At 37.4% G+C, this 57,671-nt stretch carries 54 protein-coding genes and 2 tRNA genes (1 of these 56 only partly in view); 46 read left to right on the top strand and 10 right to left on the bottom strand.

All coding sequences use genetic code 11. The features are described 5' to 3' along the window. The first annotated feature begins 13 nt into the window (after positions 1-13). The 8 genes from QUE18_RS10705 (at position 14) to QUE18_RS10670 (ending at position 8,435) form a co-directional block, all read left to right on the top strand. The gene (locus QUE18_RS10705; protein ID WP_009203624.1) at positions 14-2,110 is read left to right on the top strand and encodes a BglG family transcription antiterminator; all 2,097 of its coding nucleotides are present in this window, start codon (positions 14-16) and stop codon (positions 2,108-2,110) included. 215 nt (positions 2,111-2,325) lie between these two features. After that, positions 2,326-2,787 (top strand): PTS sugar transporter subunit IIA, encoded by a 462-nt coding sequence (locus tag QUE18_RS10700; RefSeq protein WP_008393240.1) that lies wholly within the window; start codon positions 2,326-2,328, stop codon positions 2,785-2,787. 2 nt (positions 2,788-2,789) lie between these two features. Beyond that, complete coding sequence (gene gatB, locus QUE18_RS10695) at positions 2,790-3,068, top strand: PTS galactitol transporter subunit IIB (protein ID WP_008393241.1); 279 nt, start codon at positions 2,790-2,792, stop codon at positions 3,066-3,068. Between the two features lie 151 nt (positions 3,069-3,219). Further along, entirely contained in the window at positions 3,220-4,584 is a 1,365-nt protein-coding gene (locus tag QUE18_RS10690) for a PTS galactitol transporter subunit IIC (protein ID WP_008393247.1), read from the top strand. Positions 4,585-4,672: 88 nt separating this feature from the next. Continuing rightward, positions 4,673-5,527, top strand: coding sequence for a tagatose-bisphosphate aldolase subunit GatY (gene gatY / locus QUE18_RS10685; RefSeq protein ID WP_008393248.1), 855 nt, complete (start codon positions 4,673-4,675; stop codon positions 5,525-5,527). Between the two features lie 22 nt (positions 5,528-5,549). Further along, positions 5,550-6,599: a galactitol-1-phosphate 5-dehydrogenase gene (locus tag QUE18_RS10680; protein WP_009203625.1), complete on the top strand. Its 1,050-nt coding sequence runs from the start codon at positions 5,550-5,552 to the stop codon at positions 6,597-6,599. A 2-nt stretch (positions 6,600-6,601) separates the two neighbouring features. Further along, positions 6,602-7,534, top strand: coding sequence for a 1-phosphofructokinase (gene pfkB, locus QUE18_RS10675; RefSeq protein ID WP_009203626.1), 933 nt, complete (start codon positions 6,602-6,604; stop codon positions 7,532-7,534). A 19-nt stretch (positions 7,535-7,553) separates the two neighbouring features. Next, positions 7,554-8,435 (top strand): aldose 1-epimerase family protein, encoded by an 882-nt coding sequence (locus QUE18_RS10670; protein ID WP_009203627.1) that lies wholly within the window; start codon positions 7,554-7,556, stop codon positions 8,433-8,435. 128 nt (positions 8,436-8,563) lie between these two features. On the opposite strand, the gene QUE18_RS10665 is transcribed toward QUE18_RS10670, so the two are convergent. Continuing rightward, positions 8,564-9,448, bottom strand: coding sequence for an aldose 1-epimerase family protein (locus tag QUE18_RS10665; protein ID WP_040344274.1), 885 nt, complete (start codon positions 9,446-9,448; stop codon positions 8,564-8,566). A 202-nt stretch (positions 9,449-9,650) separates the two neighbouring features. Between QUE18_RS10665 and QUE18_RS10660 the strand changes: the two genes are divergently transcribed. The 9 genes from QUE18_RS10660 to rplT all read left to right on the top strand — a co-directional run bounded on the left by QUE18_RS10660 (position 9,651) and on the right by rplT (position 17,196). After that, the gene (locus QUE18_RS10660; protein WP_009203629.1) at positions 9,651-11,246 is read left to right on the top strand and encodes a peptide chain release factor 3; all 1,596 of its coding nucleotides are present in this window, start codon (positions 9,651-9,653) and stop codon (positions 11,244-11,246) included. 127 nt (positions 11,247-11,373) lie between these two features. Beyond that, complete coding sequence (locus tag QUE18_RS10655) at positions 11,374-12,084, top strand: CpsB/CapC family capsule biosynthesis tyrosine phosphatase (RefSeq protein WP_009203630.1); 711 nt, start codon at positions 11,374-11,376, stop codon at positions 12,082-12,084. 23 nt (positions 12,085-12,107) lie between these two features. Beyond that, positions 12,108-12,830: a YveK family protein gene (locus QUE18_RS10650; protein ID WP_009203631.1), complete on the top strand. Its 723-nt coding sequence runs from the start codon at positions 12,108-12,110 to the stop codon at positions 12,828-12,830. A gap of 1 nt (position 12,831) precedes the next feature. Next, positions 12,832-13,548 (top strand): polysaccharide biosynthesis tyrosine autokinase, encoded by a 717-nt coding sequence (locus QUE18_RS10645; protein ID WP_009203632.1) that lies wholly within the window; start codon positions 12,832-12,834, stop codon positions 13,546-13,548. 17 nt (positions 13,549-13,565) lie between these two features. Further along, positions 13,566-14,786, top strand: coding sequence for an Ig-like domain-containing protein (locus tag QUE18_RS10640; protein WP_009203633.1), 1,221 nt, complete (start codon positions 13,566-13,568; stop codon positions 14,784-14,786). Between the two features lie 92 nt (positions 14,787-14,878). Continuing rightward, on the top strand, positions 14,879-15,814 hold the full coding sequence (locus QUE18_RS10635) for an Ig-like domain-containing protein (RefSeq protein WP_009203634.1): 936 nt from the start codon (positions 14,879-14,881) through the stop codon (positions 15,812-15,814). Positions 15,815-16,058: 244 nt separating this feature from the next. Next, on the top strand, positions 16,059-16,556 hold the full coding sequence (infC, locus tag QUE18_RS10630) for a translation initiation factor IF-3 (RefSeq protein WP_009265545.1): 498 nt from the start codon (positions 16,059-16,061) through the stop codon (positions 16,554-16,556). 56 nt (positions 16,557-16,612) lie between these two features. Next, the gene (gene rpmI / locus QUE18_RS10625) at positions 16,613-16,810 is read left to right on the top strand and encodes a 50S ribosomal protein L35 (protein ID WP_008393260.1); all 198 of its coding nucleotides are present in this window, start codon (positions 16,613-16,615) and stop codon (positions 16,808-16,810) included. A gap of 29 nt (positions 16,811-16,839) precedes the next feature. Then, complete coding sequence (gene rplT / locus QUE18_RS10620; protein WP_008393261.1) at positions 16,840-17,196, top strand: 50S ribosomal protein L20; 357 nt, start codon at positions 16,840-16,842, stop codon at positions 17,194-17,196. A gap of 9 nt (positions 17,197-17,205) precedes the next feature. On the opposite strand, the gene QUE18_RS10615 is transcribed toward rplT, so the two are convergent. Further along, positions 17,206-18,390 (bottom strand): sensor histidine kinase, encoded by a 1,185-nt coding sequence (locus tag QUE18_RS10615; RefSeq protein ID WP_242852720.1) that lies wholly within the window; start codon positions 18,388-18,390, stop codon positions 17,206-17,208. A gap of 146 nt (positions 18,391-18,536) precedes the next feature. Next, positions 18,537-19,253: a LytR/AlgR family response regulator transcription factor gene (locus tag QUE18_RS10610; protein WP_009203638.1), complete on the bottom strand. Its 717-nt coding sequence runs from the start codon at positions 19,251-19,253 to the stop codon at positions 18,537-18,539. A gap of 182 nt (positions 19,254-19,435) precedes the next feature. Here QUE18_RS10610 and QUE18_RS10605 point away from each other — a divergent pair, with 182 nt between their 5' ends. Together QUE18_RS10605 and QUE18_RS10600 are read left to right on the top strand one after the other, a co-directional pair. Then, the gene (locus QUE18_RS10605; protein WP_022092133.1) at positions 19,436-20,275 is read left to right on the top strand and encodes a purine-nucleoside phosphorylase; all 840 of its coding nucleotides are present in this window, start codon (positions 19,436-19,438) and stop codon (positions 20,273-20,275) included. A gap of 44 nt (positions 20,276-20,319) precedes the next feature. Next, complete coding sequence (locus QUE18_RS10600) at positions 20,320-21,570, top strand: amidohydrolase family protein (RefSeq protein WP_009203640.1); 1,251 nt, start codon at positions 20,320-20,322, stop codon at positions 21,568-21,570. 2 nt (positions 21,571-21,572) lie between these two features. Here the strand turns inward: QUE18_RS10600 and QUE18_RS10595 are convergent, their stop codons facing one another. Next, positions 21,573-23,216: a SulP family inorganic anion transporter gene (locus QUE18_RS10595; RefSeq protein ID WP_040344278.1), complete on the bottom strand. Its 1,644-nt coding sequence runs from the start codon at positions 23,214-23,216 to the stop codon at positions 21,573-21,575. Between the two features lie 457 nt (positions 23,217-23,673). Between QUE18_RS10595 and QUE18_RS10590 the strand changes: the two genes are divergently transcribed. Next, positions 23,674-24,036 (top strand): helix-turn-helix domain-containing protein, encoded by a 363-nt coding sequence (locus tag QUE18_RS10590; RefSeq protein ID WP_008393268.1) that lies wholly within the window; start codon positions 23,674-23,676, stop codon positions 24,034-24,036. Positions 24,037-24,094: 58 nt separating this feature from the next. Here the strand turns inward: QUE18_RS10590 and QUE18_RS10585 are convergent. Both QUE18_RS10585 and QUE18_RS10580 read right to left on the bottom strand, forming a co-directional pair. Then, positions 24,095-24,178: transfer RNA gene (locus QUE18_RS10585), tRNA-Leu, on the bottom strand. A 5-nt stretch (positions 24,179-24,183) separates the two neighbouring features. Beyond that, positions 24,184-24,268, bottom strand: a tRNA-Leu gene (locus QUE18_RS10580). A gap of 172 nt (positions 24,269-24,440) precedes the next feature. On the opposite strand from QUE18_RS10580, the gene QUE18_RS10575 reads away from it, so the two are divergent. Then, complete coding sequence (locus QUE18_RS10575; protein WP_009265540.1) at positions 24,441-25,346, top strand: deoxyribonuclease IV; 906 nt, start codon at positions 24,441-24,443, stop codon at positions 25,344-25,346. Further along, a complete protein-coding gene (locus QUE18_RS10570; protein WP_009203642.1) occupies positions 25,343-26,017 on the top strand; it encodes an MBL fold metallo-hydrolase in 675 nt (224 codons plus the stop codon). Before QUE18_RS10575 ends, QUE18_RS10570 begins: the two co-directional genes overlap by 4 nt. On the opposite strand, the gene QUE18_RS10565 is transcribed toward QUE18_RS10570, so the two are convergent. Beyond that, on the bottom strand, positions 25,999-26,484 hold the full coding sequence (locus QUE18_RS10565) for a DNA-deoxyinosine glycosylase (protein WP_040344279.1): 486 nt from the start codon (positions 26,482-26,484) through the stop codon (positions 25,999-26,001). The genes QUE18_RS10570 and QUE18_RS10565 overlap by 19 nt on opposite strands. A 123-nt stretch (positions 26,485-26,607) precedes the next feature. Here QUE18_RS10565 and QUE18_RS10560 point away from each other — a divergent pair, with 123 nt between their 5' ends. The 6 genes from QUE18_RS10560 to recO all read left to right on the top strand — a co-directional run bounded on the left by QUE18_RS10560 (position 26,608) and on the right by recO (position 34,027). Continuing rightward, positions 26,608-27,447: a sigma-E processing peptidase SpoIIGA gene (locus tag QUE18_RS10560; RefSeq protein ID WP_154663008.1), complete on the top strand. Its 840-nt coding sequence runs from the start codon at positions 26,608-26,610 to the stop codon at positions 27,445-27,447. Beyond that, positions 27,447-28,169 (top strand): RNA polymerase sporulation sigma factor SigE, encoded by a 723-nt coding sequence (gene sigE / locus QUE18_RS10555; RefSeq protein WP_009203645.1) that lies wholly within the window; start codon positions 27,447-27,449, stop codon positions 28,167-28,169. The genes QUE18_RS10560 and sigE overlap by 1 nt, the downstream gene beginning before the upstream one ends. A 104-nt stretch (positions 28,170-28,273) precedes the next feature. Next, entirely contained in the window at positions 28,274-29,320 is a 1,047-nt protein-coding gene (locus tag QUE18_RS10550) for a glycoside hydrolase family 25 protein (RefSeq protein WP_009203646.1), read from the top strand. Positions 29,321-29,472: 152 nt separating this feature from the next. After that, on the top strand, positions 29,473-32,373 hold the full coding sequence (locus QUE18_RS10545; RefSeq protein WP_009203647.1) for an insulinase family protein: 2,901 nt from the start codon (positions 29,473-29,475) through the stop codon (positions 32,371-32,373). Between the two features lie 23 nt (positions 32,374-32,396). Beyond that, positions 32,397-33,302: a GTPase Era gene (gene era / locus QUE18_RS10540; RefSeq protein WP_008393276.1), complete on the top strand. Its 906-nt coding sequence runs from the start codon at positions 32,397-32,399 to the stop codon at positions 33,300-33,302. Positions 33,303-33,304: 2 nt separating this feature from the next. Beyond that, a complete protein-coding gene (gene recO, locus QUE18_RS10535; protein WP_008393277.1) occupies positions 33,305-34,027 on the top strand; it encodes a DNA repair protein RecO in 723 nt (240 codons plus the stop codon). Positions 34,028-34,104: 77 nt separating this feature from the next. Here recO and QUE18_RS10530 read toward each other — a convergent pair whose 3' ends face one another. Further along, complete coding sequence (locus tag QUE18_RS10530; protein WP_015530839.1) at positions 34,105-34,437, bottom strand: helix-turn-helix domain-containing protein; 333 nt, start codon at positions 34,435-34,437, stop codon at positions 34,105-34,107. Between the two features lie 196 nt (positions 34,438-34,633). Between QUE18_RS10530 and QUE18_RS10525 the strand changes: the two genes are divergently transcribed. The 13 genes from QUE18_RS10525 to QUE18_RS10465 all read left to right on the top strand — a co-directional run bounded on the left by QUE18_RS10525 (position 34,634) and on the right by QUE18_RS10465 (position 49,387). Further along, entirely contained in the window at positions 34,634-36,022 is a 1,389-nt protein-coding gene (locus tag QUE18_RS10525; protein WP_008393279.1) for a glycine--tRNA ligase, read from the top strand. 78 nt (positions 36,023-36,100) lie between these two features. Then, positions 36,101-38,242: a polyphosphate kinase 1 gene (ppk1, locus tag QUE18_RS10520; protein ID WP_242852721.1), complete on the top strand. Its 2,142-nt coding sequence runs from the start codon at positions 36,101-36,103 to the stop codon at positions 38,240-38,242. A gap of 72 nt (positions 38,243-38,314) precedes the next feature. Further along, positions 38,315-38,761 (top strand): hypothetical protein, encoded by a 447-nt coding sequence (locus tag QUE18_RS10515; protein WP_008393281.1) that lies wholly within the window; start codon positions 38,315-38,317, stop codon positions 38,759-38,761. A 23-nt stretch (positions 38,762-38,784) separates the two neighbouring features. Then, entirely contained in the window at positions 38,785-40,047 is a 1,263-nt protein-coding gene (locus tag QUE18_RS10510) for a dihydroorotase (protein WP_009265529.1), read from the top strand. 142 nt (positions 40,048-40,189) lie between these two features. Continuing rightward, positions 40,190-41,482, top strand: coding sequence for a hypothetical protein (locus QUE18_RS10505; protein WP_009203650.1), 1,293 nt, complete (start codon positions 40,190-40,192; stop codon positions 41,480-41,482). An 80-nt stretch (positions 41,483-41,562) separates the two neighbouring features. Continuing rightward, a complete protein-coding gene (locus QUE18_RS10500) occupies positions 41,563-42,573 on the top strand; it encodes an FAD:protein FMN transferase (RefSeq protein WP_009203651.1) in 1,011 nt (336 codons plus the stop codon). 697 nt (positions 42,574-43,270) lie between these two features. Continuing rightward, positions 43,271-44,155 (top strand): substrate-binding domain-containing protein, encoded by an 885-nt coding sequence (locus QUE18_RS10495; RefSeq protein ID WP_040344343.1) that lies wholly within the window; start codon positions 43,271-43,273, stop codon positions 44,153-44,155. A 32-nt stretch (positions 44,156-44,187) separates the two neighbouring features. After that, entirely contained in the window at positions 44,188-45,036 is an 849-nt protein-coding gene (gene pstC / locus QUE18_RS10490; protein ID WP_040344345.1) for a phosphate ABC transporter permease subunit PstC, read from the top strand. Between the two features lies 1 nt (position 45,037). Then, the gene (gene pstA / locus QUE18_RS10485; protein WP_008393287.1) at positions 45,038-45,940 is read left to right on the top strand and encodes a phosphate ABC transporter permease PstA; all 903 of its coding nucleotides are present in this window, start codon (positions 45,038-45,040) and stop codon (positions 45,938-45,940) included. A 6-nt stretch (positions 45,941-45,946) separates the two neighbouring features. Beyond that, positions 45,947-46,699, top strand: a complete 753-nt coding sequence (gene pstB, locus QUE18_RS10480; protein WP_008393288.1) for a phosphate ABC transporter ATP-binding protein PstB — start codon at positions 45,947-45,949, stop codon at positions 46,697-46,699. A 5-nt stretch (positions 46,700-46,704) separates the two neighbouring features. Continuing rightward, the gene (gene phoU / locus QUE18_RS10475; RefSeq protein ID WP_009203832.1) at positions 46,705-47,358 is read left to right on the top strand and encodes a phosphate signaling complex protein PhoU; all 654 of its coding nucleotides are present in this window, start codon (positions 46,705-46,707) and stop codon (positions 47,356-47,358) included. Continuing rightward, positions 47,355-48,035 (top strand): winged helix-turn-helix domain-containing protein, encoded by a 681-nt coding sequence (locus QUE18_RS10470; protein WP_009203833.1) that lies wholly within the window; start codon positions 47,355-47,357, stop codon positions 48,033-48,035. Before phoU ends, QUE18_RS10470 begins: the two co-directional genes overlap by 4 nt. Beyond that, the gene (locus QUE18_RS10465) at positions 48,032-49,387 is read left to right on the top strand and encodes a sensor histidine kinase (RefSeq protein WP_009203834.1); all 1,356 of its coding nucleotides are present in this window, start codon (positions 48,032-48,034) and stop codon (positions 49,385-49,387) included. The genes QUE18_RS10470 and QUE18_RS10465 overlap by 4 nt, the downstream gene beginning before the upstream one ends. A gap of 599 nt (positions 49,388-49,986) precedes the next feature. Here QUE18_RS10465 and QUE18_RS10460 read toward each other — a convergent pair. Next, positions 49,987-51,333, bottom strand: a complete 1,347-nt coding sequence (locus QUE18_RS10460; protein ID WP_009203553.1) for an N-acetylglucosaminidase — start codon at positions 51,331-51,333, stop codon at positions 49,987-49,989. Between the two features lie 190 nt (positions 51,334-51,523). Here QUE18_RS10460 and QUE18_RS10455 point away from each other — a divergent pair, with 190 nt between their 5' ends. The 4 genes from QUE18_RS10455 to QUE18_RS10440 all read left to right on the top strand — a co-directional run bounded on the left by QUE18_RS10455 (position 51,524) and on the right by QUE18_RS10440 (position 55,295). After that, positions 51,524-52,330, top strand: a complete 807-nt coding sequence (locus QUE18_RS10455) for an amino acid ABC transporter substrate-binding protein (RefSeq protein WP_009203554.1) — start codon at positions 51,524-51,526, stop codon at positions 52,328-52,330. A 132-nt stretch (positions 52,331-52,462) separates the two neighbouring features. Continuing rightward, the gene (locus QUE18_RS10450; protein ID WP_009203555.1) at positions 52,463-53,119 is read left to right on the top strand and encodes an amino acid ABC transporter permease; all 657 of its coding nucleotides are present in this window, start codon (positions 52,463-52,465) and stop codon (positions 53,117-53,119) included. Between the two features lie 12 nt (positions 53,120-53,131). Next, positions 53,132-53,893, top strand: a complete 762-nt coding sequence (locus QUE18_RS10445) for an amino acid ABC transporter ATP-binding protein (RefSeq protein ID WP_009203556.1) — start codon at positions 53,132-53,134, stop codon at positions 53,891-53,893. 34 nt (positions 53,894-53,927) lie between these two features. Next, positions 53,928-55,295 carry a citrate/2-methylcitrate synthase gene (locus QUE18_RS10440; RefSeq protein WP_009203557.1) on the top strand — a complete coding sequence of 456 codons (1,368 nt, stop codon included), beginning with the start codon at positions 53,928-53,930 and terminating at the stop codon, positions 55,293-55,295. A 619-nt stretch (positions 55,296-55,914) separates the two neighbouring features. On the opposite strand, the gene QUE18_RS10435 is transcribed toward QUE18_RS10440, so the two are convergent. After that, on the bottom strand, positions 55,915-56,712 hold the full coding sequence (locus tag QUE18_RS10435) for a hypothetical protein (RefSeq protein WP_009203558.1): 798 nt from the start codon (positions 56,710-56,712) through the stop codon (positions 55,915-55,917). Positions 56,713-56,956: 244 nt separating this feature from the next. Between QUE18_RS10435 and QUE18_RS10430 the strand changes: the two genes are divergently transcribed. Next, positions 56,957-57,671, top strand: the 5' portion of a protein-coding gene (locus QUE18_RS10430; RefSeq protein ID WP_242852712.1) for a metallophosphoesterase. The gene runs 158 nt beyond the window's last position; 715 of the gene's 873 nt are visible here — the first part of the coding sequence; the start codon lies at positions 56,957-56,959; the stop codon falls past the right edge of the window.

The raw sequence follows: 57,671 nt of genomic DNA, 5'->3' as shown, positions 1-57,671 counted from the left end.
GAGGCAAAATCATATGAAAAAGCGATCAAAAGAAATATTAGATTTGTTAGGCCGAAGAGAAAATGATCACACGATTTCAACACTAGCAGCAAAATTTGAGGTTTCAGAACGCACGATTCGTAATGATATTAAAGATATCAATGACTACCTCAAAGAACAAGAGATCAAACCGATCCGTTTTGGAAGTAACGGCTTAATCGTGATGGAAGAAGATATAAGTCAGGCGAGAGAGACAACACAGCAGGAAGATTTTTATACATACAAACTATCAAAAGAAGAACGAAGAATGCTTGCAGCAGCAATTTTGATCAATACGAAAGATCATATTACATTATCACAAATCGCAGATATATTATATGTAAGCCGTGCTACGATCATTAATGATCTGGATGAAGTCAAAAGAATGTTGGAATCAGGAAAATTAAAAGTAATCTCACATTCAAATAAAGGATTAAGACTTGAAGGATTAGAAGGAGATAAACGTTTATTCTTATTAAGATTAATGTCTGTAGGTTCTAATGGAATTAAAGAAAATTCAACAATCCGGAGTTTTTTTAAAGGTCTGAATATGGAAATTAAGATGAGTGAAGATGAACGAAGGAATCTTCAAAAGATCATCAATGAACAGGAACATGCCTATGGAAGATTTATGACGGATGATTCTTTTGACTATTTACTTCAATATCTGATGCTTTCCATTGAAAGAATTCGCAATGGAAATGTAATGACAGAACCAATTGAAGGGAACAAAAGCAAATATGCAATGGCGAAAGATATTCAAAAATACATCTGTCAGTATTGGGATTTAGAAGATGCCAAAGGCGAAGTGGATTTCTTATGTGGTGTGCTGGATAGTATGAGCTATGTAAAAAGACAGCGAAGAGAACAAAAGATTATAGGACTTCAACTGGTTACAAGAAAATTTATTGAACATATTTCAAAAGATCTTGGTGTAAACTTAAATAGAGATTTTGCGTTTTATGAGAATCTGACAGATCATTTAGAATCTATCATTATGCGTTCCTTTAATGTAACACAGAGGGATGATTTTCTAAAACAATATGTGGAAAAGAATCCTAAGGTCTTAGAAGTTGTTCAAAAGTATAAAGATATGCTAAGTAATTTTATGGATCGAGAGATATCTGAGATTGAGATTGACTATATTGTAATTCATATTTGTGCAGCGCTAGAGCGCAGAAAGAAAAAAGAAGTGGAATTCCGTGTGCTGATCGTATGTGGCGGAGGAATCGGAACTTCGCAGCTGCTTCTTGCCAAGATGAGGAATCGTTTTGATTTTCATGTGGTAGATGTAGTTTCAGCACATTTACTGGATAATGAGAAGTATCAGAATATTGATCTCGTGATATCAACAATTCCATTAAGAGACTATGAAGGGGAATACATTCTTGTATCTCCGGTATTTTCTGATGAAGATTATTTAAGAGTAAATGGAAAGATTGAAGAGATTCAGGAAAAACATAAGATTGAACCAATTCCGATTCAGGAAAGAGTTGCATTGCCACAAAAAGATGCACAGAAATTGATCGATGAATTAAGTCAGATTATCAAAGATCCTTCATTGATGAATCAAGTAACAAGAAAAGTACAGGAATTCTTTGGGATTGAAGTAGAGATACAGGAACCATTTTTATGTGAATTATTAACAGCAGCCGATATTCAGCTAGACATAGAATGTAGTGATTGGAGAGATGCGATTATCAGATCAGCACAGCCATTATTAGATCAAGGCAAGATAGAAGATAAATATATTGATGCCATGATCGACAATGTAAAGGAGAATGGTGCCTACATTATAATCTCTCCAGAATTTGCATTACCACATGAAGGATTTGACAGAGGATGCAATGAAGTTGGAATGAACTTGATCCGCTTAAAAGAACCTGTTACGATCGAAGATATTGACGGAGAGATCGCTAAGGTAAGATTTTTCTGCTGCATGAGCACAGAAGATCATAAAAAGCATATGAAAGCCTTCTTTCATTTGGTCAATATGCTGACAAATCGTGGGTTTAAGGAAGAACTTGCAGCAGCGAAGACACCAGAAGAGGCCGCAGATACGATAAGGAAATACGAGATACGTATCAAATAATAAGATACATTGTTATAGAAGAAAGTAAAGCAGGTTGAAAACCTTTCACAGATTTTTGAAAAGTTTTCAATCTGTTTATATTTTTGCAAAAATCAAGGAAAGTCTTTTGACTGTTTTTTTCTTTGCAACCATAATATAATAAAACCATCGAAAGGACGTCACTTCAAAGTAACAAAAAATAGAGTAGAAAAGAGAAAAAAGGAGGAGTCACAAAAATGGTTTGGGAAAAGCTGAAGGAAGAACTGATCATACCGGGACTCGAAGCAAAATCAAGCGATGACATTTTTGAAGCACTCGGAGGAAAACTTGTAAAACAAGGGTATTGCAAAGAAAGTTATGTGCAGGCTTTAAAAGATCGTGAAGCTGAATTTCCAACAGGAATCAATACAGGAGAAAAAGGAGTCGCAATTCCACATACAGACGTAAGCCATGTAAACAAAAAAGGAATTGCAATCGCAACATTAAAACAACCAGTCGAATTTGTAGAGATGGGAACGGATGATGAATATGTAAATGCACAAGTCATTTTCATGCTGGCAGTTGATGAGAAAGGACATCTTGAATTATTACAGGCAATCTTGGCAGTCCTTCAGGATCAGGAAGTATTAAAGAAATTAATCAAAGCAAAAGACGCAAAAGAAATCATCGAAATCATCAAAGAAAAGGAGAATATATAATTATGAAGAAGAAAGTAATCGTAGCATGTGGAGGAGCAGTCGCAACATCAACAATCGCAGCAAACGCAATCGTAGAATTAGCAAAAGAAAATAACATTGATATCGAAATCGCACAGGTAAGAATTTCAGAGATCGCATCTAATCTTCCAGCAGATCTGATCGTGACAACATCAAAGGTAAAAAGAGACTTTGGAGTACCTCTTATTACAGGAATGCCATTTGTATCAGGATTAGGTGTAGATAAGACAAAAGCTAAGATTCTTGAAGTATTAAATAAGTAAGATGAAAGAAAAGACTAGACGTAAGAGACCATTTTAAAAAGACATAAGAAATGAATATAAAATTTATTTGAAACGTTTATTTTAAAATGGTTTTTTTATAAAGATATATGTAAAAATATAGAATAAAATCAAAAAAAAGGGAGAGACAAACATGGGAATTTTTGGAGATATGATCAATTACATCATTGATATGGGAGCGTCCGCAATGCTTCCACTTGTAATTGCGATCTTAAGTATTATCGTAGGAGTAAAAATTGGTAAAGCGGTTCGTGCAGGTTTGATGGTTGGTGTGGGTTTTGTAGGATTAGGACTGATCGTAGACATGATGAACGCGAACCTTGGACCAGCTGCACAGCAGATGTCTAAAAACTTTGGATTAAGCATGAGTGTTGTAGACCTTGGATGGCCAGGAATGTCCCCAATCACATGGGCATCAAGTATCGCAACTGTTGCGATTCCAGTCGCGATCTTAGTCAACATTATCATGTTAGTATTAAAACTTACAAAAACAGTTAATATTGATATTTGGAATATCTGGCATATGACATTTACAGGAGCGATCGCATATGCAGTCACAGGAAACTTTGCGATCGGTATTGGTGGAGTTGTTGTTCATGCTATCATTGCTTATAAATTTGGTGATCTTTATGCGCCATTAATGGAAGATTACTTTGAATTAGACGGAATCACTGTACCTCATGGAACAGGAACATGGATGGCACCATTTGCATTTGCAATTGATGCAATTATTGAGAAGATTCCTGGATTAAATAAAATTGATTTTTCAATCGATAATTTACAGGAAAAAGTTGGAGTATTAGCAGAGCCTATCGTTATCGGTGGTATCCTTGGTGCAATCGTAGGAGCCTTAGCTGGATATGATTTCTCAGCAGCATTCCAGCTAGGTATCAAGATGTCAGCCGTTATGGTATTAATGCCTAAGATCACAAAATGTATCATGGACGGATTAATGCCATTATCAGAAAGAATGAAAGAAATCTTAACAAAGAAATCTCAGTCTGGAGAAGCTGAATTTTATATCGGACTTGACCCAGCAATCATCCTTGGAGATTCAGAAGTCGTAACAGTTGGACTGATCTTCATTCCATTAACAATCTTGATCGCGATCATCGTGCCAGGAAATACAATCCTTCCATTTGGTGATTTAGCAACAATCGGATTCTTCATTGGTATCGCAGTAGCAGTACATAGAGGAAATTTATTCAGATCATTGATTTCAGGATGTGTGATCATGTTCACAACCATCTGGATCGCAAGTCAGGCAATCCCTTGGACAACAGCATTAGCGAAATCTGTAAACCTAACAAACGGAGCTTCACAGGTAGCAGCACTTGATCAGGGTGGAAGTCCAATCACATATCTGTATACACAGATCGTGACACAGCAGAACATCAAAGGACTGGTAATTATCGGAATCATTTATGTGATTTGCATGATCTTTACAGTTCGTGGATCTAAACAGAGAGCAGCAGCTTTAAAAGAAAGCGAATATTAAAAACAAGCAAACAATGATATAAAAGTGTAAATATATGAACGGGCGGACTTAAAAAAGTCTGCCCCGAACTTTAGAGGAGGAAAAAGAGATGCCTTTAGTTACAACAAAACAGATGTTATTAGATGCCCAGGCAGGAAATTATGCAGTTGGGGCTTTCAATGTAGAGAATATGGAAATGGTCATGGCGGTTATGGAAGCAGCAGAGGAGTTAAAATCTCCAGTTATCATGCAGACAACACCATCTACAGTTAAATATGCAGGATTAGATTTCTTCCTAGCAAATGTAAAAGCAGCAGCAGAAAGAGCAAGCGTGCCAGTAGCCATGCATTTAGACCATGGAAGCAGTTTTGAATTAGCAATGCAGGCATACAGAACAGGATACACATCTATCATGATCGATGGATCTCACGGAAGTTTTGAAGAAAATGTTGCAGTATCCAAAGCAGTTGCAGATGCATGTGCACCATCAGGAATTCCAGTTGAAGCAGAACTTGGTAAAGTTGGAGGAAAAGAAGATGACTTAGATGGTGGAGATGACAACCCATATACAGATCCAGCACAGGCTGTCGAATTTGTAAAACAAACAGGAGTTACATCCTTAGCTGTGGCAATCGGAACAGCGCACGGTGTATACAAAGGAGAACCAAAACTTGACTTAGATCGATTATCAGAAATTCGTAAAGTTGTTGATATTCCATTAGTATTACACGGAACAAGCGGTGTACCAGATGCAACCGTTACAGAGTGTGTAAATCGAGGAATCTGTAAAGTAAATTATGCAACAGATTTAAGAATTGCATTTACAAACGGAGTTGAAAAAGTATTTGAAGAAAATCCAGATGTCATTGACCCTAAGAAATACAATGCAGCAGGAAAAGAATGTGTCAAAGAATACGTTATGTCCAAAATGAAAGTATGCAAGAGTGTAGGAAAAGCAAACTAATACATCAGAAAGGAGAATAAGCATGAAAGCAGGAGTTGTACACGCAAAAAATGATATTCGTTATGAAGAAATTGAAAAACCACAGCCAAAGAAAGGGCAGGTTTTAATTAAAGTAAAATATACAGGAATCTGTGGATCAGACGTACCACGAGTAAACGGAGATGCATGTCATTTCTTCCCTAATGTATTAGGACATGAATTTTCAGGTACGATTGAAGAAGTTGGAGAAGGAGTTACAACACTAAAAAAAGGTGATCGTGTTGCCGGGGTTCCATTGGTACCATGTATGGAATGTGAAGATTGTCAGAAAGGAAATTATTCTTTGTGTAAGCATTACAGCTTTATTGGATCTAGAGAATTTGGAAGTTTTGCGGAATATGTAACAGTTCCAGAAAAGAATGCAGTCAAATTCGAAGATGAAGTAAGCTTCGAACAAGGGGCATTCTTTGAACCAGCAACTGTCGCACTTCATGGATTAAACAGAGTGGATTATCATGCAGGAGAATGCGTTGCGATTCTTGGTGGGGGAACCATCGGATTATTCACAGCACAATGGGCAAAGATTTTTGGAGCAAAGAAAGTTGTTGTATTTGATATTAGTCCAGAAAGACTTGAATTAGCGAAAAAATTAGGGGTAGATGAAGGAATTAACACTTTAGACGAAGACTTTATGAATCAGGCAATGGCAGTAACAGATGGAAAAGGATTCGGGTATATTTATGAAACAGCTGGAATGACTACAACAATGAAATATGCATTCGAATTGGCTGCAAATAAAGCTAGTGTATGCTTTATCGGAACACCGACAAGAGAATTAAACTTTTCCGTAAAAGAATGGGAAAACATCAATCGAAAAGAATTTACATTAACAGGTTCATGGATGTCATATAGTGCTCCATTTCCAGGAAAAGAATGGATCTTAACAGCACATTATTTCAAGACAGGACAGTTAAAATTTGAAGATTCTTTAATCTTTAAGAAGATACCATTAAGCAGGATTGATGAAGCATTCGAAATGTACAAAACACCAGGAACTGTAAAAGGTAAGATTTTAATTGACAGTGAGGCATAATTATGATTACAACGGTAACATTAAATGTATCTGTAGATAAAGCATACTATATCAAAGGCATTGTTGTACCAGGAACGGTTGCACGTGTCCAGAAATGTGTCAATTCTGCAGGCGGAAAAGGATTAAATGTATCAAGAATCATAGATTTTTGTGGAGAAGAAGTGTTAGCAACAGGATTTGCCGGAGGATTTAACGGAGCTTATGTGGAAGACATGTTAAAGAAAGATGGAATCCCAAGCAGATTTACAAAAACACAGTCAGAGACAAGAAGCTGCATCAACATTTTGGCAGAAGATGAGTCGTCTACAGAATACTTAGAACCTGGAGCACCAGTCAGTGAAGAAGAAATACAGCAGTTTTTAGAAGATTTTGACCGAATTGTTGACGAAAGCGATATCATCACAATATCAGGAAGCATACCAGCCGGGGTTCAAAAAGACATCTATGCAACATTAGTTAAAATGATCAAAAACAAGGGAAAGAAAGTCATTTTAGATACGAGTGGAGATTACTTAAAAGAAGGAATCAAAGCAGGACCAACAATGGTTAAGCCAAATGACGAAGAACTAGAAGCTTTACTTGGTATCAAGATCGAAAATAGATATCAGACGATCGATGCAGCCAAAGAAATGCGTGAGAAATACGGAATCGAATATGTTGTTGTATCTTTAGGTGGAGATGGAGCTTTAGTCGTATGTGAAGAAGGAATCTTCCATGGTAAACCACCGAAATTAAAAGCAGTCAATACCGTAGGATGTGGAGATTCTATGGTGGGAGCATTTGCAGTCGCATTCAAACAAGGAAAAGGGATTCAGGATGCCCTGACCTATGCGATCGCCGTATCCGCAGCCAATGCAATCAATCCAGAAACAGGACATATCCGCAAGGAAGATGTAGAAAACATCCTTCCACAGGTAGAGATCAAGAAATTATAATTTACAGGGGAAGATCAATATGGAATATACATTAAAAAATAAAAAACTCACCGTGGTCTTCGAATCCAAGGGAGCAACACTTCATTCCATCAAAGACAATGATGGAGTGGAATACCTCTGGGAAGGAAATCCAGAGTACTGGTCCGGACAGGCACCAGTTCTATTTCCAATTTGTGGAAGCATCAGAGATGATAAAGCACAGATTGGAAATAGAAAACAGACAAACATGCCAAGACATGGTGTCGTAAGAAAAAAAGAATTCAAGTGTGTTGAGCAGACAGAAAACAGCATCTTATTCGAGATTGAAAGCAACGAAGAAATGCTTGCTCAGTATCCATATGAATTCAAACTGGGAATCAACTATATCCTGGAAGGTAAGAAGATCACAACCAGATATATTATTGAAAATAAAGACAAAGAAATCATGCCATTTCAGATCGGAGGACACCCAGGATTCCACTGCCCACTCTATAAAGAGGAAAGTTACGAAGACTACGAATTAGTTTTTGAGCAAAAAGAAACCTGCACCGTTCCAACTCCAGTCACAGAAACTGGACTGATCGACATGGAACACAGAAGCGAATTCTTAAAAGACACAGACACATTACCATTAAAACATGATTTGTTCTCCGTAGACGCAGTCATCTTAGACCAGCTGAAATCCAGAGCAGTCACATTAAAGAGTAAAAAACATAACAAAGGAATCCGCATAGACTTTAACCAGTTCCCATATCTGATCCTATGGTCAACAGCCAAAGAAGCAGATTTCGTAGCGCTGGAACCATGGATCGGACTCTCAACCTGCAGCGATGAAGGTGATAAATTCGAAGAAAAACGAAATATCCAGTATGCACAGGCAGGGGAAGTGAAAGAATACGAATTTCACATCAATATATTATAGAAAATAAAAAACAGCAATATCGCATAATCTTAGTAGAAAAACCTCATTAAATCCATATACAATAAATTCCAAGATTCTACATAGGTTGGTGATGTTGCTGCTTTTTTGCAATTATTAATCAACTACATTCAAATCAAAATCTCAATCACAAAACTCAAAGTTTCATGTTCTCCAGACTCCAAGAATCGCACCCCTCTTTTATGTTCAAACACATCATCCTCATCACTGCAGGTAGAAGTTCCACTCCAAGGTTCCAAAGCAACAAAAGGTCCATCATTTGCACTAGACCATACACCCAGATAATCAAAATCAGGGAAAGTAACTAAGATACCATGACCGCTTTCCTTATGTTTTAATGCAACCGTGCGTGATTTCAACTGATCAAAGATCAAAGCATCCTTGTAAAATAAAGAATGTTTTACAGGGATCACAGTTTCATGATCAAGAACAGGAATACGATCGTTGTTATTGATCAAACCATCATCTGTAAGCTGTGCACAGGCAGCAGTTTCCGGTTGTTCAAATTCCACGATATAATCTTCAAAATTCTCCCCTTCATACACTGGACAGTTAAATGCAGGATGACCGCCAATACAGTAAGGCATAACGATGTCCCCATGATTGATCACCTTATGACTGACTTTCACTCCATGATCCGTTAATTCATAGATCATCTGGAGTTCAAAATCATAAGGATACTGTTCTTTTGTAGAATCATCCGCTTTCAAAGAATAAACAGCACAAGTTTCAGAAGAAGAAACCAAAGTAAATTCTAATTTTCTTGCAAGACCATGACGGCCAAAAGAACAAGTCTTAGAATTACCGATGGTTGCAGTTCCATTTCTTAAACATCCAACGATCGGAAATAAGACAGGTGCCTGTCCGCTCCAGAAGTCAGGGTTTCCCTGCCAGAGATATTCCGTACCAGAAGCATCTTTGATAGAAGTCAGTTCCCCACCAAGAGATTTTAAAGTGACAGATACATTTTCATTGCGTAAGATTGTATTGCTCATGAGATATCCTCCTAGATTTAATATAGAATCATTATACCACGAATTAACATCGAAAAACACTTGTGTTTCTTGGGAAAAGCAATAGTTAAAAGCATATTTTTTATAAAGAATCAGTAGAAATTTAAGAAGTGGTGTGATAATATGACTAAGTATGCGTAGAAATGTAAAATAATAGATAAAAATAGAAAAGAGGAAAAAGATTATGGCAAACAGTATTGAGCAGGAGATCGGCCGCAGAAGAACCTTTGCGATCATTTCTCATCCGGATGCCGGTAAGACAACGTTGACTGAGAAGTTCCTTTTATATGGAGGAGCAATCAATACAGCGGGGTCTGTGAAAGGAAAGGCAAACTCCAAACATGCAGTATCTGACTGGATGGAGATTGAAAAAGAAAGAGGTATCTCTGTCACTTCTTCTGTATTACAGTTTGAATATGAAGGAAAATGTATCAATATCCTTGATACACCAGGACATGAGGATTTCTCAGAAGATACGTATCGTACACTGATGGCAGCGGATTGTGCCGTCATGGTGATCGATGCTTCCAAGGGTGTCGAACCACAGACGATCAAGTTATTTAAGGTCTGTGTTATGAGACATATCCCGATCTTTACATTTATCAATAAGATGGACCGTGAAGCTAAGGATACTTTCGATCTGTTAGACGATATCGAGAAAGTCTTAGGGATCGAGACATGTCCGATCAACTGGCCGATCGGATGTGGAAAAGAATTTAAGGGTGTATACGAGCGTGCATCAAGAAATATCTTACGATTCGAGGCAGTCTCCACAGGTGGTGCAAAAGAAGCAAAAGAAACGATCATTTCAGCAGATGATGATAATGCAGTAGATCTGATCGGAGAAGATTTCTATGAGAATCTGATGGAAGAAATTGAATTGTTAGATGGTGCGGCAGCAGATCTTGATATGGAGAAAGTACATCAGGGAAAACTATCTCCAGTATTCTTTGGATCAGCACTTACAAACTTTGGTGTAGAACCATTCTTAGAGCATTTCCTGAAGATGACAAACAGACCACTTGCAAGAACATCCAAGGGAGAAGAAGTAGATCCTGTGGAAAATGGTTTTTCAGCGTTTGTCTTTAAGATTCAGGCAAATATGAACAAAAACCACCGTGACAGAATTGCATTTATGAGAATCTGTTCCGGTAAATTCGAAGCGAACATGGAAGTAAAACATGTACAGAGTAAGAAAAAGATGAGGCTTTCCCAGCCACAGCAGATCATGGCACAGGAACGTAAGATCGTAGAAGAGGCGTATGCAGGAGATATCATCGGAGTATTTGACCCGGGAATCTTCTCTATCGGAGACACTGTCTGCCTTCCAAAAGATGACTTTGAATATGAAGGAATCCCAACGTTCGCACCAGAACATTTTGCAAGAGTCATCCAGTTAGATTCTATGAAGCGTAAGCAGTTTGTGAAAGGTGTAGAACAGATCGCACAGGAAGGTGCTATCCAGATCTTCCAGGAACATGAAGCAGGATTTGCAGAGATCATCGTCGGAGTTGTAGGAACACTTCAGTTTGATGTCTTAAAATACCGTCTGGAAAATGAATACAACTGCGAGATCCGTTTAGAACCATTGCCATATCAGGCAATCCGCTGGATCAAAGACCGCAACACGGATATGAACAAATTACGTGGTGTATCTGAAGTTAAGAAAGTCAAAGATATGCGAGGAAATCCACTGTTGTTATTTAAGAATGAATGGGGAATCCAGTTTGTACTTGATCGTAATGAGGGATTAGAGTTAGTTGAGTTCAGCAAAGAATAGTATAAATTGTATTGCTTTTTGGTAAGAAAAAGCATTGTAACTTGAGAATAAAGGTGATATATTATATTAGTATATTTCTTAAGTTATCAAAAATAATATAAATATCAGACTTAGAAAAGAGATTGTTATGGCGTTGATAGATATTCATACACATATATTATATGGAGTTGATGATGGAGCAAAGGACATCAATGATTCAATGGGACTGTTGGATGAAGAACGGGAACAAGGCGTGGATCAGGTAATACTGACTCCGCATTACGGTCCGAAGTTTGGATATCCGGATACAGAAGTATTGAGAGAGAAGTTTGAGGCGATCAGAGAGAAGGCATACAAGTATTATCCAGAGATTCAGCTATACCTTGGGAGCGAATTATATTATCAGCAAGGGACAGTTTCAGATCTGAAACAAGGGAAAGCATTGACGATGAATGGGACTCGTTATGTTTTAGTAGAGTTTGCAACATCAGATGCCTATTCGCATATATATCGTGCGGTTCAGGATTTTGTATATGCAGGATATATTCCGATCCTTGCGCATGTAGAGCGATACAAAGCAGTTTTCGGACATGTAGACAAGATTGTCGAACTGATCGAAACAGGTGCATATATTCAGATAAATGCGGAAAGTCTGATCGGAGGAATTTTTGATAAACGAGCATCTTTTTGTAAGAAACTTATGAAAGAAGGACTGGTTCATTTCCTTGGAACGGATTGTCACGATTTCCGGACAAGAAGACCAAATATGAAACCGGCAGCAGAAGTTGTACGGAAGAAGCATGCGGACCAGATTCTTTATGAGAATCCAAGGAGAATGCTTGAGGGGAAAAGTATTTAATTAAAGAAAGGATAAAAACATCTATGTACGAGTTAGAGAATGATGATGAGATCGAGATTGATTTAAGGGAAATGTTTTTGGCATTGAAGAAGAAGATCGTTTGGATTTTGTTGACAGCAATCGTCTTTGCAGGTGCATCAGGATTGATCACGAAGTTTGCGATGACACCGATCTATTCTTCTACAGCACAGCTTTATGTTGTTTCGAAGGGTGGATTTTCACAGCTTACAGATCTTACAATGGGTACTCAGTTAACACAGGATTATATGGTAATTGTTAAGACAAGACCAGTCCTTGAACAGGTGATTGCAGATCTGAAGCTTGATATGGATTATAAAGAATTAGAGAATAAGATCACGGTGGAGAATCCATCTGATACACGTATCATGCAGATTACGATAACAGATAAGGATGCAGCACTTGCACAGAGCATCACACAGGATCTTGCAGAAGTAACAGCGAAGACAGTTGCAGAGAAGATGGACGTGAAATCACCAACGATCATCGAAAAGGCATATAAGGCAGACAAACCAGACAGCCCAAGTCTTAAGAAGAATGTATTGATCGGAGCAGTTCTTGGATTTATATTGATGGCAGCAGCCATTGTGATTCAGTATCTGATGAACGATACGATTCTGAAAGAAGAAGATATTGAGAAATATCTTGGAATTAATACTTTAGCGCAATTACCTTTGGTAAAGGGAACTACAAAGCGAACAAAGAAAGTAAAGAGGGCGAGGGAATAAGATGAAGAAATTAGTAATGGATCTTCCAGAGATCAACGATTATCGTATGGTAGAAGGACTAAACCAGCTAAAGACGAACTTAGCCTTCTGCGGAAAAGATATTAAAGTGATCACAATGACAAGCAGTGTTCTGAACGAAGGAAAGAGTTCTGTTTCTCTGAGCCTTTCAAGAACACTTGCAGAAAGTGGAAAGAAGATACTGATGGTGGATGCTGACTTAAGAAAATCAGTAATGGTAGCCAGATATCATATACAGGGAATTGATAAAGGATTAAGCCATTATCTGACAGGACAGGCAGAAGTGGAAGATATCATCTATGAGACAGAAGTTGAGGGACTTTGTATTACAGTAGCTGGTCCGCTGTCACCAGATCCAACAAGCATTCTGGATTCTGAACAGTTTGAACAATTCATTGAGAAAGTTAGGGATATGTTTGATTATGTGATCATTGATACACCACCGCTAGGTATTGTCATTGATGCTGTGATCATCGGTAAATATACAGATGGAGCAGTCATCGTGATCGAGCAGGGAGTGATCAAACGTAAGATTGTTCAAGATGTCATCAAGCAGTTGAAGAGGGGCGAGGTTCGTATTTTTGGGGCTGTATTAAATAAAGTTGATGAGCGTATCGGTGCTTATGGTAATTATGAGTATAAATATTCATATTCATATTACGGTGAGTCAGATACGGAAAAAAATCACCAAAATACTTAATAAGGAGGAATGTAAGTATGAGTAACAAAATCATCAAGAAAGCAGCAGCTTGTGGATTATCCGCAGTTATGGCTTTCGGACTTGTCGCAGTAATAGAAGCACCAAAAACAGCTAATGTTAGTGCAGCAACAAAAAAGGTAAAGAAATTATCTTTTAAGAAGAAAGGGTATGTGATCAGTGCACCAGGACACTGGATGAATGCAAAGACACGCCTGAAATTCTCACCAAAAAGTGCTAAAACTTATAAGTTAAAGTACAAAACAAGCAACAAAAAGATTGCTACTATTTCTAAGAATGGTATCATCCGTGCAAAGAAAAAAGGTACAGTAACGATCACAGCAATTGCTAAAAACAACAAAAAAGCAAAGGCTACAACAAAGGTTACAGTTGGTAAAGTTGTTAAAACTTTAAAATTCAAAGAGGGGACAAAGAAAACAGTAACAGCTGGAAAGAAATTCACTCTTCACCCAACTTACTCACCAAAGAAAGCTTCTACAAAAGCTGTAACATTCAAATCTAGCAACAAGAAAGTAGCTACAGTAACTTCTAAAGGTAAAGTAACTGCAAAAAAAGCTGGTAAGGTAACAATTACAGCAACATGTAAAGATGCAAAAGGTAAGAAAGCTAAATTTACAGTAACAGTAAAAGCAGCTCCAACACCTGCAAAAGTTGTAACACCTGAAACTGTAAAACCAGTTGTAAAAGATAACACAGCTGAATATACAGGATTAGTTGCTAATGCTGAAAAATACGTTTTAACTCGTGGAAAACAGACAGTTGAGATCTCTGCAGCACAGGTTAAAGAAGCATTAGGATATATTGCTGATCCAGCAGCTGGATTCAAAGCATGGGAAAGCAAAGAAAACTTTACATTAGGTGTATTATCAGCTAATGGTAAAGGTGCTACAAAGACAGCTACGATCAAAGGTACATCTAACTATGATGGAACATACACAGCAACAGTTACAAAAGTATCTGATACAGAATACGCTGTTGCAGCAAAATCTGAAAAAGGTCAGAACCACAACATCAAAGTTACAGTAGCAAAAGACGGTACAGTAACAGCTACAAGTGCTAAATACGTTGTAACAAGCGACAAAAACGCTACAAACATCGTAGTAAAAGATGCAGCTGGAAAAGTTATTGCTTCTGCAACAGCAAAAGATGGTAAATACACAGTAAAATTACCAGCAGACAAAGCAAAAGATTTAACAATTACACAGTATGTAGCAAAATAATCAATTGCTGAGTGATAAAGGAATCTTGGAGGAGCTTTCCTCCAGGATTCTTTTTCTATAAAAGAATTTTCTATTTAAGAAGGATCAGGAACATGAAGAAAAAGATAATGACGATGCTGATGTTGCTTGCAGTTTCCTGCATGATCATGCCAACAAATGCGAAAGCTGCCAAAAAAGCATATATCAAAACATCAACAGGAAGCAAGGCAACGGTTTTTGTTGGAAAAACTTTAAAATTAAATGCAAAAACAGTTGGGAAAAAGAAAAAGATCACATATAAGACATCCAAAAAATCTGTAGCGACAGTAAATAAAAAGGGTGTGATCAAAGGAAAGAAATACGGAACTGCCAAGATCACAATGAAAGCTTCTGGAGTGAAAACAAAGAAGATCACTGTATATGTAAGAAAAGCAGCGACAGGGATCAAACTTTCATCTGCACAGACGATCAATTTCTACAAGACAGGAAACACTGACCAGATCAAAGCAACAGCTTTACCTGGAGGAAAACAGATGGCATCAAAAACTCTGACTTATAAGAGCAGTAATCCACAGGTAGCAGTGGTTAACAGCAAAGGAAAAGTGACAGCTAAAAAAGGCGGATACAGCAGAATTCAGATTTCTACCGCTGCAAGATCAGGAAAGATCTGCACAAAAGATGTTGATGTTTTTGTATATGATGGATTTGATGATGTATGCAGTGAAACATCTGGAAGCAAGACAACATTTACATTTAATCCAAACTGGGGATCCGTCACAATCTATTTTACAAGTCAAACAGGAAAACAATATTCTTATAAAGTGGATAGCATCAAAACAGAATTTAATATGCTGGCGAATGTCAAAGGATTTGCAGACGAACGTAATGGTGTAGCAGTGAGCAAAGACAGTGCGAGAAAGGCGAACATCATTAATTTCAAGATCATTGAAACTGGTGAAGATTATGATGTATTAGCGGATGCCCAGAGATATCAGCTGACATTTTATAAAGCGTTGAATAACAAAGTGACATTCAATGTAGAAAAATAAAAAGATAAGAAAAATACTTGACAATAAAAATGAAAGCATGATATAATGTCAAAAGTTGTGAAGAACAACAGAAACAACAAAGAAGAGTATCCACTCTCACCTTAGCACATATGATAGATTAGGAAGTGACTTGGGTTAATATTTAAGAATATGATATTTCGTGATCATGCTTGAATTTTATGTGGATAGTCTTATAACTATCCACTTTTTTAATTATCATGGAGGTGTAATTATTAGCGATTTAATGATTAACGGACAGATCAGAGATAAAGAAGTACGTCTGATCGCGAATGATGGCGAGCAGCTTGGAGTTATGTCCGCAAGGGAAGCACAGAAGTTAGCAGATGAAGCAGGATTAGATCTTGTCAAGATCTCACCAAAGGCAAAACCACCGGTTTGTAAGATTATCGATTACGGTAAGTACAAATACGAGCAGACAAGAAAAGAAAAGCTGGCAAAGAAGAAACAGAAAGTCATCGATGTGAAAGAAGTCCGCATGTCACCAAACATTGACACAAACGACTTAAACACAAAGATTAATCATGCAAAGAAATTCCTTGCAAAAGGTGCGAGAGTGAAAGTCACACTTCGATTCAGAGGAAGAGAACTTGCTCATGTGAATGCAAGCAAGTATATCCTAGATGATTTTGCGAAAGCATTAGAAGATGTAGCCACCATCGATAAGAAACCAAAGTTTGAAGGAAGAAGCATGACAATGTTTTTAGCTCCAAAGAACAACTAGGAGTTTAAGATATTCAAATATGAGTAGATACAAGCAGGATTAAGGAGGAAATAACCATGCCAAAAATGAAGACATGTAGAGCAGCTGCAAAAAGATTTAAAAAGACAGGAACAGGAAAATTAAAAAGAAATAAGGCATACAAAAGCCATATCTTAACAAAGAAATCTCCTAAGAGAAAGAGAAATTTAAGAAAAGCTGCAATGACAGATGCAACAAATGAAAAGAACATGAAGAAGATTTTACCATATCTGTAAGATGGATCGTTAAGGAGGAAATGTAAGCAATGGCAAGAATCAAAGGCGGAATGAACGCAAAGAAAAAACACAATAGAGTATTAAAACTGGCTAAAGGATATAGAGGAGCTAGATCTAAACAGTATAGAGTAGCAAAACAGTCTGTTATGAGAGCTTTAACAAGTTCTTACGCAGGAAGAAAACAGAGAAAACGTCAGTTCAGACAGTTATGGATCGCACGTATCAACGCTGCTACAAGAATGAACGGACTTTCTTACAGCAAATTCATGCACGGATTAAAATTAGCAGGTGTTGACATCAACAGAAAAATGTTATCTGAGATGGCGATCAGCGAACCAGAAGCATTCAAAGCTTTAGTTGACGTAGCAAAAGAAAAATTAGCTTAATCAATAGAATTAACATTGTAAAAACATCTTGACTTTAAAGCGGTGGTTATCAGTCTTAATAGACAGATGGCCATCGTATTTTTTACATATGGCAGTGACTGATTTAAGACCTGTACCGACGCAGTTTTTGCGGCGAGAGGATAAGAAGAAGCCACTGTCTGTTTTTTTGATCTCATGCTCATAAGGGCTCTCGATGAGCAGAACAAAAGCACCAGGAGAAGTCTGTCTGGCTTTGAGATGGATGAATTTCTCATACTTCTGTAATGTCTTACATTCAAGGTAAGCATTTTCTAAAAGATTTCCAAGAACAATACAAAAATCAACGGAAGAGATTGGAGAGAGCGTTGGAAAATCAACGGCAAATTTTGTTTTGATCTTATCTTGTTCACATAAAAGATCATAATGCGATAAAATGGCATTTACAGCGGGCTGACGGCAGTAGATCTTAGTCTGTAAAGAAATAGATGATTCATATTGGGACAGATACTCCTTTAATTCTTCATAATTTCCTTGATTTAACAATCCAGAGATAACAGTGATCTGATGACGAAAATCATGGCGGATTCCTCTTGTCTCTTGTACATGTTGGGAAAGCTGGGAGTATTCTTTTGCCTGAATCTCCAGAATCTTTTGTTCTTCCAATATGTACTGATTTTCTACATAACTGTGGATGATAGTATAAAATAAGACATATAAAAGAAATACAAAGACCAGTAAAGTGAGCATCATGGAAAAGTAAACATGTAGATCATGATAGGTATAAATATCATAATAATTGTGTGGAATATAAGTAAAAACGAGAAAAGTAAAACAGCATGGGAAAATACACGCAATCCGCCAGACAAAGGCATTGTGGAAATTCGTAACCATCCAGCCGAGATATTTTCTGGCAGGTTTATATAAGATGATATCGGCGAAAACCAGAAAGATCAGTTGTGCGATCATGGATTCTGGATAAAATTCTGTACTTTGTCCATGTGGATGAAAGATGACACCGAATGTATGATAGATAACATAAGAAAGAGAACCAAGACAACATGCAGTCAGCATAACACAAAGAGAGATGCAGGAAGCAGCAGGTTCGTTTCTTTTTGAAATAGATAAAAGAACACAGGCACAGCAAGGAATATAAGAATATTGCCCAGATCCTGTTGAAAGATCATATACGGAATGATCAACAGAACAAAATAGCATACAAAAACAAGGCTGATCTTGATCAGCAGATGGCGGATCGGAGTCTTTAGATGATTGATTACTGGAAACAGGCAAAAAACTGCCAGTGGAATGATGATTGTAAATGTAGATAAATATGTAAAAATATCATAAAAAGTCATAAAAGATCATGCCTCCTCAAGTTTCAAAAACTGGTATTTGATATATTGCTCTCGGATTTGCTTGCGTCCTTTCGTTTTAATCGGAAAACACTTTGAATCTGTCATTTCGAAGTAATCGGATTCCATCGTCTTAATATAGTCCATATTCAACATGATTCCACGATTGCACTGAAGAAATCTTGAATCATCCAGATGATCTGTGACAGAATAAAAAGGAAGCCGGAAAACATGTGTTCCATTCGTTGTATGAATGATCACCTCATGATTATTTGAGTAAATATATTGAATCTTTGATAATGGAAAATGAACATCAAAAGAACGATATTCAAAAGATAATTCAGCTTCCTGCTCAGGAAGAAGCGCTAAAGCATCATCAAGTACATGAAAGATCTGTGTGGATTCAAAAGGCTTTAAAATATAATCAAAAAAATGAAAAGAGGCAGCTTCAAAAATGTGTTCTTTACTTGTTGTTAAGAATACGATCATCACTTTGGAATCCATCTGACGGATCTTGCGTACAATATCGATCCCGTTCAGTTCATTTAGATAAATATCCATAAAGATCAGATCAAAATCTCCAGGGACATAGGTATTCAAAAAAGAATTACCATCACTATAAGAAGAAATATCAAGGGAGATGTTTCTTTCATGTTCATAAGTACGAAGAGTGTTGAAAATGAGCTCCTGTTCTAATTTATTATCATCAACGATTGCTAACTTCATATTAGTACTCCTTGTTGTAGGGAAATTGGGGTTCCTTTGAGTATAACTTGCAAATGAATGGAAAGCAAGAAATGGGAACTATAATTTTTGTAAACAATAGGATGTGTGTGGAATGCATTTCATTTTGTACAAAAATGTGTCATAATGTAAGAAAAAGAACTGGCAGGAAGGAGATCAATAATATGAATAAAATATATGATAAAGTAAAGAGATGTTATAAACAAGTAAATGAAATGACAGAGTTTAAACCACAGATCGCATTGGTCTTAGGTTCCGGTCTTGGAGATTATGCGGAGAAGATCAAGATTGAGACTGTGATCGATTACCATGAGATCAAAGGATTTCCAGTTTCTACAGTACAGGGACATAAAGGAAGATTTGTACTTGGTTACGTAGAAGATATTCCAGTAATGATCATGGAAGGACGAGTTCACTATTATGAAGGATATTCCATGAGTGATGTTGTACTGCCGATTCGACTGATGAAGATGATGGGAGCAGAGATCTTGTTTTTGACAAATGCCTCCGGTGGGATTCATCGTGGATTTGAAGCGGGTGACTTTATGATGATCACGGATCAGATTGCAAGTTTTGTACCATCTCCATTAATTGGGCCGAATATCGAAGAATATGGAGAAAGATTTCCGGATATGAGTCATATTTATGATGAAGAATTACAAGAAGTGATCAGAAAAAGTGCGGATCATCTGCAGATCGATCTTAAAGAAGGAACTTATATCCAGCTTCCAGGTCCTAATTTTGAATCTCCGGCAGAAATCAGGATGTGTAAAGCCATCGGTGCAGATGCGGTTGGAATGAGTACTGCCTGTGAGGCAATCGCGGCAAATCATATGGGAATGAAGATCTGTGGAATTTCGTGTATTGCGAATCCTGCTGCCGGAATCAGTAAGAAACCACTGACACACGAAGAAGTTCAGCAAAGTGCAGATCGTGCAGCTCCAAAATTCCAGAAACTAGTAACAGAATGCATCTGTAGAATGGGGAAGAGTCTGAAGAAATAAGAGGTGATCAAATGATAAGAATCTACCATGCAAGAATTTTAACCATGCAGGAAGATCAAGAGATCTTTGATGGAGAGATTTGGATCTCAGATCATAAAATACAGTATGTCGGACCGGAGAATAAAGAAGAAGCGGCAAAGATCGCATGGGAGAGACAGATTGATGCAAAAGGCAATCTGATCATGCCTGGATTTAAGAATGCCCATACACATTCCGCGATGACATTTTTAAGATCTCATGCAGATGATATGCCGCTGCTTTCCTGGTTAAATGATCAGGTGTTCCCATATGAAGCCAAGTTAACACCGGATGATATCTATCATTTATCCAAACTTGCCATCATGGAATATTTAACAAGCGGGATCACCGCCAATGCGGATATGTATCTGACACCAGATACGATGATCCAGGCATCTGAGGATTGTGGTTTTCGGACGACTGTTATTGGAGCAGTGAATGATTTTACCCAGTCTGTGAAAGAAGTAGAGAATTGGTATGAGAAGTACCATAAAGAAGATGGACTTACCAGTTATGAACTGGGGTTCCATGCAGAATATACAACCAAGAGAGAAATCTTAGAAGGCATCTCAGAGCTTTCTAAGAAGTACCATGCACCTATCTATACCCACAACTCAGAAAGTGCCTCAGAAGTGGCACAGTGCGTCGAGAGAACAGGTATGACACCAACGGTATATATGGAACAGCTAGGGCTGTTTGAATATGGAGGAGGGTTGTACCACTGTGTTCATATGAGCGAAGAAGATCTTGATGTCGTAAAGAGACATCAGATTTCTGTGATCACCAACCCAGCCTCGAATCTAAAATTAGCAAGCGGGATCGCTCCAATCGAGGAGATGTTAAAACGAAATATTGATCTGGCGATCGGAACGGATGGACCTGCAAGCAATAACTGTCTTGATATGTTTCGCGAGATGTTTCTTGTCACAGCACTTGCCAAATACCGGGAAAATGATGCGAGTGCAGTTGATGCAGCAGAGGTATTAAAGATGGCAACAACAGGCGGTGCAAAAGCAATGAATCTTTCAGGCTGTGATGTGTTAGTCAAAGGAAAGCAGGCAGATCTTATAATGATCGACCTGCATCAGCCAAATATGCAGCCAATCCACAATATCAGAAAGAATCTGGTATACAGTGGAAGTAAGCAGAATGTCAAGATGACAATGGTCGCAGGAAAGATTCTGTATGAAGATGGCGAATTCTTTATTGGAACAGATGCGGCTCACATTTATGAAAAAGCGAATGAGATTACGCAGAGGATCATGAGCGAGATCTGAATTTAATCAATACAATCTTCTGCATGCTTTAGTGCAGCAGCGATATTTGGACAGAAATGTTCTTTCCCAACAAGCTCGATAAATCCAGCTTTCTTCATAACCTTCATTGGTTGTTCATTGACATGAGAAAATACGATCGTAATTCCTTTTTTCTCACAAGTATCAACGAGATCTTTTAATGCATTTAATGCTGTGCTGTCAAGTGCAGGAACACTTCGCATACGCAGGATCAGACATTTAGTGAAATCCTTTACAACGATATGTTCGATTGCATCAGAAGCACCAAAGAATAAAGGTCCTGTGATCTCATAAACACGGATCGCTAAAGGAAGCCGTGCTAGATGATCATCAATTTCAGGTGTATCATCATCGACATAGACCCAGCTGTCAACACGGGTTTCCTCACTCATGCGTTTGATAAACAGCAGACATGCAATGACCATACCGATTTCGATTGCAACGACAAGATCAAAGACAACCGTTAAAATGAATGTGACGATCAACACGATGATATCGCTTTTTGGAGCCGTTTTTAACATATGTACAAAAGTTCTCCACTGACACATATTGTAAGCAACAACAAAAAGGATGGCCGTGATCGTAGGCATTGGGATCATACCAGCAAATGGCATTAAAACGACTAATACGATGACCAAAGTAATGGAATGGACCATACCAGCAACCGGAGTGCGGCCTCCATTTTTGATATTGGCAGCAGTTCTTGCGATCGCTCCAGTTGCAGGAATACCTCCAAATAGGGCAGAAGCGATATTTCCAAGCCCTTGTGCAACTAATTCTGTATCAGAACGATGTTTGCCGTTGATCATTCCATCAGCAACAACGCAGGATAACAGAGATTCAATGGCAGCAAGTACCGCAATGGTAAATGCATTTGGAATCGCTGATTTCACCATAGAAAATTTGACTGCAGGTATATGGAATGATGGCAGATCATTTGTGATCGTATAGAGGTTTCCAATCGTTGAAACATGGAGTGGCAGAAATTTTACCATAAGAATACCAATGACCACAGCGATCAATGATCCAGGAATTCTTTTAAAAATATATGGACTGATGATCAGGATGGCAAGACTGACTCCGCCAACGATCAGGGCATCAACATGGAAAGATGAAAATCCAAGGGCAAATGCATTTAGTTTTTCCATTGTTTCAATTGGTTTTAAACCATTTGGATAAGTAACACCAAAGAAATCTTTTAACTGTCCAATGACGATCGTAACAGCGATCCCGGAAGTGAATCCCGTGGTGATCGTATAAGGAATAAATTTGATCAGACTTCCAAAGTGGCAAAGTCCCATAAGGATCAAGAAGATACCAGCAAGGATCGTGGAGATCACAAGACCGTCAAGCCCGTCTTTTGCAACGATTCCGGCAACAATGGTTGCAAAAGCAGCGGTTGGTCCGGCAATTTGTACGCTGCTGCCACCGAAAGCAGAGATCACAAATCCAGCAACGATCGCAGTAAAGATACCTGCTTGTGGTCCAACACCAGAAGCAAGTGCTAAGGCAATGGATAATGGAAGAGCTATGATCGCAACGATGATCCCAGCGGTAACATCTTTGACAAATTGTGATCGGTCATAGGATTTCAGTGTGGTTAGTAACATAGGTTTGATTTGGTTCATGTAAAGTTTGTATCCTTTCTTTTCTAGTTTTTCAAGCTGTAGTGTATACAAGTATAGCATGCTAAGATAGTGTTAAGAAATAAAAAGATGAAATGTTTTCAAGAATATACAAACAAATCATCATATCAAAAAAAGGAAGCCTGAATCTCAGGCTTCCTTTTTCAATGGAAATGGGTGATATTTCTTTTCCCATTTTTTCAAAAGATGTTTGATCTTATATTTTCTATAAGTTTGTATGATCACAAAAACAGATAGAACAAAAAGAACAGGTGCTAAAATAAATTTCATGAATAGATGCATAAAAACCTCCTATTATAAATGATAACAATAAATTAGTTGGTTTTATCATAACAGAAATAAGGCTGGCGGTCCATTACAATAGAAACTATTGCCACAGGCGGTTATTTGAAAAAATGATTCATAATAAAATCAGAGTATATAAGGAGTGTGGAGAGCTATGAAGCCCATTAATTATAAAGCTCTGGGAGCAAAAATTAAAGAATATCGTAAAAAAGAAAATATAACACAGGAACAACTTGCCGAGATGGCAGATATTTCATTAAGTCATATGTCAAATGTGGAGACGGCTTCAGTAAGCGTTTCGCTGCCAGCACTTAAGCTGATCGCAGATGCACTAGGTGTTACCATAGATGAACTGTTGGTGGACAGTTACAGCAAGAAACAGAAAAAATATTTTTACAGCAAGAAGATGGATCTGATCATGGAACAATGTGAGACGGTAGAGCAGGAGATCATTGTGAATACTGTTTCAACCTTAGCAGATAATTTATTAAAGAGTCGAAAGAAAAAAGGAGTCTGAGGACTCCTTTTTGTAGTTATTGTATGAAATAAAAAAACCGAAGTCACAAACTTCGGTATGCCGATGGCGAGATTCGAACTCGCACGAACGTAAGCTCACTGCGACCTGAACACAGCGCGTCTGCCAATTCCGCCACATCGGCTTAAGTGCAGTTGAGGGGACTTGAACCCCTACCCAGTTAACCCGGACTAGATCCTTAGTCTAGCGCGTATGCCAATTCCGCCACAACTGCGCAACACCGTTATGATATCACTATATGGAACTTGTGTCAATAAAAAAACGAAAAAAAGTTCAAAAAAATTAAATTAAGTATCAAAATATGGATTTTACAGCATATTTTCGGTATAATCTGCAACAGAATGACACACAAAAAAGAAGAAAAATTTTTAATCGGAGGGAAAATTATGCTGATTGGTTCTCATGTAGGGATGAAAGGAAAGGACATGTTTCTAGGATCTGTCAAAGAAGCATTATCTTATGGAGCGAATACTTTTATGGTGTACACTGGTGCACCACAGAATACAAGAAGAAAAAAGATTGAGGAATTAAGAATTGAAGATGGAACGAAATTAATGAAAGAACATGGAATGGAAACGTTTGTTGTTCATGCACCATATATCATCAATCTTGCGAATACGACGAAACCTGAGACGTTTGAGTTAGCAGTGGAATTCTTAGAAGTTGAAGTAGAACGTACCAAAGCTATGGGAAGTCATACATTGGTCCTGCATCCAGGTTCTCATGTTGGAGCTGGTGTTGACAAAGGAATCGATCGTATCATCGAGGGATTAAATCAGGTCATGTATCAGGATATGCCGGTTCATATCGCACTGGAGACAATGGCAGGAAAAGGAAGCGAGATCGGGCGTGAGTTTGAAGAACTAAAAAGAATCTATGATGGTGTAAAATATCCAGAGAAATTAAGAGTCTGCTTCGATACTTGTCATGTGAGCGACAGCGGCTTAGATCTGTCTGGAGAAGGATTTGAAAATGTCATTGACCAGTTTGATAAGACGATCGGCAAAGACCAGATCGCAGTCTTTCATATCAATGACAGTAAGAATGTGATCGGTGCAGGAAAAGACCGTCATGAAAATCTTGGATTTGGAACGATCGGATTTGAGACGTTAAATCACATCGTACATCACAAAGACTTTGAACAGGTACCTAAGATTTTAGAAACACCATACATTAAAGCGGAAGACAGCAAGAAATCCTATCCGCCATACAAATATGAGATTGAGATGTTAAAACAGGAACAATTTGATCCGCAGATGAAGGAAAAGATTTTGGAGGATAACCAGAAATGAAAGTAACATTTATTGAACATAGTGGTTTTATGGTTGAGATGGAACAAAATGTTCTGCTGTTTGATTACTATCAGGGAGAAATCCCGTCATTTGACGGCAGTAAGACTCTCTATGTCTTTGCATCACACAGCCATGCCGATCATTATGATCCAGCAATCTGGAAACTAAAAGAACAGTATAAAGATATTCATTATATTCTTTCTGATGATATCAAAGATAACGAAGGTGCAGTCGTTATGAAAGCACATGAAAAAAAGGAAGTTGCCGGAATTGAAATAGAAACTTTAAGATCCAATGACATGGGAGTAGCATTTCTTGTAAAAGTGGAAGGAAAGACAATCTACCATGCAGGGGATCTTAACTGGTGGCATTGGAATGGAGAACCAGAGGAAGATAATGAATATTACAAGAAGACCTTCCAGGATGAGATGAAATATCTGGAAGGAAAGAAGATCGATCTTGCATTTATGCTCCTTGATCCAAGACAGGAAGATAAGTACTGCTGGGGAATGAATTATTTCTTAGAACATACGGACAGTAAAGTTGTATTCCCAATGCATTGCTTTGAGCATTACAAGATCAACCATCATTATTTAAACTGTGAAGATGGGCGCAGATGGAAGAATATCGTCAGAGATATTACAGGTGCAGGTCAGGTATTTGAAATCTGATTCCACTGACTGATCAGCCGTTCTAACGAATAAGAAGCATTCGCAGGGCTTGTGGAAGGCAGTTTCACAGCTTCAAATCCAGTCACTTTTTCACAATATTTATGATAAAGTTTATAAGCAGTCCTACCGTTGGTATAAATCTGGCGAATTGGGGCTGTTTTTAAAATGAATGAAAAATCATTTGGCACTGCATTTTTAATACTGCTGTCGCTGGAACCTTCAATATCGCAGGAAGCGATCACATCCCAGATGGCAATATTGTGTCTTAATAAAAACTCTTTTTTCTCCTCGATCGTTTCAGGCAGAGTATCCTCAAAGACTGCAGCAAGAACCTTCCAGAAACGGTTTTGCTTATGATGATAAAAAAACTGTCCCTCTCTGGACTTTACAGAAGGAAAAGAACCAAGGATCAGGATCTTTGATCGGTCATCATATACGGGAGGGATTTCATGAATCACATGAGTCATTTCAAAATTTCCTTTCTTATCGTATTTTTCTACAAATTTCAACTTCTATTTTATCAGATGATGCAGACAGAAGAAAGTTTTCGTCAGAAACTGTAAAAACTTGCAGGGCGTTACCGTCATGGTATGACAAAATATTTTTTAGAGATTTTCTATAATTGCATTATGTATTTCATCGAAATGTTTTTGGAACAATGGATCATGGTCGCGTTCCAGCTAAAATTACTGGAATGGATCATACATAAAAAGATGAAATTTTATAAAATATTTGCCGCATCCATCTTTGGAAGTTTTTCGGGATGTCTTATACTTCAGCTTTTTGACGAAGATCATGGACTGAAATTGGGATTGATGATCATTTCCATTGTTATGACGGTAAAGATATCTTGTGCATTTCCAATGAAAAAAGCATGGAAATACAGCGTGTATCTTCTGGTGTTGAGTTTATTTACTGGTGGAATCTTTACAATGATAAAAAGCCAGATCATTCTGCCGTGGCTGATCCTTGCGACAGCCAGCTGCATGCTTGTAAGGTATTTGTATGTATCAGCCGTAAAAGATATGAATCACGACAAAGAATCTTTTTATCAAGTGGAATTTACGATCCTGCATAAGAAATTAGAGGTTTGTGCATTCTTGGATACAGGAAATTTCTTATATGAACCAGTCAGTCAAATGCCAGTATGTATTCTAGAAGAAGAAACATTTTTGAAGTATTTTCATGAGCCGTTGTTCAAGATGATAGAAAAACAGGAAGCAGAGGGCATCCGCATGATCCCATATCAAAGTGTTGGAAGGGAACATGGGATGATGCCGGCAGTGATGGCAAATGATATGAAAATCACGAAAGAGGACCGGATAATAGAACACAAAAAGGCAGTGATCGCCATATCCAAAGTATCCCTTTCCAAATGGGGAGCTTACGAAATGTTACTACATCCGGATCTGATCAAAAATGGGAGGTAATGATTGTGTTAAAGTTGAGCTTGGTAAGTGGAAGAAGGACATTTTTTGGAAGAGGAAGTGAGATTCATTATATTGGGGGAACGGAGATACTTCCGGCACCGCTTGATACAGCGGAGGAGCAGAAAATGATCCATATGTTAGGAACTGTCAATGAAGAAACGGCAAGAAGCATGCTGATCGAGAGAAATCTACGATTGGTTGTATACATAGCAAAGAAATTTGACAACACGGGAATCGGTGTGGAAGATCTGATTTCGATTGGTACGATCGGTCTGATCAAAGCAATCAATACATTTAACCCAGCAAAGAAGATCAAACTTGCGACTTATGCATCCAGATGTATCGAAAATGAAATTTTGATGTATTTAAGAAGAAACAACAAGACAAAAATGGAAGTTTCCATCGATGAGCCATTAAATGTAGACTGGGATGGAAATGAATTATTATTATCCGATATCCTTGGAACCGATGAAGATATCATTTACAAGGACTTAGAACATGAAGTAGATAAGAAACTTCTGACAAGAGCCATGACGATCCTTACGGACCGCGAGAAAATGATCATTGAATTAAGGTTTGGGATCAATCAAAAAGAAGGAAAAGAAAAAACACAGAAAGAAGTCGCTGATATGCTTGGAATTTCACAATCTTACATATCAAGACTGGAGAAAAAGATCATCAAACGCCTGAAAAGAGAGATGATCAAGATGGGATGTGTATAAATTTACAGAAAAATTAAGAAAATGTTCACTTTCTGCTGAAAAAAATATGATATGATAAATGTGGAAGAAAAAAATAAGGAAACGATCATACTTAGGAGGCAGAAATGAAAATGAAGAGAAGTGAAAAACTAGGAATGCTTACCGGATTGGTTGTTGGGGTACTCTTATTGCTGATCAGCGTGTTTATGATATTTCAGACAACATGCAAAGTCTGGGGTGCAGAGAAACCAGCCAATGCAACACAGCAGGGAATTGATGTAAGTTCGCATCAAGGCAAGATCGATTGGGAACAGGTAAAGAACAGTGCTTTGGCAGATTATGCGATCATCCGATGTGGATATGGTGTAAATCAAACAGATAAAGATGATAAGTATTGGGACTACAATTCCAGTGAATGTGAGAGACTGGGGATCCCTTATGGAACTTACCTGTATTCTGGAGCTGATACAACAGCGAAAGCAAAAAGCGAAGCAGAACATGTCGTTAGACTTTTACAGGGAAAGAATTTAACATATCCGATTTATTATGATATGGAAGCTGATATGTTAAATCAGTTAAGCAGCACACAGATCGGAAATATTGCAAAAACATTTTTGAATACGATGGAATCTTATGGATATAAAAATGTCGCAGTTTACAGTAACAAATATTTATTTGAAACGAAACTGACAGCATCTGTATTTTCTGATTACCCAAAATGGATCGCACAACATAGTAACAAATGTACATATCGGGGAAGTTATCATATGTGGCAGTATTCAACACAAGGTGTGATTCCTGGAATTTCAGAAAAAGTTGATTTAAATTATAAGATCGGAAACTGGACTTATGCAGGATACAGTTCAGCAAAGAAAACAGTTGTTGTTAAACCCAAGGCGACAACGATCAAGAGCTTAAAGAAGAGTGGAAAGAAAGCGATCAAGATCACATATAAGAAGGTTTCAGGAGTCAGTGGATACCAGATCTATATGTCCACAAAGAAGAAATCAGGATATAAAAAGATCGCAACACTTTCCTCTAAGAAATCATCTTATACCAAAGGAAAACTAAAAAAAGGAAAGAAATATTATTTTAAGGTCCGCACAATGAAAAAAGTATCCGGCAAGTACAGATACAGCAGTTTTTCCAAAGTAAGATCGATCAAACGATAAAAAATATCAATGCGGCATCGAAAGCATGAGAATAAGCTTTCGGTGCCGTATTTTTATGCAAAAATCAAACCGACCCCCTTTTCAATCTGTTCCATTTGTAGTAGCATAAAGGATATCAATGAATAGAAAAAAGGAGATTTTGTTAAAGGTTTATGAATAATAAATATACGATCATCAAACAAGAATCTATCGAAGAATTAAATGGAACAGGATATATTTTAAAGCATGATAAGACGGGAGCCAGAGTGGTTGTGATCTCCAATGAAGATGATAACAAGGTATTCCAGATCGGATTCCGTACACCACCACAAGATGATACAGGAGTTCCTCATATCTTAGAGCATTCTGTACTTTGCGGATCAAGAGAGTTCCCAATGAAGGATCCATTTGTGGAACTGGTCAAAGGATCACTGAATACATTTTTAAATGCAATGACTTACCCAGATAAGACTGTTTATCCGGTTGCAAGCCAGAATGATAAAGATTTCTTTAATCTGGTGCATGTTTATCTGGATGCTGTATTTTATCCAAATATCTATAAGAAGCCAGAGATCTTAAAGCAGGAAGGATGGCATTATGACCTGTTAAGCGAAGATGCTCCTCTGACATATAACGGAGTTGTGTTTAACGAGATGAAAGGAGTCTTCTCATCTCCAGACCAGCAGCTTGCACGTATCATTCAGAAGTCTTTATTGGAAGACACACCATATGGGTTTGAATCAGGCGGAGATCCAAAGGCAATCCCAGATTTAACTTATGAGATGTTCCTTGATTTCCACAAGACTTATTATCATCCATCCAACAGCTATATTTATCTGTATGGGGATATGGATGTTGATGAATATCTGACATTTATCGATGAACATTATTTAAAAGATTTCGATGAGAAACAGATCGATTCATCATGGGAGAAACAAGAACCATTTACAGAAGTAAAACGAGTGGAAGAATATTATCCAGTCGGGGAGAATGACTCCGAAGAAGAAAAGACTTATTTATCCTACAATGCAGTGATCGGAGACAGCTTGGATGCAAAACTTTACTTAGGATTTGAAATCTTAAACAGAGTATTATTCGATGCACCTGGAGCACCAGTGAAGAAAGCTTTGATGGATGCACAGATTGGAAAAGATATTCAAAGTTCTTATGATAATGGGATCATGCAGCCAGTATTTTCTGTGATCGCACAGGAAGCAAGGGATGATCAGGAAGATGAATTTGTTAAGATCTTAGAAGAGAACTTAGCCAAGATCGCAAAAGAAGGAATTCCAAGAAGAAATCTTTTAGCAGCATTTAATTACTATGAATTCAAATACAGAGAAGCAAATTTTGGACGTTTTCCAAAGGGATTGATGTATGGACTTCAGATGTACGACAGCTGGTTATATGACGATGAGAAACCATTTATCCATATCAAGACAAATGAGATCTTCAAACAGTTAAGAGAAGAGATCGAGAATGGCTATTTTGAGAATCTGATCAAAGAATATCTGATCGATAATAACCATAAAACGATCGTGGTGATGAAGCCAAAGAAAGGCTTACAGAAGATCAAAGATCAGGAAGAAGCGGATAAATTAAAGGCTTACAAAGATTCTTTATCCGAAGAAGAAGTAAAGAAATTAGTCGAAGAGACGAAACAGTTAAAAGCATCACAGGAAGAAGCATCTACAAAAGAAGAATTAGAGAAGATTCCAGTGATCGACATTGAAGATATCAGAAAAGATGTCAAACCATTATCCAATGTGGAATCTGAACTTGGTGGTGTGAAAGTATTATGGCATCAGTATTTTACAAACAAGATTGCTTACGTCAAGCTTGCATTTGATATGAGTCATGTGCCAATGGATCTCGTGCCATATGCATCATTTTTAGCAGAGATCTTAACGATCGTTGATACAACACACTATAGTTATCAGGAATTAGGAAACGAGATCAGCATTGAGACAGGTGGCATCAGCGCAACAATGGATGTTATGCCAACGGATGTGCATGAATTTCTTCCAATGTTTATCTTAAAGACAAAATGCTTCTATTCTAATATCGAAAAAGCATTTGATCTATTAAAAGAAGTGGCATTTGAAAGCAAATTAGATAACAAGAAACGACTAAAAGAGATCATCGGACAGATTTATACAAACCTTAAGATCACATTGACAGAGACAGGACACAAGAGTGCGGCAAACCGTGCAATGTCTTATTTCTCAGAATATGCAGCATACCGTGAAGCAATTCAGGGGATCACGATGTATGAGACTGTGAAGAAATGGTATGAAGATTTCGATGAAGAATATGACAATATTGTCAATGGTTTAAAAGAAGCTGCAAAAATGATCTTTGAAAAACAAAATATGACGATCAGTTATACAGGAAAAGAAGAAGCACCTGAGTTCATGAAAGCAGAAGTGGAAAGCTTTATCGAAGGATTATATGAAGACCAGAAACAAGGTGAGAAAGTCAAAGTTACATGCACAAAGAGCAATGAAGGATTTGCAACTGCAGGTGGTGTTCAGTATGTGGCATGCGCTGGAAACTTTAAGGATGCAGGACTTGAGTATACAGGAGCGTTAAAAGTGCTTCAGATGATCTTCTCCTATGAATATCTGTGGATTCAGATCCGTGTCAAAGGTGGTGCGTATGGATGCATGTGCAGTTTCTCAGATCAGGGAGATTCTATGTTTGTGACATACCGTGATCCAAACCTTTCTGAATCTTATAAAGTATACGACGAGGCAGCAGATTATGTGGCAGATTTTGATGCAGATGATCGTGATATGAAGAAATATATCATTGGAACGATCGGAAGCATGGATATGCCAATGGAAGCTGTTGATATGGGGGCAAGAAGTTTTCATGCATATTTCTTAGGCAAGACAGAAGCTGATCTTCAGAAGGTCAGAGATCAGGTATTATCCTGTACACAGGAAGATATCAGAGCGTTAGCACCGATCGTTAAAGCAGTGGTAGAAGCAGGGAACCGTTGCTGCATCGGAAATGAAGAGAAGATCGATCAGAATAAAGAATATTTTGATGAAGTAAAACATGTACTATAGAGAAAACAAGGAAAGGATAATTTATGGCAAATGAATTTAAATCTGGTTTTGTAACATTTATCGGACGACCAAACGTTGGAAAGTCAACATTAATGAACCGTCTGATCGGGCAGAAGATCGCGATCACATCAAGCAAACCGCAGACAACGAGAAATCGTATCCAGACGGTGTACACTGATGAAAGAGGGCAGATCATCTTCCTTGATACACCAGGGATCAACAAGGCGAAAAATAAACTTGGAAACTATATGTTGCAGGTTGCAGAACGCACATTAAATGAAGTCGATGTCGTACTTTGGTTAGTAGAACCAAGTACGTTCATCGGTGGTGGTGAAAAATATATCATTGAACAGTTATCTAAGATCAAAACACCGATCATTTTAGTCATCAACAAGATTGATACAGTAGAAGAAAAAGACATCTTAGAAGCAATCGATACATACAAAGATGTATGTGAATTTGCAGAGATCATCCCGGTATCTGCATTGAAAGGCAAGAATACGGATGATGTCATCGACAGTATTTACAAATATTTAGATGAAGGTCCAATGTACTTTGATGAAGATACGATCACAGATCAGCCAGAGAGACAGATCTGTGCGGAATTGATCCGTGAGAAAGCTCTTCGTCTGTTAAGTCAGGAGATCCCGCATGGGATCGCTGTTGTCATTGATGCGATGAAAGTCAGACGTCATGGACATATCGTGGATATCGATGCAACGATCGTATGCGAGAGAGATTCTCATAAAGGGATCATTATCGGAAAGCAGGGATCTATGCTTAAGAAGATCGGTACACAGGCAAGGATCGAGATGGAAAATCTTCTGGATATGAAAGTAAATCTTCAGTTATGGGTTAAAGTCAAGAAAGACTGGAGAGACAGCGATATGCTGCTTAAGAACTATGGATATGATAAGAAAGAAGTATAAAGATGTCACAAGAGATCAAAGTGACGGGAATGGTCTTACAGGCTGGCAATATTGGGGAGTATGATAAGCGGATCGTACTTCTTACAAAAGAACGTGGAAGGATCTCGGCATTTGCAAGAGGTGCTAAAAAAGCAACCAGCCAGTATGCGGCAGCCTGTCAGCCATTTACGTTTGGAGAGTTTTCTTTATATGAGGGAAAAAATTCTTTTAATCTGATGTGGGCAGGGGTTGAGAATTATTTTGATACTCTGAAAAAAGACCTGGATCTCATTTATTATGCGAGTTATTTTTGTGAACTTGCATCCTACCTGACAAGAGAGAATAACGATGAGTTAGAGATCTTAAAATTACTCTATCAGACACTGCGTGCATTAGAAAAAAAGACGATTGATATTGAATTGGTCCGCTGTATTTATGAGATTAAGATCCTTGCATTATATGGAATCGGAATCGAAGCATCCAGATGTGTAAAATGTGGGAGCAGGGAAGATCTGATCTGGTTTGATGCAAGAGAAAGCGGAGTGGTATGTAACAAATGTGAACATGGGAAAGTGAAAGTAAGTCCTGCAACATTATATACACTTCAGTACATTCTTTACAGTTCGATCGAGAAGCTTTATACCTTTAAAGTCAGTGCGGATGTTTTATGGGAATTAAAAAAGATCATTCGCGAATATATGCGTTATCATGTGAATCATGAATTTAAATCTTTGTTATTTTTATAAGATCAGATTTTAACGAAAAAAGAGTGAATAAAAAAAGAGCCGGTCATCCGGCTCTTTTTATGTCTGAGATATGTAATCTATTTGCATAAAATGCGAAGAACTTTAACAAATTTTTCTTTGTCGTCGGTAGAGAATTTTTCCAATAGACGAAGAATTTCTTTGTTCAGTACATCATCTTTTTCACCATTCTCATCTGATTCTGGACGAAGAAGATAATCAATAGATACATTCAGAAGTTTTGCGTAATAAGATAGTACACGAAGGTTCATCTTTACGCGGTCATTTTCAATGTTGCTGATGAATGCAACTGTTACATCGAGTGCATCAGCGATCTGTTCTTGAGTGTACCCTGCCTGCTTACGCAGAGTTTTCATTCTTTTACCAACATTGGTATAGTCAATTTGATACATGGTTATAAATTCCCTTTCTTCATATCTCATATAATAACATTAAGTATTATAATATAAAAAAATATAAAAAGTAATATTCATTCAGTATATTTGATATATTTTCAAGTGTGATGCTTTTGAAATATACCTTGAAAAATTACTTATTACAAGATACAATATTATAATAATACAAAAATTTGAAGAGGTAAAGGCTATTATGAAATTATCAATGGAGAAAATCGTTAACCTTGCCAAGGTACGTGGATTTGTATACAGCGGTTCAGAAATTTATGGAGGACTTGCTAATACATGGGACTATGGAAACCTTGGTGTAGAACTTAAGAACAATGTAAAGAAAGCTTGGTGGAAGAAGTTCATTCAGGAAAGTCCATATAATGTAGGAATTGATGCTGCAATCTTAATGAACCCTCAGACATGGGTTGCATCAGGACATCTTGGTAACTTCTCAGATCCATTAATGGATTGTAAAGAATGTCATGAACGTTTCCGTGCAGATAAACTGATCGAAGATTATATGCAGGAACATGGAATGGAGATCGAAGGATCTGTGGATGCATGGTCCAAAGAAGAGATGGAAAGCTTCATCAATGAGCATGATGTTGTATGCCCAACTTGTGGAAAGAAGAACTTTACAGAGATCCGTCAGTTCAACCTGATGTTCAAGACATTCCAGGGTGTTACAGAAGATGCGAAGAATACAGTTTACTTACGTCCTGAGACAGCACAGGGAATTTTTGTAAACTTCAAGAATGTTCAGAGAACATCAAGAAAGAAGATCCCATTTGGAATCGGACAGATCGGTAAATCTTTCCGTAACGAGATCACACCAGGAAACTTCACATTCCGTACTCGTGAGTTCGAACAGATGGAATTAGAATTCTTCTGTGAACCAGACAAAGATTTAGAATGGTTTGAATATTGGAAGAATTACTGCATCAACTGGTTACAGACACTTGGAATCAAAGAAGATGAGATGAGAGTGCGTGACCACGAGAAAGAAGAGTTATCTCACTATTCTAAAGCAACATCTGACATTGAATTTATGTTCCCATTCGGATGGGGTGAATTATGGGGTATCGCAGACCGTACAGATTATGACTTAACTCAGCATCAGAATACATCTGGTGAAGATTTAACATATTTTGATGATGTGAACAAAGAACGTTACATCCCATATGTGATCGAACCTTCTCTTGGAGCAGACCGTGTAACACTTGCATTCTTATGCTCTGCATATGATGAAGAAGAATTAGAAGGCGGAGATACAAGAACAGTTCTTCATTTCCATCCAGCATTAGCACCTGTTAAGATCGGTATCTTACCATTATCTAAGAAGTTAAGCGATGGTGCTATGAAGGTTTATGAAGAATTAGCGAAAGAATATAACTGTGAATTCGACGAACGTGGTAATATTGGTAAGCGTTATAGAAGACAGGATGAGATCGGAACACCTTACTGTGTAACATTCGATTTCGATTCTTTAGAAGATGGAGCTGTTACAGTTCGTGACCGTGACACAATGGAACAGGAACGTGTTAAGATTGAAGATCTGAAAGCATATTTTGCAGAAAAATTTGCATATTAATAAGAATGAGAATCCGGGGGAATATCAATATCTCTCCGGATTTTTTCATAGGAAATAGAATGAATGATGGAGGGCAGGATGATGAACAAAAACTATGATTTTTCTTACACACAGGACCGGGAATTATCCTGGTTGAAGTTTAATGAGCGCGTTTTAAGAGAAGCAGATAAAAAGAACGTTCCTATTTTTGAACGTCTGAAATTTTTAGAGATATTTACGAACAATCTGGATGAATTTTTTATGGTCAGAGTGGGCAGCATTCATGAAATGAGTCTGATCCATGATAATCACAGAGATATCCGTTCGGATCTGACCCCAGAAGAACAGTTAGATGAGATCGCAAAACATGTCAGACCACTGTATGAATTAAGAGATAAGATCTTTGCAAAAGTATCCAGAGAACTAGCAGACAAGAAGATCAAACGCTGTCAGATCGAGGAATTAGAAAAAGAGGAAAAGAAAAAATTAAAGACATATTATGAGGCGATGATACTGCCAGTACTTTCTCCGATCGTGATCGGGAAACAGCATCCATTTCCTCATATTCCGAATAAAGTATTGCAGATCGGATTGATCTTAAAGAAGAAAGAAAAGAGCTCTTTTGGGATCATTGGACTTCCAAAAGATGTGGAGCGTATGATCTTTCTATCAGGAGAAGGAAGAAGATATGTACTTTTAGAAGACATCATTTTGTATTTCTGTGATGAATTATTTGAGAATTATACGGTAGAAGAAAAGGCAGTTTTATGTATTACAAGAAGTGCTGATATCAATCCAGATGATGAGATTTATGAATCAACGGATGATTATCGTACACATATGAAGAAGATCATTAAGATGAGGGCCAGATTAAAACCAGTTCGCTTAGAAATTGAGGGCAATCGTCATAAAGAGATTAAAAAATACCTCTCAGAACGTTTAAATATTTCAGAACAGGACATCTTTAAAAGCCAGGCGCCGTTGGATTTAAAATATGTTTACAAGCTGACAGATAAAGTGTCAAAAGAAGAGAAAAAAAATGGATGCTATCGTCCATTTGTACCAGCGTTAAACAGAGATTTTATTCCAGGAGTCAGTGTGACAAAACAGATTCTTGAGGAAGATAAATTATTATCCTTTCCGTTTGACAGCATGGATACATTTATTGAATTATTGAAAGAAAGTGCAAAGGATAAAGAAACTCTTTCTATTAAGATCACCATTTATCGTTTGGCAAGGCAGGCAAGGATCGTCAAATATCTATGTGAGGCAGCGGAAAATGGAAAAGAAGTTCTTGTATTGATGGAACTTAGGGCAAGATTTGATGAAGAAAATAACATCAATTATTCTGAAATCTTAGAAGAAGCTGGTTGTAAGGTTATGTATGGAATGGAAGATTACAAAGTTCATTCTAAAGTTTGTCTGATCACGAAGAAAAATAGTCGTGGAATTTATTACATCACACAGATCGGAACAGGAAATTATAATGAAAGTACATCGAAATTATATACAGATTTAAGCCTTATGACAGCATCCGAAGAAATTGGACATGATGCATCTGTTTTCTTTCACAATATGGCAACATTTAATCTTCAAGGAACGTATGAACATCTTCTTGTGGCACCATCAAGTCTTCAGGATGGGATCATAAAAAGGATTGAACGTGAAAAAATGAAAGCAGAAAGTTTTCAGCCATGTGGGATTTTTATGAAAATGAACTCTTTAACAGATCGTAAGATCATCGATGAGTTGTCGAAGGCGTCAAATGCAGGAGTTCCGATATTTCTGCTGATTCGTGGAATCTGCTGTATTCGTCCTGGAATCCCAGGGAAGACAGAGAATATCCGTGTAGAAAGCATTGTCGGAAGATTTCTGGAACATTCAAGGATTTATGCATTTGGAGTTGGAGATGATACAGAGATTTATATTTCATCAGCGGATATGATGACAAGGAATACAAGAAGAAGAGTTGAAGTCGCAGCACCGATCTATGATCCAAGGTTAAAACAAAGAATCCTGAAGATGATCAATGTGATGAAGCAGGATAACATTCAGGCACAGGTACTGCTTTCCAACGGAGAATATACAACTAAGAAAAAACGTGAAGATAATATGAATTCACAGATCCACTTTTTAAATGAAGCAAAAAGACTTGCTCCAAAAGAGAAGACACAAAAACAAAATCTTTTCTATCAGGTAAAGGGAATATTTTTTGGAAAGAAAAAATTAAGAAAAAAATAGCTCGCAATTTATCTATAAAATAGGTTATACTATATCTGACTAAAATGCCAGCATTCAAGGAGGGATAGAACCATGAGAAAAATTATTTTTAACAAAAAGTTTTTAGCCATTGTAGGAATCTGCTTATCTGTAGCAGGAGGATTTGCGATCAAACAGAAGATCACGACCAAAGCCTCTGATCACAGTTTTGAAGTCAATGGAATGAATGTCAGCATTCAGCAGTGTGAAGGAAAATCTGAGGAGATCATGGAAGAAGATCTAGATGAAACAATCTCTAATGAGGTAATGGCACTGGAAGAAAAAGGACATAATTACGAGATCGGAGATACGATCGAGACAGAAGAAGTAGCGTTTGTACCAATGACAAAAGAAATTGATGATGAGACAGCATACAATGCATTTGGGACGATCACATCAAAGAGCGGAAATAACTATGTTATTGTCGTGAAATCAGAAAAAGAACTGACACAAGATAATTTAGAAACTGTCGCTGAAGCAGTGAAAGAACAGGTAAAATAAAACATATGATCGTGGAGGCAGAGATGATTTTAATTAAGAATGCAAGAGTGATGGATCCAGAAAGCGGATTCGATCAGGTAACAGATATTTTATTAGACGGGAAGAGGATCAGACAGATCGGTAAGGTAGATGATGTCTCTGGCATTGAACAGGTCATTGATGCTTCCGGGATGATCGCAGCCCCTGGATTGATCGATGTACATGTACATTTCCGCGATCCGGGATTTACATATAAGGAAGATTTACAGACAGGTTCTGCTGCGGCAGCAGCTGGCGGATTTACGACGGTAGTATGTATGGCAAATACAAAGCCTGTCGTGGATTCTGTGGATATTTACAAAGAGATCGAAGACAGATGTGAACAACTTCCGATCAAAGTATGGCAGGCAGCAGCTGTGTCCAAAGGATTTGAAGGAAAAGAATTAACAGACATGGATGCACTCTATGAAGCAGGGGTTCGTGGATTTACAGACGATGGAATTCCACTGATGGATGAGAAGCTCGTAGAAGAAGCCATGAAGAAAGCTAAAGAATTAGATGTACCGATCAGTCTTCATGAAGAAGATCCTGCATATATTAAACAGCCAGGAGTGAACCAGGGAAAAGTCTCCGAACAGTTAAATTATGGTGGAGCTTCTTACCTGGCAGAAGCCGTGATGGTAAAGAGAGACTGTGAATTAGCAGTCAAAACAGGAGCGAAAGTCGATATTCAGCATATCAGCTCTGGTGTTGCGGTAGATTACGTGAAAGAAGCCAAAGAAAAAGGTGCGAATGTTTACGCAGAGGCGTCTCCACACCATTTCACGTTGACAGAAGAGGCCGTATTAAAATACGGAACACTGGCAAGAATGAACCCGCCACTGCGAACAGAAGAAGACCGTCAGAGGATCATCAAAGGATTACAGGAAGGTACGATCGAGATCATTGCGACAGACCACGCCCCACACTCCAAAGAAGAGAAAGACAAACCATTAGATCAGGCACCAAGTGGCATTACAGGAATCGAGACATCGCTGGCACTTGGAGTCACAGAACTTGTGGAGAAAGGATATCTTTCTATGATGCAGCTTCTGGAGAAGATGACGATCAATCCAGCAAAACTATATAATATGGAACAAGGAAGATTGCAGGAAGGGAAACCTGCGGATGTTGTCTTGTTTGATCCAGAGGAAGAATGGGAAGTCAAGGAATATAAATCCAAAGCAACGAACTCTCCATTTACAGGATGGAAATTAAAAGGAAAAGTAAAATATACGATCTGTGATGGCAAGATTATAGAATTATAATGTATACAAGAAGAAAACAAAATCATTAAGAATTATGTAGAAGAATCTTAAGATTTTGTTTTCTTTTTTGATGCTTTTTCTTTGTATAATAAAGTTGAAAACAATAAGATAGGAAGCAATAAGAGAATAAGGAGGAACAAAGATGAGAAAGTGTGGAAAAGGTACTTTACTATTGATGAGTGCTGTTATGGCAGCATCGTTGTTTACAGGGTGTGGGAAGGGTAAGAGTAGTCAGGCACAGAAAAATGAAGTCTATGCAACGATCAAAAAAAGCGATCAGTCAGCATCTGCAGCACAGATCTGTGCCTGGCTTTCTTACAGGGCAAAAAATAATAGGTTGTTTCAGAATGAAGGAATAGAATTGTCGTATTGCTCAGATAACCTTGCCGTATTTTCAGACTCTGTCGGAAGTGTGATCTATGATAGAACAAAGAAGAAAGTCATTGCTGCGGTAGATCTTGACAAAATCGGATGTGATCATTTCTACAGTGAAGGAGACGAAGAGAATCCAGGACTTGAGACGGTTATAAAGGTGTCAAAAGATCAGAAATGGATGATCATTTACAATCAATTACAAGGAAAAGTAAACGGAAATATTTATGTATATTCACTCAAACAGTGTGATAACATGAAACTTGCAAAAATCACGCCATCCAAACAGATCAGTGAAAAAGACAAATTGTATCAGATGATCATCAAAGATCATAAACATACACAAAAAGAATCGGACAGTATACCTGGAAAGATCGGAGATAAGATCCGTGCAATGGATGTTTCAGCAAGTAAGTATGCATATCAGTGGAAAGATTCCAAAGGAATCAGGAAACAATCGGTGTTAGTGGTAGACAAAGACGGTCTAAAACTATATACTTTATCAGGAAAAGAAAACCAGCCAGACATACAAAGTGAAATGGTAGATCTTAAAACATCCGACAAAATAAAACTTAATACCAAACTTCCAGAATACGAATATACAGGGAAAGACTTAAGGATCAAGGCAGTCTTTGATGAGACAAAAAAGAAATCTGACGAAGATAAAGAAGAAGGACTTGTTACAATCCCAATGCTGAATATTTATAAGATCGTTGAAACAAAATCCGGAGCAGAAGTTTATGCGAACTTCTGGAGTGAAACATATTATCGTTATGGAAGTCTGTTAAAGAACTACTCTGGTGGAAGTTATCCAGGAGTCATGTATCTGAAGAAAACAAAAGACGGCTATCGAGTAACCAAGACAAGATACGCAGAAGATGGAGAATCTCTGGAGAGATCGATCTGGAAGTTATGTAAAGGATATCCTGATGTTGCAATAAGGATGATGAAGGATTCTGTCACACAAAATCAGAGAAAGAAAGTCTTACAAGAATATGTTAGTCAGAATAAATTAAAGATCAAAGCTTACAAAGAGTATGGATGGCAGTATGTAAATTTATAAAGAAGGGGTAAGTAAAGAATATGAAACTTACATTGAAAAAAACGATCGCAAGTATCTTGTGCATCAGCATGATCCCATCTATGATGACAGGATGCAAAAAGGAATCGACATCATACAGCCATACAGATTTTGCAATGGGAACTGTAACGAACATTACACTCTATGGAACAAGCGATGATCTGGAAGGGACAGAACAAAAGATCATCGACATGGAAAAGAAACTTGAAAAACAACAATTGTCATGGAGATTAAAAAGTTCCCAAGTCTCAAAAATCAATCAGGAATTAGAACAAAACAACGGAAAAACAAAAGTCACAGGGAATCTTAAAAACTGGTTACAACAAGCGATCAAGATCAGCCAGGACTCCTATGCAGACGGAAGAAACACGGTAGATCCAACGATCGGAGCATTAACAAAACTCTGGGATTTTGAATCAAGCGATCCCAAAGTACCAGATGCAAATAAGATCAAGAAAGCGATCAGCGGAGATCTGTCAGAAAACAGTCAGCACGTCATAGTTAAAGACAACGGAGAAATCCTTGCATGTGACAAAAATACCAAGATAGACCTTGGAGCCTATGGAAAAGGAATCGGAACCGACGAAGCCATCAAGATGATCAAAAAAGACAAAGAAATCACAGGAGCCATGGTAGCTCTAGGAGGAAGCATTGCAGTTTACGGAGAAAAATCTGACGGCTCCGACTGGAACGTAGGGATCCAAGATCCAAACGGCAAAGACGGAGAAGTTCTAGGAGGAATTAAAGTCAAAAGCGGTACAAGCATTTCAACATCTGGAGATTATGAAAAAACATTTACAGATAAAAAGACAGGCAAACGCTACTTCCATATCTTAGATTCCAAAACAGGATACAGTGTAAAAACAGACATCAGATCCTGTACGATCATCTGCGATTCAGGACTCAACGCAGACGGGCTATCTACAGCATGTTTCAGTTTAGGAGTAAAGAAAAGCCAGAAATTGTTAAAAAAATATAATGCAAAGGCTGTTTTTGTAGATAAAAACAATAAAGTATATGTAAGCGATGGAGTGGAATTTACATTAACAGCAAAAAATTATAAAATTGTATGAGTTGAAGGTCGTCGAGTATTTAGAGAAAAAATAAAAGATAGCATGTGTGCAACACGAATTCCATTGACGGAGTTTTGACAGAACGCTTATCCGCTGGATCTCCTGCGATAACTCGCGTTGAAAATTACTGAAACCAGTAGTCTTTGACGCTCAAACAATCGCCCGATCCAGCTGCGATTCTATCAAAACTCCTATGGAATTCGATCGTTGCTCACATGCTATCTTTTATTTTTTCTCTAAATACCTGAAGACTTTCAATCATAAAATTAAAAGAATTCAAGCTGGTAGATGTATGTTAAACGTGATTGCTTTTTGATTTATGTGGTGGTAGACAGGAAGTTATTATAAACACCAATACAGTAAAACATACACACTCCGTAGAAGTTTGAATAACGTAAATTATTTGAATATTATAAAAAGAGATCATGTGTCGGCAACCGTACGAACACGTCTGCACTTAGCGAGTGGATGGTCGAATGACCATTCAGGAGCTTAGTACAGCTACGTGAGAGTCCGAACGAAAGTGCGTTGCAGACACATGATCTCTTTTTATAATATTCCACCAATAATTTCCGCTATTCAAAATTTTACATTTAACAAAAACTTTACACAACTCTTCTTTTTGATTTTACATTTCCAAAGTAACATAATATCTGTAATTGATACGAACACAAAGTTCAAAAGGAGAGAAAGAACTATGAGAAAGAAATTATTAACATTAGCAGTAGCAACAGTAGCAGCATCAAGCCTTTTAACAGGATGTGGCGGAAGTTCAAGTGACGATAAGAAAGCAGCATCTGATGAAAATATCACAGCAGTATCCAGAGAAGATGGATCAGGAACAAGAGGAGCTTTCATCGAATTATTCGGAATTGAACAGAAAGATAAGGATGGAAATAAAGTAGATAAAACAACATCAAGTGTACAGATCACAAACTCAACATCTGTAATGATGACAACAGTTGCAGAAAACAAAGCAGCTATCGGATACATATCTTTAGGATCTTTAAATGACACAGTAAAAGCAGTTAAGATCGACGGAGCTGAGGCAAGTGTTGATACTGTAAAAGATGGATCATACAAGATCGTTCGTCCATTTAATATCGTAACAAAAGATAAATTAAGCAAACAGGCTCAGGACTTTGAAAACTACATCATGAGTGCAGATGGACAGAAGATCATACAGGATAATGGATATATCAAAGCAGACGAGAAAGCACCAGCTTACAAATCAAACGGAGCAAAAGGTAAAGTTGTTGTTGGTGGATCTTCTTCAGTAACACCAGTTATGGAAAAATTAAAAGAAGCATATGCAAAAGCAAACAAAGATGTAACAGTTGAAGTACAGCAGAGCGATTCAACAACAGGTGTTACAAATGCGATCGAAGGAACATGTGATATCGGTATGGCATCTCGTGATCTTGCAGACAGCGAAGCTAAAAAAGGTGTAAAAGCAACAGTTATCGCAAAAGATGGTATCGCAGTTATCGTAAATAAAGACAGTAAAGTTGATGAATTAACAAGTGCTCAGGTAAAAGATATATACACAGGAAAAACAACAAAATGGGCAGATATTAAATAAGAAAGAATCATCAATATAAAGGAATGGTAATAATGAAGAAATATTCAGAAAAAATCATGCATGTCGTATTTTTGATCGCAGCATGTGCCTCAATTTTGGCAGTAATTTTAATCTGTGCATTTCTGTTCGTAAATGGTATTCCTACAATCGGGAAAATCGGACTTGGAAATTTTGTTTTAGGTAAGATCTGGATGCCAAAGAGTGGAATCTTTGGCATTTTCCCGATGATCATAGGAAGTATTTATGTAACAGCAGGAGCGATTTTGGTTGGAGTTCCAGTTGGAATTCTTGCTGCGATCTATATGGCAAAGTTTTGTAATGAAAAAGTGTATAAAATAGTAAAACCAGCAGTTGATCTTCTGGCAGGAATTCCATCTGTTGTTTATGGATTCTTTGGAATGGTAGTGTTAGTACCAGCTTTCCGTAATATATTTGGAAATGGTAACTGTGTATTTACAGCATCTATCTTGCTTGGGATCATGATCCTGCCAACGATCATCGGAGTATCTGAAAGTGCGATCCGAGCCGTTCCAGATAGTTATTATGAAGGGTCCTTAGGACTTGGAGCAAGTCATGAGCGAAGCGTATTCTTTACAGTGTTACCTGCAGCAAAATCAGGTATTCTTGCAGGGATCGTTTTAGGGATCGGACGTGCGATCGGTGAGACAATGGCGGTAGTAATGGTAGCTGGAAATCAGGCGATCATCCCAGATGGAATGTTCTCAGGAGTTCGTACTTTGACATCCAATATCGTCCTTGAAATGGGATATGCGACAGACCTTCACAGAGAAGCACTGATCGCAACAGCAGTTGTATTATTTGTATTTATCTTAATGATCAACCTGTGCTTTGCAGTATTAAAGAGCAAGGAGGAACGTTAAAATGGAAGCGGTGAAAGAAATGGAATCAGTAGAAAAGATCCAAGCAATCAATAAAACGTCTTGGATACAAAGAATGAAATCATATAAAAGAACGCCGTTATCCTTTGTATTATGGCTTCTTGTAAATGTTGCGATGATCGCAACTGTCGCAGTACTTGCATATTTGATCGTTTATATTCTTGTAAATGGAGTACCATACTTAAATTCACAATTATTTGAATTAAAATATACAAGTGAAAATGCATCGGTATTCCCAGCAATCATTAATACCTTGATCATGACAGTATTATCTTTGGTATTAGCAGTACCACTTGGAATTTTTGCAGCAATTTATTTAGTAGAGTATGCAAAACGTGGAAATAAATTAGTTGAGGTTGTTCGTTTAACAGCAGAAACATTATCAGGAATTCCATCGATCGTGTATGGATTATTCGGTATGTTATTTTTCGTAAAAGCTTTGGGATGGGGATTATGTCTGCTATCTGGAGCAGCAACAATGGCAATCATGATCTTACCATTGATCATGAGAACAACCGAAGAAGCATTAAAGTCTGTGCCTGATTCTTTTAGAGAAGGAAGCTTTGGACTTGGAGCAGGAAAACTAAGAACAGTATTTTGTATTATCTTGCCATCAGCAGTTCCAGGAATTTTATCTGGAGTTATTTTAGGAATCGGACGTATTGTCGGTGAGACGGCAGCATTAATGTATACAGCAGGTACGATCGCAGAAATTCCTGCAAATGTTATGGGATCAGGACGTACACTGGCACTTCATATGTATGTATTATCATGCGAAGGATTACATATCAATCAGGCATATGCAACAGCAGTTGTGTTACTTCTGATCGTGCTTGTGATCAACGCCGTATCTTCATTTATCGCAAAACGAATTACGAAAGGGTAACCAATTATGGATAGTAAAATGAAAGTTGAAAACCTTGACCTGTATTATGGAAAATTCAAGGCTTTAAAAAATATTAATCTGGATCTTCCTAAAAATGAGATCACGGCATTTATCGGACCATCTGGATGTGGTAAATCTACACTTTTAAAATCATTAAACCGAATGAATGATCTTGTAGAAGGTTGTAAGATTACAGGTAAAGTAACATTAGACGGAGATGATATTTATGGTGACATGGATGTCAATTTATTAAGAAAACGAGTTGGAATGGTATTCCAGAAACCAAATCCATTTCCAATGAGTATTTATGACAATATTGCATATGGACCAAGAACTCATGGAATCCGAAGCAAAGCAAAATTAGATGATATCGTAGAAAAATCTTTAAGAAATGCAGCAATCTGGGATGAATTAAAAGATCGTTTAAAGAAAAGCGCTTTAGGGCTTTCTGGAGGTCAGCAGCAGAGACTTTGTATCGCGAGAGCGTTAGCTGTAGAACCTGAAGTTTTACTAATGGATGAACCAACTTCAGCTCTTGATCCAATTTCTACTTCCAAAATTGAAGATCTTGCGGTAGAATTAAAATCAAAGTATACGATCATCATGGTAACACATAATATGCAGCAAGCAGTCAGAATTTCTGATAATACAGCATTCTTCTTATTAGGAGAGATGGTAGAGTACGGAAAATCAGATCAGCTATTTTCTATGCCACAGGATAAGAGAACAGAAGATTATATTACAGGAAGGTTTGGGTGATTTAGATGAGAAATCGATTCGACAGACAGCTGCTTAAGTTAAATCAAGAGATGATCGACATGGGTTCTTTATGTGAAGAGATGATCACAGCTGCGGCCAAGATCGTTGCGACAAGAGATAAAGAACTGATGGATGATATTGTAACAATGGAAGAAGAAATCAATCAGAAGGAAAGAGATATCGAACGTATCTGTATGAAACTTCTGATGCAGCAACAGCCAGTGGCAAGCGATCTGCGTGTTATATCAGCAGCTATGAAGATGGTATCTGATATGGAACGTATCGGAGACCAGGCATGTGATATTACTGGAATCGTAAAAAAAGATGCAGAAGTTCTTACGATCAGAGAGAACACACATCTTGATAAGATGGCAAAAGCTACGATCAGTATGGTAAGCAAGAGCATACAATCTTTTATTAAACAGAATCTGATAATCGCGTATGAAGTGATCGAACAGGATGACACTGTGGATGAATTATTTAACAGAGTTAAGAAAGAAACGATCTCACTGATTCATGAAGATCCTGGGAAAGGAGAAGAGTGTGTAGCCATCGTTATGATCGCCAAGTATTTTGAAAGAATCGGAGATCATGCAAGTAATATCGCAGAATGGGTCGAATTTGCGATCACTGGGGAATATAAAGGAGGAAGCTTGTGATTTTTGTTGTAGAAGACGATCCGAATATCAGAGAACTGGTGACATATACCTTACAAAGTACCGGATTTGATGCCTGTGGATTTGAAAATGGATCAGAGTTTTTAAAAGCTTTAAGTGATGGAGAGAAGCCAGAACTGGTATTATTAGATATTATGCTTCCAGGAGAAGACGGAATATCGATTTTAGGAAAACTTCGCAAAAAATCAGCGACCAGAGATCTGCCGATCATTATGATGACAGCAAAGGGAACAGAGTATGATAAAGTACTCGGACTTGATAGTGGGGCAGATGATTATATTACAAAACCATTCGGAATGATGGAACTTGTATCCAGAGTCAAAGCGGTATTGAGACGTTCCAGCAGAAATGAAAAAAAAGACGAGATCGTTGTTGGACAATTAAAGATTTATCCAAATAAACATAAAGTAAAATCCTGTGGGAATGAAGTGACATTAACCAATAAGGAATTTAAACTATTATGTTTATTGGTAGAGAGTAAAGGAAATGTATTAAACAGAGATCAGCTACTTACCAATATCTGGGGATATGATTTTGATGGTGAGACAAGAACTGTCGATGTTCATATTCGTTCATTAAGGCAGAAGCTTGGAGAATGTGGAAAGCTTATCGAGACGGTCAGAGGAATCGGTTACCGGATCGGAGGCAACGAATCATGAAAATGAAACAAAAGATATTAAACAACATGGTATACATCGCAGTTGTAGCTGTGCTGATCACGACAACGCTTATTGGAATGTTTACATATTATCGTTATATGGAACAGATAAAAACAGGAATGAAAGATGAGGCGGCCTATTTGGCGGCTTCACTTAATTTTGAGGATCAGCAAAATCTCGATAAATATAAAAATATTACAATCACAAGGATTACAAGGATCGCTAAGGATGGAACGGTTATTTATGACAGCAGCGGGAAAGAAAAATCCATGGGAAACCATAAGAATCGTACAGAAGTCAAAGAAGCATTTAAACATGGACATGGGGAAGATACTCGTATGTCAATGACATTACGAAAACAGACTTATTATTATGCGCTGAAGTTAAAAGATGGAACGATTCTTCGGATGAGCCGGGAGACCCAGACGATCGTAAGACAGATGGAAGATATCATTCCGATCATCGCCTTGATTCTTGCAGTTGTAACGATATTATCTGTGATATTATCAAGAATGTCGACAGATCGTATCGTAGAACCAATCAACCAGATAAATTTGATACATCCAAAACAGAACAAAACATATAGTGAGTTGACGCCATTGCTTGATAAGATTGAAAAACAGAATATGGATATAGAAAGACAGATCAAAGAGATCAAAGAAGCAGAAAATATGCGCAAAGAATTTTCAGCCAATGTATCCCATGAACTAAAAACTCCATTGACTACGATTTCAGGATACGCTGAATTAATGAAAGATGGGCTGGTGAAACCAGAAGACATGCCAAGATTCTCTGCAACGATCTATGATGAAGCAAGAAGATTGATCTCGATGATCGAAGGAATCATCAAACTCTCAAGACTCGATGAAAATAGAGTGGAATTAGACTGGAAAGATGTCGATCTCTATGAATTAGCATTCAGTATCAAGAATGATCTGAAGCGAAGAAGTGAAGAAGAAAATGTAGCTATTCATATCCGCGGAATTCATACGAAGATCCGAGGAGTTACACAGATCCTTTACGAAATGTTTTTTAATGTATGCGAGAATGCTATTAAATACAATCATCCTGGCGGAGAAGTCGTATTCACGATTTCAAAAATGGGCGATTACCCAACAGTTATTGTAGAAGATACCGGAATTGGTATTCCAAAAGAAGACATTGATCGTATATTTGAACGTTTTTATCGTGTAGATAAGAGCCATTCAAACCAAAAAGAAGGCTCAGGACTCGGATTATCCATTGTAAAACACGGAGCAAAATTCCATCATGCAGAGATGGAAGTAGAAAGCGAAGTGGGAAAAGGAACAAAGATCACGGTTGTATTTCCACGGCAAAATTCTGATTTGTAGTTTGAAGACGGAAATTATTGGTGGAATATTATAAAAAGAGATCATGTGTCTGCAACCCACTTGCGTTCGGACTCCCACGTAGCTGTACTAAGCTCCTGAATGGTCTAACGACCATCCACTCGCTAAGTGCAGACGTGTCCGTACGGTTACTGACACATGATTTCTTTTTATAATATTCAAATAATTTACGTGATTCAAACCACCACACAGTGTGTATGTTTTACTGTATTGGTATTTATTATAACTTTCTGCCTACCACTACAAAAATTAAAAAACAATAACATTTAACATTCATCCCTCAGCTTGGATTTTCTTAATTTTATGATTGAAAGTCTTCAGGTATTTAGAGAAAAAATGAAAGATAGCATATGAGCAACGATCGAATTCCATAGGAGTTTTGATGGAATCGCAGCTGGATCGGGCGATTGTTTGAGCGTCAAAGACTACTGGTTTTAGTAGCTTTCAACGCGAGTTATCGCAGGAGATCCAGCGGATAAGCGTTCTGTCAAAACTCCGTCAATGGAATTCGTGTTGCACATATGCTATCTTTCATTTTTTCTCTAAATACTCGATGACCTTCAACTCATACAATTAAAAATCTAATTGAAGTGTGGTTTATCATATGTAAATGACACATCTGATCTATAAACACTACGGAACTGACTATACATGATCGTAGCAATCTGTTTTGCATAGGATGGATCTGTTGCGTATTCGTGCCATAGATAATTGATATTTGGGTTGTAACGGAATTTATAAAGTGTATTTTGATGATAAGTCTGATTATGGATATAGTCTTGGCTTACATACTTAGCGGCACCATAAATTGCCGCATCGACACTTGTCCAGCCTTGATAATATGCATAGCTGAATCCGCAAAGCTGAGGATCACTATCATAGGCTTTGATTCCGTAGAGATTATACACGGTCTTCTTAGAGATTGTGGATGTTTTATATTTTCCATTGACAGTCTTAAATCCTGTGACATTTCCAGAACTATCTCTTACAACAGAACTTCCAGAAACAACGGTTGTGATCGCTTTTCCCTGAGATAAGGTGCTTGTACCATATCCAGTTTCAAGAATTGTCTGGCATAGTAAATATACAGGATCGATATTATACTGTTTTGCAGCAGCGATCAAGACATTTCCTTTATTTCTTAAGACACTGTTTGATTTTAATTTACTATTTAATAAGTTGTTATATGCAGTTGGATCAACTTCACGGTATGTATCCAGTGTTAAGAACTGAAAATTATTTGTTGTATCCTTTGATGGATCGATATAGCTTGTGTAAGTTGATGTACTGATGCTCTTGCCACCGTAAGTTGGATGTTGTTTTTTCTCTGCAGTTACATAAGCTGATAAACTCTTATTGTAATTTGTATACTGCACAGAACCACTTGGTTGTGTTTGGACCTGTGTTGTTGAATCTGAAGGAATGACAGGCTGTGTGATATAGATCCTTTTTGAAGAAGAACTATACTTATAATTTAATCCCAGTCCTTTGACGATCGCATTAGCAGGAATTAAGATGATAGTCTTCTTTGTCTTATAATATTTTACCTTTGTAGGGGCAACGCTGAAGGTTTTCTTTACCCCATTTAAGTAGTATGTACGTTTTCCTACATAAGCTGTCAGTGTGTCATCGCCATTCTTAAGGATCAGTTTTCCACTGCTCTTAGAGTAAGTACGTTTGACTTTCGGACCCTGCTTTACAAGATAGTCATAATAAGGGATCATATTGACTTTATTGATCTGAATGCCAACATATTTAGAAGACAGGTTCTTATTTGCATAGCTGACATGTAATTGTTTTCCTTTATAGTAACGTGTTTTGCCGCTGTAGCGGATCTTAAGACTTGCTGCCTGTACAGAGTTTGCAGGTACGATACCACCGATACATGAAACAGTTAATGCTGCAGCAAGTATTTTTTTATAATACATTGATACTCCTCCTTTTATACTCTTCTAGAATAGCACAAGATTCATGGAAACTCAATAAATATGTAATAGAAATGTAACAAAAAACAGAGGATAAGGTTTGACAAAGCAAGAGAACTTTGCTATTATAAAGCAAATACTTTAGCATGGTAGCGTGCTGATTGAATAAAATGTATAAAGGAGCGATAAAGTTATGAAAAAGTTTTTAGTCGGGTTATTAACAGTCGCACTTGCAGCATCTATGCTCGTAGGATGCGGTAAGAAAGAAGAAAAGAAGAAGGCAGATAACTCATTGAAAGATGTACAGTCTAAGAAAGAATTAGTTCTTGGACTTGATTCATCCTTTCCACCAATGGGATTTACAGATAAGAAAGATAATATTGTAGGATTTGATATCGATCTTGCAAAAGAAGTAACAAAGAGAATGGGAATCAAATTAAAATTACAGCCAATCAACTGGAATTCCAAAGAACAGGAACTTAATACAGAGAAAGTTGACTGTTTATGGAATGGTGTTACATACAGCAAAGCCAGAGCAAAAGAAATGTTATGTTCAGAATCTTACATGGATAACCATCAGGTACTGATTGTACCAGCAAACAGTAAGATCAAATCTTTAAAAGACATTACAAAAGATACAGAAGTTGGAATTCAGTCAGGATCTACAGCAGCTGATGCAGCAGATAGTGTAAAAGAATTAAAGAATTCAAAGATCAAACTGTTAGCAGACAATGTTCAGATTTTAAATGATTTAGGACACGGATTAGATGCGGCTGTTATGGATGAAGTTGTTGCAAAATACTACACAAAGAAAGATGCTGGTAAATATAAAGTATTAGAAGACAGTGTAGCAAAAGAAAAATATGTCATTGGATTCAGAAAAGATGACAAAGCACTTTGCAACGAAGTTGTAAAACAGTTAAAAGCAATGGCAAAAGATGGTACATTAAAGAAGATAAGCGAAAAATGGTTTGATGAAGACATCACAACAATCAAATAATTAAAGAAATAAATTTTAAGGAAGAAAGGGCTTACGTGCTAAAGCCCTTTTTCCGCTTATAAAGATATTATAAAGGAATAACCCGTCCCTTATAAATATAGATAAAAATAAGTAATATAGGAGTAGAAAATTATGGATGGAACACAAAGTTTTCCAGAAATCGTAAAGTTATTAATTGAAAATGGTCTGCAATCTACATTGATCTTATTCTTTCTGACTTTGATTTTTGGACTGATTCTTGGTATGATAATTGCTAAAGGAAGAATGTCAAAGCTTCTGATCATTCAGATGCCAATTCGATTTTTCCTATTGATCATGAGAGGGACACCACTGATCCTGCAGTTATATGGATTCTATTTTGGACTATATTATATCGCAGGATTAAGCCTTGATCGTATGACAGCGGCAATTATCGGTTTTTCTTTAAATTACGCAGCATATTTTGCAGAGATTTATCGAAGTGGTATTCAGGCAATTCCAAAAGGTCAGTATGAAGCAGCGAAAGTATTAGGATTTAACAGATCACAGACATTCTTTAAGATCATTTTACCTCAGGTTGTAAAGATCATCACACCATCCCTTGGAAGTGAGTGTATGACATTGGTTAAGGATACATCCTTAGCTCATGTTATTGGTGTTATGGAGATTTACGTTGTGGCAACAAACCAGATGGCACGAAGCCGTGGAATGATCTATCTTGTTGTAGCAGGTATTTTCTACTTGATCATGAATGCCATTGTATCAAAAGTATTCTCAGTCATTGAGAAAAGAATGAACTATTATCGTTAGGGAGGAAAGAAGATGAGTATTTTATCCGTTAAAAACTTAGAGAAGAAATTCGGAGATCTTACCGTATTGAAAGACATTTCCTTCAACATCAATGACGGCGAGATCATTTCGATCATTGGATCATCGGGATCAGGAAAATCAACATTACTGCGTTGTATGAATCAGTTAGAGACGATCACATCCGGAACGATCACGATCGATGGAAAGACACTGGTTGAGACAAAGAATGGAGCACCAGTCTACGCAGGCAAAGATATTTTGAAAGAAATTTTAATGGAAACAGGATTTGTATTTCAGAACTTTAACCTGTTTCCACACTATAGTGTTCTAAGAAATGTAATGGAAGCCCCTGTATGTGTTGCAGGAGTACCTAAGAAACAGGCAGAAGAGAAGGCAAGGGAGCTGTTAAAGAAATTAGGTCTTGAGACAAAGGCAGATGCTTATCCATGTGAATTATCTGGTGGACAGTCACAGCGAGTATCGATCGCAAGAGCATTAGCCTTGGAACCAAAGATCTTGTTCTTTGATGAACCGACTTCTGCACTTGATCCAGAGCTTACTGGAGAAGTATTAAAAGTCATCAAATCACTGACAGATCTAAATATCACGATGGTGATCGTCACACACGAGATGGCTTTTGCAAAAGAAATTTCAGACAGGATCATTTTTATGGATAAAGGAGTCATCATTGAAGATGCATCTCCAGATGAGGTATTCAGTTCTGATAATGAAAGAACAAGAGAATTCCTTGGAAAATACCATGATGTAAACTAGAAATGATAGCAATTGCTAGAAGGGAGAAAAAACGATGGTTAAAGATATGCCGAATAAGTTTTCAGAGGTAACCCCTGAGATCAGAGAACTGGCTAAGAAATGTAATAAGAAGATTGATGAAGAGTTGTTTGCAAAATATGATGTAAAAAGAGGTCTTCGTAAACGTAATGGTGAAGGTGTCCTTGCAGGATTAACTGACATTTCCATGATCAATGCTTATACAATGATCGACCGTGAAATCGTGCCGTGTGAAGGTAAATTATATTACCGCGGAATTGATATCGAGGATATCGTAAAGGGATTTATCGAAGAAGATCGTTTTGGATTTGAAGAAACAGCATACTTACTGTTGTTTGGAGAACTCCCTAAAAAGGACCAGTTAAAACAGTTTGAAGGAATGCTTGGAGAATACAGACAGCTTCCTACAAACTTTGTAAGAGATATCATCATGAAAGCACCAAGCCGTGACATGATGAATACATTAGCACGAAGCGTCTTAACATTATTTTCATATGATGACAATGCAAGTGATATTTCACTGCCAAATGTACTGCGTCAGTGCATTCAGCTGATCGCATTATTCCCTGTACTTTCTGTATATGCATATCAGGCATACAATCATTATGAGAGAGGAGAAAGTTTATTCATTCATCTTCCAGATCCAGAACTTTCTACAGCAGAGAATATCCTTCATCTGTTAAGACCAGACAGCAAATATACAAAACTGGAAGCAAAATTACTAGATATGGCGTTAGTGCTTCATGCAGAGCATGGTGGAGGTAACAACTCTACGTTCACAACACACGTTGTATCATCTTCAGGAACAGATACATATTCAGCGATCGCAGCAGCCCTTTGCTCATTGAAAGGTCCAAAACATGGTGGAGCAAACATTAAAGTTGTACAGATGTTCGATGATTTAAAAGCCAATGTCAAAGACTGGTCCAATGAAGAAGAAATTCGTGAATATTTATTAAAACTGCTGAATAAAGAAGCATTCGACAAAGCAGGATTGATCTATGGTATGGGACATGCAGTATATTCATTATCAGATCCACGTTCCAAGATTCTTTCACGCTTCGTAAAACAGCTTTCTGAAGAAAAAGGAAAAGAAGAAGAATATCAATTGTATGCAACGGTAGAACGTCTTGCCAAACAAGTCATTGGTGAGAAGAGAAAGATCTACAAAGGAGTCAGCGCAAACATTGACTTCTACAGTGGATTTATCTACAGCATGTTAGGATTACCACATCAGCTATATACACCATTATTTGCAATCGCACGTATCGTAGGATGGTCAGCACATCGAATGGAAGAGTTGATGAATGGTAATCGTATTATTCGTCCGGCTTATAAAGCTGTGGCACCACATAGAGAATATACACCAATTGATGAAAGATAAATTGTGATTGAATGACGGAAATTATTGGTGGAATATTATAAAAAGAGATCATGTGTCTGCAACCCACTCGCGTTCGGACTTCCACGTAACTGTACTAAGCTCCTGAATGGTCTAACGACTATCCACTCGCTAAGTGCAGACGTGTCCGTACGGTTGCAGATACATGATCTCTTTTTATAATATTCAAATAATTTACGTGATTCAAATCACTACATAGTGTGTATGTTAAACGATATTGGTTAATAATTTTGTATTCGTTAATAGACAGCCTTGGAACTTCTATCAGTTAAAATCATAATTCATAACCAACATTGTTCAATATACAGTTGCTTGAATTTTCTTGATTTTATGATTGAAAGTCTTCAGGTATTTAGAAAAAAAATGAAAGATAGCCTGTGAGCAATGATCGAATTTCATAGGAGTTTTGATAGAATCGCAGCTGGATCGGGCGATTGTTTGAGCGTCAAAGACTACTGGTTTCAGTAACTTTCAACGCGAGTTATCGCAGGAGATCCAGCGGATAAGCGTTCTGTCAAAACTCCGTCAATGGAATTCGTGTTGCTCACAGGCTATCTTTCATTTTTTCTCTAAATACTCGACGACCTTCAACTCATACAACTTAAAATTTCCCTATGAATTGCACAACGCGTATCTTATCCAATACAAATATCGCTACATCCATAAACAAATGTGCCAACAGTGTACTAACGATCACGCCATTTGACTTTAATAAGAAATCAGAGGAAAATCCATACCAACAGATAAATCCAGAATAAGCGCCCATTAAAATCAGCAAAGGCAGGTATTTCACTACACTTTTCAAAGATTTCTTGATGTAATCAAGCGTTGAATCAAAATAGACAAAACGACCGATCGCTAGCATTACAAAATAAAAGATCAAAGAATCATAATTTGAATCGTTATAAATAAATTTTATGTACAACAAGATCAGAATGATATAAAAGGCAGAGATCAGTCGTACGGAGGCTTTTTGTTCGGATGAGATCGTTTTCAGATGAACAAAGATCCGGTCGAACCAGAATGTTAAAAATACAGAACATACTAAAAATACCATCAACAAAATATCTTGATATTTATTCCAGAAATAAGTCGCCTGAGGGATCCTTTCGTCGAGAACATAATAAAGAGAAAGGAAGATCAGTACGGAGGTGCTTGAAAATACCATTTCATAAAAGCTTTCGATCCAGCTGATAACTTTTGTTTTATGTGTTTGTTCAATTTGTGCAAGTTCAGCTTCTGTTGGATTTTCAATATTGATCTTATAATGTTTTTGAAGCTTTGCGGTAAGTAAAACGATGGCAAGGACAACAATCAGGCCGATCAAAGAAACAGCCATGAAGCTGCCGGCATTTTGTGCATTAAAATAATGTGTAACATAATATTGTGATTGTGACATATATAACCCCTTCTTTAAACTAAAATAATGACATGAAAATCAAATAATCTCACTAAACACATATTTTAACACCTTTTTATATAAATTCAATGGATACTATATTTCATCATAAAAACTTAAGAAAGTTTTTTGAACAACAGAAAGGCAGTGGATTTGTGTGAGAAATTTATCTATAGACTTGTGAGCAGAGACTGGACAATGTTATAATATAAATAGCACATTTTTTGAAAGTGGTGAGAGAAGATTGAAGAAATCAGTAAGGATCGTAGCAATGATATTTGCCATTTTTGCTATATTGATAGCGGTAGAAATTATCATATCTTATAAATGTCTGACTGTTACGGATTACAAGATTAAGTCTGATAAGATCAAGGAAACGACCAAGATCGTATTAATATCGGATCTTCATAATAGTCAGTTTGGAAGCAAGAATAAGCGCTTAGTGGATAAAATTCAAAAACAAGATCCAGATCTTATCTTGATGGATGGAGATATGTTGAATGAAGATGGGAAGAATGCACAGACAGCAGTAGAACTTATAAGTGCATTGAAAAAAACAGCACCAGTATATTACGCATTGGGGAATCATGAGATTGCGTATAGACAGCGCAGGGATAAGAATCTATATCAGAAGTTACAGAAAGCAGGTGCGAAGGTTGTAGAGAAAGAATATGAGGATATAAAGGTAAGAAGCAACAAGATCCGGATCGGAGGCCTTTATGAGTATGCATTTGCAGTAGATGGGGCTGGAAATATGGTTAAGAAAAGTATTCCGTCCAAAGTAAGAGATTTTTTGATGGATTATGAGAACACAGATGCATTTAAGATCATGTTGTCTCACAGACCAGATAGTTTTGTTTTTGGGCAGGCAGCAGATACATGGAAGATCGATCTGGTAGTCAGTGGGCATGTACATGGTGGACAGGTAAGAATTCCAGGTAAAGGAGGTCTTTACGGAG

It is taken from the genome of Anaerostipes hadrus ATCC 29173 = JCM 17467 (genome assembly GCF_030296915.1).
Taxonomy (GTDB): Bacteria; Bacillota; Clostridia; order Lachnospirales; family Lachnospiraceae; genus Anaerostipes; species Anaerostipes hadrus.
Note: the sequence above shows the minus strand (reverse complement) of the source record. Positions and strands in the feature narration are given on the sequence as shown.

Bases quoted from the DNA above. Each gene is read 5' to 3' on its own strand.
- QUE18_RS10500 (WP_009203651.1), top strand. From the start codon at position 41,563: ATGATGACAGGATGCAAAAAGGAATCGACATCATACAGCCATACAGAT.
- QUE18_RS10655 (WP_009203630.1), top strand. From the start codon at position 11,374: ATGGCGTTGATAGATATTCATACACATATATTATATGGAGTTGATGAT.
- pstA (WP_008393287.1), top strand. From the start codon at position 45,038: ATGGAAGCGGTGAAAGAAATGGAATCAGTAGAAAAGATCCAAGCAATC.
- QUE18_RS10465 (WP_009203834.1), top strand. From the start codon at position 48,032: ATGAAAATGAAACAAAAGATATTAAACAACATGGTATACATCGCAGTT.
- QUE18_RS10570 (WP_009203642.1), top strand. From the start codon at position 25,343: ATGAAAGTAACATTTATTGAACATAGTGGTTTTATGGTTGAGATGGAA.
- sigE (WP_009203645.1), top strand. From the start codon at position 27,447: ATGATTGTGTTAAAGTTGAGCTTGGTAAGTGGAAGAAGGACATTTTTT.
- QUE18_RS10690 (WP_008393247.1), top strand. From the start codon at position 3,220: ATGGGAATTTTTGGAGATATGATCAATTACATCATTGATATGGGAGCG.
- QUE18_RS10640 (WP_009203633.1), top strand. From the start codon at position 13,566: ATGAGTAACAAAATCATCAAGAAAGCAGCAGCTTGTGGATTATCCGCA.
- infC (WP_009265545.1), top strand. From the start codon at position 16,059: ATGATTAACGGACAGATCAGAGATAAAGAAGTACGTCTGATCGCGAAT.
- QUE18_RS10590 (WP_008393268.1), top strand. From the start codon at position 23,674: ATGAAGCCCATTAATTATAAAGCTCTGGGAGCAAAAATTAAAGAATAT.
- QUE18_RS10450 (WP_009203555.1), top strand. From the start codon at position 52,463: ATGGATGGAACACAAAGTTTTCCAGAAATCGTAAAGTTATTAATTGAA.
- QUE18_RS10665 (WP_040344274.1), bottom strand. From the start codon at position 9,448: ATGAGCAATACAATCTTACGCAATGAAAATGTATCTGTCACTTTAAAA.
- QUE18_RS10595 (WP_040344278.1), bottom strand. From the start codon at position 23,216: ATGAACCAAATCAAACCTATGTTACTAACCACACTGAAATCCTATGAC.
- QUE18_RS10650 (WP_009203631.1), top strand. From the start codon at position 12,108: ATGTACGAGTTAGAGAATGATGATGAGATCGAGATTGATTTAAGGGAA.
- pstB (WP_008393288.1), top strand. From the start codon at position 45,947: ATGGATAGTAAAATGAAAGTTGAAAACCTTGACCTGTATTATGGAAAA.
- phoU (WP_009203832.1), top strand. From the start codon at position 46,705: ATGAGAAATCGATTCGACAGACAGCTGCTTAAGTTAAATCAAGAGATG.
- QUE18_RS10610 (WP_009203638.1), bottom strand. From the start codon at position 19,253: ATGAAGTTAGCAATCGTTGATGATAATAAATTAGAACAGGAGCTCATT.
- QUE18_RS10525 (WP_008393279.1), top strand. From the start codon at position 34,634: ATGAAATTATCAATGGAGAAAATCGTTAACCTTGCCAAGGTACGTGGA.
- rplT (WP_008393261.1), top strand. From the start codon at position 16,840: ATGGCAAGAATCAAAGGCGGAATGAACGCAAAGAAAAAACACAATAGA.
- QUE18_RS10700 (WP_008393240.1), top strand. From the start codon at position 2,326: ATGGTTTGGGAAAAGCTGAAGGAAGAACTGATCATACCGGGACTCGAA.
- ppk1 (WP_242852721.1), top strand. From the start codon at position 36,101: ATGATGAACAAAAACTATGATTTTTCTTACACACAGGACCGGGAATTA.
- pfkB (WP_009203626.1), top strand. From the start codon at position 6,602: ATGATTACAACGGTAACATTAAATGTATCTGTAGATAAAGCATACTAT.
- rpmI (WP_008393260.1), top strand. From the start codon at position 16,613: ATGCCAAAAATGAAGACATGTAGAGCAGCTGCAAAAAGATTTAAAAAG.
- QUE18_RS10645 (WP_009203632.1), top strand. From the start codon at position 12,832: ATGAAGAAATTAGTAATGGATCTTCCAGAGATCAACGATTATCGTATG.
- QUE18_RS10565 (WP_040344279.1), bottom strand. From the start codon at position 26,484: ATGACTCATGTGATTCATGAAATCCCTCCCGTATATGATGACCGATCA.
- QUE18_RS10615 (WP_242852720.1), bottom strand. From the start codon at position 18,390: ATGCTATTTTGTTCTGTTGATCATTCCGTATATGATCTTTCAACAGGA.
- QUE18_RS10560 (WP_154663008.1), top strand. From the start codon at position 26,608: ATGACAAAATATTTTTTAGAGATTTTCTATAATTGCATTATGTATTTC.
- QUE18_RS10435 (WP_009203558.1), bottom strand. From the start codon at position 56,712: ATGTCACAATCACAATATTATGTTACACATTATTTTAATGCACAAAAT.
- pstC (WP_040344345.1), top strand. From the start codon at position 44,188: ATGAAGAAATATTCAGAAAAAATCATGCATGTCGTATTTTTGATCGCA.
- QUE18_RS10670 (WP_009203627.1), top strand. From the start codon at position 7,554: ATGGAATATACATTAAAAAATAAAAAACTCACCGTGGTCTTCGAATCC.
- QUE18_RS10440 (WP_009203557.1), top strand. From the start codon at position 53,928: ATGGTTAAAGATATGCCGAATAAGTTTTCAGAGGTAACCCCTGAGATC.
- QUE18_RS10530 (WP_015530839.1), bottom strand. From the start codon at position 34,437: ATGTATCAAATTGACTATACCAATGTTGGTAAAAGAATGAAAACTCTG.
- QUE18_RS10455 (WP_009203554.1), top strand. From the start codon at position 51,524: ATGAAAAAGTTTTTAGTCGGGTTATTAACAGTCGCACTTGCAGCATCT.
- era (WP_008393276.1), top strand. From the start codon at position 32,397: ATGGCAAATGAATTTAAATCTGGTTTTGTAACATTTATCGGACGACCA.
- QUE18_RS10635 (WP_009203634.1), top strand. From the start codon at position 14,879: ATGAAGAAAAAGATAATGACGATGCTGATGTTGCTTGCAGTTTCCTGC.
- QUE18_RS10505 (WP_009203650.1), top strand. From the start codon at position 40,190: ATGAGAAAGTGTGGAAAAGGTACTTTACTATTGATGAGTGCTGTTATG.
- QUE18_RS10510 (WP_009265529.1), top strand. From the start codon at position 38,785: ATGATTTTAATTAAGAATGCAAGAGTGATGGATCCAGAAAGCGGATTC.
- gatY (WP_008393248.1), top strand. From the start codon at position 4,673: ATGCCTTTAGTTACAACAAAACAGATGTTATTAGATGCCCAGGCAGGA.
- QUE18_RS10605 (WP_022092133.1), top strand. From the start codon at position 19,436: ATGAATAAAATATATGATAAAGTAAAGAGATGTTATAAACAAGTAAAT.
- QUE18_RS10575 (WP_009265540.1), top strand. From the start codon at position 24,441: ATGCTGATTGGTTCTCATGTAGGGATGAAAGGAAAGGACATGTTTCTA.
- QUE18_RS10550 (WP_009203646.1), top strand. From the start codon at position 28,274: ATGAAAATGAAGAGAAGTGAAAAACTAGGAATGCTTACCGGATTGGTT.
- gatB (WP_008393241.1), top strand. From the start codon at position 2,790: ATGAAGAAGAAAGTAATCGTAGCATGTGGAGGAGCAGTCGCAACATCA.
- QUE18_RS10660 (WP_009203629.1), top strand. From the start codon at position 9,651: ATGGCAAACAGTATTGAGCAGGAGATCGGCCGCAGAAGAACCTTTGCG.
- QUE18_RS10515 (WP_008393281.1), top strand. From the start codon at position 38,315: ATGAGAAAAATTATTTTTAACAAAAAGTTTTTAGCCATTGTAGGAATC.
- QUE18_RS10460 (WP_009203553.1), bottom strand. From the start codon at position 51,333: ATGTATTATAAAAAAATACTTGCTGCAGCATTAACTGTTTCATGTATC.
- QUE18_RS10680 (WP_009203625.1), top strand. From the start codon at position 5,550: ATGAAAGCAGGAGTTGTACACGCAAAAAATGATATTCGTTATGAAGAA.
- QUE18_RS10600 (WP_009203640.1), top strand. From the start codon at position 20,320: ATGCAGGAAGATCAAGAGATCTTTGATGGAGAGATTTGGATCTCAGAT.
- recO (WP_008393277.1), top strand. From the start codon at position 33,305: ATGTCACAAGAGATCAAAGTGACGGGAATGGTCTTACAGGCTGGCAAT.
- QUE18_RS10545 (WP_009203647.1), top strand. From the start codon at position 29,473: ATGAATAATAAATATACGATCATCAAACAAGAATCTATCGAAGAATTA.
- QUE18_RS10445 (WP_009203556.1), top strand. From the start codon at position 53,132: ATGAGTATTTTATCCGTTAAAAACTTAGAGAAGAAATTCGGAGATCTT.
- QUE18_RS10495 (WP_040344343.1), top strand. From the start codon at position 43,271: ATGAGAAAGAAATTATTAACATTAGCAGTAGCAACAGTAGCAGCATCA.
- QUE18_RS10705 (WP_009203624.1), top strand. From the start codon at position 14: ATGAAAAAGCGATCAAAAGAAATATTAGATTTGTTAGGCCGAAGAGAA.